Below are 57,671 nucleotides of genomic sequence, written 5' to 3' on the forward strand. Positions count from 1 at the left end.
GGTGGTCTCGCGGGCTTTCCCAAGCGCGCCGAGAGTGAGTACGACACCTTTGGCGTCGGCCACTCCAGCACCTCCATCAGTGCCGCCCTAGGCATGGCGATTGCCGCCCGGATGCAGGACACCGGACGCCGCAGCATCGCGGTGATCGGCGATGGCGCAATGACCGCCGGCATGGCGTTCGAGGCGCTCAACCACGCCGGCCACCTGCGGGCCAATATGCTGGTGATCCTCAACGACAACGACATGTCGATTTCCCACAACGTTGGCGGCCTGTCCAACTACTTCGCCAAGCTGCTGGCCAGTCGCACCTACAATCAGGTTCGCGACAGCAGCAAACGACTGCTGGAAGGCACACCGCTGAAGGCGCTGGCCCGCAAGACCGAAGAGCACTTCAAGGGCATGATTGCCCCCGGCACCCTGTTTGAGGAGCTGGGCTTCAACTACATCGGCCCCATTGATGGCCATGACCTGCCGCTGCTGGTGGACACCCTGGAGAACATCCGCGCCCTAGAAGGCCCCCAGTTCCTGCATGTGGTCACCAAGAAGGGCAAGGGCTTTGCCCCCGCTGAGGCCGATCCGGTGGGCTACCACGCCATCAACAAGATCGAACCGGCACCGGCCAGCAAACCCCAGGTGGTGGAAAAACCCAACAAGCCGGCGCCCCGGCCCAAGTACGCCAACGTCTTTGGCCAGTGGCTGTGCGACGCGGCGGAACAGGATGCCCGGGTGGTTGGCATCACCCCCGCAATGTGTGAAGGGTCCGACCTGCTGGCGTTCTCCAAGCGTTTTCCGGACCGCTATTTCGACGTTGCCATTGCCGAACAGCACTCGGTCACCCTGGCGGCTGGCCTGGCCTGTGACGGCGCCAAGCCGGTGGTGGCCATCTACTCCACCTTCCTGCAACGGGCCTACGATCAGCTGATCCACGATGTCGCCATCCAGGATCTGGACGTGCTGTTCGCCATCGACCGGGCAGGCCTGGTCGGCGAAGACGGCCCCACCCACGCTGGCGCGTTCGACCTCAGCTACCTGCGCTGCATTCCCAACCTGGTGGTGATGGCGCCGGCGGACGAGAACGAAACCCGCCAGCTGTTGCACACCGGCCTGATGCACGACGGCCCTGCAGCCGTGCGCTACCCCCGGGGCACCGGCCCCGGCGTCGACATGCAGCAGACGCTGACCCCCCTACCCCTGGGCAAAGGCCGGATGCGGCGGGAAGGCAAGCGCATTGCCATCCTCAATTTCGGCACCCGCCTGAGTGCCGCCGAGCAGGCCGCCGAGGCGCTGGATGCCACCGTGGCGGACATGCGCTTCGTTAAACCGCTGGACGAGGCTCTGGTGCTGGCACTGGCGGAGAACCATGACCTGCTGGTCACGGTGGAGGAGAACGTCATTGCCGGCGGCGCCGGCAGTGCGGTAGGTGAATTCCTGCTGGCACAGGGCCTGGCTCAGCCCCTGCTGCAACTGGGCCTGCCGGATCGCTTTGTCGATCACGGCAAACACGGCGAGCTGCTCAGCGAATGCGGCCTCGACGCCGACGGCATCCGCCAGGCCATCGAACGGCGCCTCGACAGCCTGCCCCAGGGCCAGACCCTGCAGGCGGTGAGATAGATTCCCGACGGGGCCTACGGCCCCGCCGATACCCCGACTAGCCTTCGGGATCGTCGTCCTGATGGGTTTCCAGCCAGTGTCCCAGCTTACTCTGCTTGGTAGCCAGGTAGCCTTCGTTGTGAGGGTTGCGACCAACGTGGAGGGGAACCCGTTCGGCAATGTCGATGCCGTAGGACGTCAGCGCGGCAACCTTGCGGGGGTTGTTGGTCATCAGCCGCAGGCTGCGGATACCGAGGTGGTCAAGCATGTCCTTGCACATGCTGTAATCCCGCAGGTCGGCGGCAAACCCCAGCTTCTCATTCGCCTCGACCGTGTCGGCGCCCTGGTCCTGCAGATGATAGGCGCGGATCTTGTTCAGCAGCCCGATGCCACGACCTTCTTGGCGCAGATACAGCAGGATGCCCCGACCTTCCCGGGCGATGCTGCGCAGGGCTTCTTCCAGTTGGTAGCCGCAGTCACAACGCATGCTGTAGAGGGCGTCGCCGGTCAGGCATTCGGAATGGGTGCGGGCCAGCATTGGTTCGCTACGGTCGAGCTCCCCCAACGTCAGGGCAATATGCTCCTTGCCAGTGTCCGGTTCCTCGAAGCCATGCATGTCGAAGACACCAAAAGGGGTGGGAAGCCGGCAGGTCTGAACGTAGCGAACGGCCACAGTAAATCCTCGTGGTTAATGCGGTAAGCCGGGCATTTTAGCAGAACGGCGGCCTCACGCGCAGCCACCGCTCATCGTCAAGCGGCTCACCGGCCCGGCCTCAATCGTCGGCGCGCCAGTGACCGCTGCGCCCACCCTTTTTTTCCAGCAGCCGGACCTGCTCCACGACCATGCCCCGGTCTACCGCCTTACACATGTCATAGAGGGTCAATGCCGCCACGCTGGCGGCCGTCAGCGCCTCCATTTCCACCCCGGTCCGGGCCGCGAGCTTGCAGCGGGCCTCAATATGCACCGCCGAGACCTCCGGCTGTGGCGTCAGCACCACTTTGACCGAGGTCAGGTTGAGGGCATGACACAGTGGAATCAGTTCGTGGGTCTTCTTCGCCGCCATGATGCCGGCGATGCGTGCGGTCGCCAGTACATCGCCCTTGGGGTGCTCGCCATCGACAATCATCGCCAGGGTAGCGGGCGCCATGCGGATCAGCGCTTCGGCACAGGCCTCACGCTCGGTGACCTGTTTGTCGGTCACATCGACCATGCGGGCTTGGCCCTGGTCGTCCAGGTGGGTCAGTTTAGTCACAGTAATACCTCAGTTCGAAGAGTCTCAGGGCAGCTCAACGCCACCAATAGCCAATACCGGCGATGCCCTGGCCGCCAGCCTCCCGGGCCTGGCTCACATCGTCCGGCCCCAGGCCACCAAGGGCATACACCGGCACCGTCGCCGCGGCCGTCAGGGCCTGGAACCGGGCCCAGCCCATCGCGGCAACGTCCGGATGGGTCCGGGTCGGCTGTACCGGCGCCAGGGTTACAAAGTCGGCCCCCAACGCGATGGCGTGGGCCAGTTGCGCCTCATCGTGACAGGATACGCCAAGCCAGCAAGACGCAGGTACCGGACGCTCGTCCAGACCGGCCGCTTCCCGCCAGGGCAGGTGCAGGCCATCGACGGCAAGCCCCTGCAGGCAACTCGCCGAACCGTGTGCCAGCAGCGTGACACCGGCCTTGCGGCACACCTCCTGGGCCGCGGCCGCAAACGCCTGGTAGTCCTCGGCGCAAAGCCAGGGCGCCCTCAACACCACCATCCCGGGCTGGTGCTGAAGCTGCTGACGGAGCCGCTCGACGCCCTGCTCGACGTCGTCGAAGCCGCCGGTGATGGCCAACTGGCAGGGTAACCGCAGGGCCCGAATGATTGGGCGGTTGGCGGCGGGAAAATCCTCATCCCGGAGCTGATCCGGTGCCAGCCACTGGATTGGCTGACCTTCGCGGCCATGGGCCTCCCCTTCGGCCGCGTCGGTGCGCCAGACATCCAGGAACACCCGCTTGTCACCATAGTCGTGGCGGATGCCAATCACCGGTTGCAGGGACGCCGGCGGCACCTTGAGTCCGGTTTCTTCATCAATCTCCCGTACCAGTGCCATCTGGACGCTCTCACCAGGCTCCACCTTGCCACCGGGAAACTCCAGCAGCCCACCCTGGTGGGCGGTGTCCGGGCGGCGGGCAATCAGTACCCGCCCCTGTCGGTAGATCACCGCAACCGCAACATGAACCTCTTTCATGCTCAGGTCCGGTACTCAGCGTTGATGGTGACGTAGTCATGGGAGAAATCGCAGGTCCAGACCCGCTCAAACACCTCACCCCGACGCAGGTTGATGTGGATGGTGATCTCCTCCCGATCCATCACCGCCTGGCCACGGGCTTCGCTGTAGTCCGCAGCCCGGCCGCCGTCTCGCACCAGGCAGACATCCCCCAGCCAGATCTCCAGGGCGTCCAGGTCCAGATCGTCGATACCGGCCCGGCCAACCGCGGCGAGAATTCGCCCCCAGTTGGGGTCGGAGGCGAACAGCGCGGTTTTCACCAGTGGCGAGTGGGCCACGGTGTAGGCTACGGCCAGGGCTTCTTCCTGGGTGGCCGCCTCACTCACCTCCAGGGTGACAAACTTGGTTGCCCCCTCGCCATCGCGGACAATGGCATGGGCCAGCTCTAGGTACACCTGTGCCAGGGCCTCGCGGAAGACGCTCAGCTCCGCACTGTCCGCAGTCAGGCTGTCACCGCCGGCGGCACCGGTCGCCACCAGCATGCAGGCGTCGTTGGTGGAGGTGTCGCTGTCGATGGTGATGCGATTGAAGGACTGATCCCCCAACTCACTGGCAAGCGTCTGCAACAGGCCGGGCTCGATGTCGGCATCGGTGGCGATGAAGCCCAGCATGGTGGCCATGTTGGGGCGAATCATGCCGGCGCCCTTGCTGATCCCGGAGATGGTGATCACCCGATCACCCAGGGTGACCTGCGTCGATGCCCCTTTGGGTCGGGTGTCGGTGGTCATGATTCCGGCCGCCGCCTCCGCCCAGGCACCTTGATCCAGGTTGGCCAGCGCGGCCGGTAACGCCGACACCAGTCGCTGTAGTGGCAGAGGCTCACCAATCACCCCGGTGGAGAACGGCAACACCTGGCTGGGCGCCACACCGGCAGCCTGCGCCAGCGCCTCACAGGTCGCCCTAGCATCCGCCATACCCTGGGCGCCGGTGCCGGCGTTGGCGTTGCCGGTATTGATCACCAGATAGCGGGGCTGGCCCAGCTGCAGGTGTTCGCGGGCAACCCGTACCGGCGCGGCGCAGAAGCGGTTCTGGGTGAAGATGCCGGCTACCCGGGCGCCCTCCGCCAGCTCGAAAACCACCAGATCCTGGCGCCCGGGGGTCTTGATCCCGGCACTGGCCACTCCCAGACGAACGCCGCCAACCGGCGCAAACTCAGGCAAGGTACCCGGACCTACCGCCATGCTCTCTCTCCTGTAACTGATGGGTGTCTGTAAACGAAAAACCCGCAGCCTGGCGATGCCAGGGTGCGGGTCCAGTAACGCCAGCTTGTGTCTGTATCAGCTCACTTTGCCATGGCACTGTTTGTACTTCTTGCCAGACCCGCAGGGACAGGGCTCGTTTCGCCCCACCTTTCGCTCCTGGCGCACGAAGGTTTCCGGTGTCGCCTGGCCGGACTGGTCGCCGCCACGCTCACCTTCCGGCTGCTGGGCCGCCGCCGTGGCACTGCCTTCGTCATGGCGCAGGCGGGCAGAGGCCAGTTCCCGCTCCAGCTCGGCCTTGCGACGACGCTCAATCTCTTCCATCTCTTCCTGGCTCTGTACCCGGACGTGGCAGAGGATGCGAACAACATCCCGTTTCATGCTGTCGAGCATGGTCTCAAACAGGTTGAAGGCTTCGCGCTTGTATTCCTGCTTCGGATTCTTCTGGGCGTAGCCCCGCAGGTGGATACCGCGACGCAGGTGATCCATGTTGGACAGGTGCTCTTTCCACAGCGTATCCAGCACCTGCAGGAACACCTGCTTCTCGAACTTGCGCATGGACTCGGCGCCTACCACCTCTTCCTTGCTGGCGTAGACCTTGACGATCTCTTCCAGAATACGCTGGCGCAAGGTCTCCTCGTGGAGTTTCTTGTCTTCGTCCAGCCACTGCTGGATCGGCAGTTCGGCCGCCATCTCCTGCTGCAGCTGAGCCTCCAGGCCCGCCACATCCCACTGCTCCGGCATGCTCTGGGGCGGAATGAACTCGCTCACCAGGCTGTCCACCACATCTTCGCGGATGGTGTGGACCATGTCGGAAACATCCTCGGCCGCCATGACCTCGTTACGCTGGTCGTAGATCACCGTACGCTGGTCGTTGGCTACGTCGTCATACTCCAGCAGGGTCTTACGCATGTCGAAGTTGCGACCTTCCACCTTGCGCTGGGATTTTTCGATGACGTTGGTCACCATCCGGTGCTCGATGGCCTCGCCCTTCTTCATGCCCATCGCCTGCATCAGGTTCTTCACCCGTTCCGGAGCGAAAATCCGCATCAGGTTGTCTTCCAGCGACAGGAAGAAGCGGGAAGAACCGGGATCGCCCTGACGACCGGCCCGGCCCCGCAGCTGGTTGTCGATACGGCGGGATTCGTGACGTTCGGTACCGATGATGTGCAGACCGCCGGCTTCCAGCACCTGGTTATGGCGCTCGCTCCAGGCCGCCTTGACCTTCGCGACCTGCTCTTCCGAGGGATTCTCAAGGGCCGCCACTTCCGACTCCCAGTTGCCCCCCAGCACGATGTCGGTACCCCGACCGGCCATGTTGGTGGCAATGGTCACCGCACCGGGACGACCAGCCTGGGCGATGATCTGGGCTTCACTCTCGTGCTGCTTGGCGTTGAGGATCTTGTGCTCGATGCGAGCCTTGCGCAGCAGCATGGACAGCAGCTCGGAGGCCTCGATGGAGGCGGTACCAACCAGGATCGGCCGGCCCTCGGCTGTTACATCCTTGACCTCATCGATGATGGCCTGGAATTTCTCTTCCTGGGTGAGGTAGATCAGGTCGTTGTAATCGATCCGCTGGATGGTCTTGTTGGGTGGAATCACCACCACATCGAGACCATAGATCTGGCGGAATTCGAAGGCTTCGGTATCGGCGGTACCGGTCATCCCCGCCAGTTTGTCGTAGAGACGGAAATAGTTCTGGAAGGTGGTGGATGCCAGGGTCTGGCTCTCAGCCTGGATGTTGACCCCTTCCTTCGCCTCGATGGCCTGGTGCAGCCCCTCACTCCAGCGACGACCCGGCATGGTCCGGCCGGTGTGCTCATCGACGATGACCACCTGGCCACCCTGGACAATGTAGTCGACGTCTTTCTGGAACAGATGGTGGGCGCGCAGGGCCGAATGGACGTGGTGCAGCAGCGCCAGGTTGGTGGCGGAGTACAGGTTTTCACCTTCCTTCAGCATTTCCCGCTGCAGCAGCAGCTCTTCAACCTTCTCATGACCGGACTCGGTCAGTTCAACCTGACGGCTTTTCTCATCGATGGTGAAATCACCGGTAGGCTCACCGTCCTCCGGCGCCTCACCGCGCTCAAGGTTGGGGACCAGTTCGTTGATCTCGCGGTACAGTTTGGAGCTGTCTTCGGCGGCACCGGAGATGATCAGCGGGGTCCGAGCCTCATCGATCAGGATCGAGTCGACCTCATCGACAATGGCAAAGTGGAGGTCGCGCTGGACCTTGTCCGCGGTGCTGAACGCCATGTTGTCCCGCAGGTAGTCAAAGCCGAACTCGTTGTTGGTGCCGTAGGTGATGTCGGCCTGATAGGCTTCACGCTTCTCGGCAGGAGACTGGCCGGCAACAATCACCCCGACCTGCAGACCTAGGAACCGGTACAGTTTGCCCATCCACTCTGCATCCCGGCGGGCCAAGTAGTCGTTCACCGTCACCACGTGCACGCCTTTGCCTGGCAGAGCGTTGAGGTATACCGCCGCGGTGGCTACCAGAGTCTTACCCTCACCGGTCTTCATCTCGGCGATACGGCCTTCGTGCAGGGTGATACCACCGATCAGCTGAACGTCGTAGTGACGCATGCCCATACTGCGACGGCTGGCCTCGCGCACGGTGGCAAAGGCCTCGGGCAGCAGTGCCTCCAGGGCTTCGCCTTCGTCCAGGCGACGACGGAACTCAGCGGTCTTACCCTGCAACTCGCTGTCAGACAACGCCCCATACTGCTCTTCAAGCTCATTGATACGCGTAACTGTCTTGCGCATTCTCTTGATTTCGCGGGCGTTTTTACTGCCAAACAACTTCGTTGCAAGCTTCGTGAACATAGACCACTGCTTCTTTGATTAAACGTAGGGAGCCGGCATTCTAACCTTATTTCGCACAAGGAAAAAAGGCAGGTCCGACGGCAACGGCGACTGACACGCAAAAACCGGCACATCGGGGGAGTTCCGGCAAGGAGGGAGTGCGGTGGGGAGAGGCGGTCACGCCAGCGTGTGGGCCGCTGGCGTGCCGTCAGCGACTGGCGCGCTGGATGTAATGCTCTGGGTTCTGACTCTTACCGTCCTGCAGCACTTCAAAGTGCACATGGGGGCCGGTGGAACGTCCCGTGCTGCCCATCAATGCCAGCACCTGGCCTTTCTCGACAATATCACCCACCTGGACCTTCAGGGTCTTGCAGTGGGCGTAGCGGGTAACCAGTCCATCACCATGGTCGATTTCAACCAGATTGCCATAGCCACTGCGCTTGTCGGAGTAAGTCACCACCCCGGCGGCAACGGCGATGATGTCACTGCCATCCTTGCCGGCAAGGTCCACGCCACCATGCCAGGTGCGACGACCGGTGAACGGATCGGAACGGTAGCCATAGCGGGAGGACAGCCAGCCCCAAGTGATCGGACGACCTGCCACGAAGCGCTCGTCTTCCAGCTGCTTGTGAGAGATCAACGAGTCGAGCAGGCGCAGCTGCTGCTCCCGGTCAGCGATTCGGGCCTCCAGCTGTGCCACCATCTCCGTCAGCTCCGGCGTGGAGAAAGACTCTCCCGGCAGGGCGTCTTCGGGACCACCAACGGCCGCAGGCTGATCAAAATTGAATTCTTCGCTGGCAATCAGGCCGGATTCCACGAAGCGCTGGCCCATGGCATCCAGACGCAACAACCGCCCCTGCATCTGGCCGAGACGCAGGGTCAGGGCATCCACCTGTTGCGCGGTGCGACGCTGCAGGTCCGCCAACTGCTGATCCTGCTCGCTTAACCGCCCCTGCCACTCACGCACCAGCGGTGAAGTCACCACCACCGGCGCCTGGGCCCCTAACGTTGCACCGCCGCCAGCCTGATAGCCGGCCCACACCGCCAGCGCCAGCAGGGACACCCCGACGACCACCAACAGCAGGACGGCTGGCAGTCCGAGGGAAACCACACGGGACTGTCCGTGACGCTTGCCGACCAGGATAATATTCATGTCATGTTCTGGATTCATACGGGAACCGCTGCACCTTCCGCTGGTTGCGTTTCCCACTGGATAACTGGAACTGCCTGCGTATGTGGCAAAAACCGGGGCAGGACACCCCTTGCCACTCCGTTGCAGGCAGTCTGGCGCTCATTGGCGAGGCATCACGGGGAAACGGCACAACCAAGACTGAAACAATCAGTTGGCCCCCATGGACACGCCCGCCCATCTCAATGTAAAACGAGTGTAATACAGGACCTACTGAATAAACGTGCCGAAGTGTAACCAAATGTAACGGACGCCGTCGAGCAAAACCTGAACAATGAAGAAAAAAGCCAGCCTGGATCTCACCCCCAACGCCACTCGCCAGGGCCCGACCCTGAGGAGTCTGCTGTCAAAAGCGGAACTGCATCACCAGGTCGAACGCCAGGTTTTGGCAGCGCTTCCGGAGCGACTGCAGCACGGCGTTCGTTTTGTCAGCTACCTCGATGGCGAACTGACACTCAGCGCAGAGTCAGCCACCGTGGCCACCCAGTTGCGCTACCGGCAACATGAAATCATGGCGGCACTGCGGGAACAGTCGGTGCTGGAGTTCGTGTGGAAGTTCAAGGTCAAGGTGATTCCGGCACGCTTCGCGGCGGAAACCGTGCGTCACGCCAAGACTCTCAGTAACGAAAACGCCCGGCTCCTCAAAGAGGAAGCCGGGCACACGAAGGATAGGAAACTACGCGAGGTTCTCGAAAAGCTCGCCAGTCATACCAAGGATTGAGCCCTCCCGGCTCAACCCTGGGCGGCCAGGACTGGTTTCAGATAGGAGATTGGCGCGGTGCTCTCGTCTTCGAAGGTCACCACTTCCCAGGCGTCCTGCTCGGCCCGCAGCTTGCGCAGCAGCTTGTTGTTCAGGTCGTGCCCTGACTTCACGCCGCGGAACTCGCCAATCAGGCTGTTGCCCAGGAGGTACAGATCGCCAATGGCGTCCAGCACCTTGTGCTTGACGAACTCGTCGTCATAGCGCAGGCCGTCCTCGTTGAGGATCTTGTAATCGTCCACCACGATGGCGTTGTCGACACTGCCACCCAGAGCCAGGTTCATCGCCCGCAGTTTCTCGATATCACGCATGAACCCGAAGGTCCGGGCGCGACTGACTTCCTTCACAAAGGAGGTGCTGGAGAAATCCACCGACGCGGTCTGGGCACGGCCCTTGAACACCGGATGGTCGAAATCGATGCCGAAGCTGACCTTGAAGCCGTCAAATGGCAGGAAGGTGGCTTTCTTGTCGCCTTCTTCGATAGACACTTCCCGCTTGATGCGGATAAACCGCTTGGGAGCGTCCTGCTCGGCGATACCGGCAGACTGCAGCAGGAACACAAAAGGACCGGCACTGCCGTCCATGATCGGCACTTCCGCCGCGCTCAGTTCCACGTAACAGTTGTCGATGCCGAGACCCGCCATGGCGGACAGCAGGTGCTCTACTGTTGCCACACGGACACCGTCCTTTACCAGCGTCGTAGACAGCATGGTTTCGCCGACATTCTCGGCGCAGGCGCGGATTTCGACGACCGGATCAAGGTCCGCCCGTCGGAATACGATGCCTGAGTCCACCGGAGCGGGCTTCAGCGTGAGGTACACTTTCTCACCCGAATGCAAGCCAACGCCGGTGGCTCGGATGGTGTTTTTAAGGGTCCGTTGTTTGATCATCGGTAAATATACCCGTAACAAAAAGTCGATATCTTCTGGGCAAAAAACTGGCCAGAGGATATCAAAGAATGCAACTGAATACCATTTAACCAGCCGGCGGCCACCGGCAGGCATTCAGTCTGCCCGATTAAACCCGGTATCAGTGGTAACCCGGAGACAGCAATCTCCCCGCGATGGTAACCCAGCGGGGTCTTGCCACCCTTGGCCCTACTGACTTTTCTACGGGCAAACAGGGTGCAATGTGAGCACCCTATCAGTCCGCCTGACGACGCAGGAATGCGGGAATATCGAGATAGTCCACACTCTGCTCTTCGCTGTCCTTGCTCTGTTCCATCGCCACATTGCCATTGGCAACCGCGCGACGGCGCAGAACAGCCGGCCGGTCAAGCTGATTGTAATCGGTTGTCCCATCCAGGGAACGGGTATTGTCCACAACCTTGGTGGGTTTCTCGCGATCGCCCCCCAGGCCGGTTGCCACCACGGTCACCTTGAGTTCGTCGGTCATCTCCGGATCGATTACCGTACCCACCACGACGGTGGCCGAATCGGATGCAAATTCCCGAACGATATCGCCCACTTCGGAGAATTCGCCCAGGTTGAGATCCATACCCGCGGTGATGTTGACCAGGATACCCTTGGCGCCCTGCAGGTTGATGTCTTCCAGCAGCGGGCTGCGAACGGCAGCTTCGGCGGCTTCCTGAGCCCGGTTCTCGCCGGTGGCACGCGCCGTACCCATCATCGCCATGCCCATCTCCGACATCACCGTCTTCACGTCCGCGAAGTCGACGTTGATCATACCGTTGCGGGTGATCAGGTCGGCAATGCCCTGAACCGCGCCCAGCAGAACGTCGTTGGCAGAGGCGAAGGCGTCCAGCAGACTGGTTTTCTTGCCCATCACCGCCAGCAGTTTCTCGTTGGGGATGGTGATCAGGGAGTCCACACACTCTTCCAGTTCCTTCAGGCCTTCTTCGGCCACGCTCATGCGCTTGCCACCCTCGAACACGAACGGCTTGGTCACCACCGCAACGGTCAGGATGCCCAGCTCACGGGCAACGTCGGCAACAATCGGCGCGGCACCGGTACCGGTGCCGCCGCCCATGCCGGCGGTAATGAACACCATATCGGCGCCCTTGAGGGACTCGGCAATGCGGTCCCGGTCTTCCAGTGCCGACTGACGCCCGACTTCCGGGTTGGCACCGGCCCCGAGGCCCTTGGTGATGTTGCCACCGAGCTGGATCACCTGACGGGGGTCCATATCGGTCAGTGCCTGGGCATCGGTATTGGCACAAATGAATTCAACACCTTCGATGTCGCTGTTAAGCATGTGGCGAACGGCATTGCCACCGCCGCCGCCGACACCGACGACCTTAATCACAGCGTTTTGCTGGACATTATCTACGAGTTCAAACATTCCCCTACTCCTTCGTACTGTTGTCAGCCTGTTCCCGACTGATTTTTTTCGTCTCTGTTTTTTCGAGATACCTTCGTATTGCCGGCATGACCTCCGGCACAGCGCTGGCCCGTCAGAAATTCCCGGTAAACCAGTTTTTCATGCGCTCAACCAGGGACGGCTGTTCCTCCTGCTTGACCGTGGGCTCCTCTCCCAGATCCATCTGGCGGAAGCCATAGATCAACAACCCGACGCCAGTGGCGTAGATCGGGTTGTTGACCACCTCCGTCATCCCGGCAACGGCCTGCGGGCAGGCCAGTCGTACCGGCATGTGGAAGATTTCCTCGGCCAGTTCCACCACCCCTTCCATGGTGGAGGAACCGCCGGTGATCACGATGCCTGCCGGCACCAGGTCCTCAAACCCGGAGCGGCGCAACTCGGACTGGACCAGAGTGAACAGCTCCTCATAGCGAGGCTCAACCACTTCGGCCAGGGCCTGACGGGACAGATCCCGGGGTGCCCGATCACCAACGCTGGGCACCTTGATGGTCTCATCTGCGCCGGCCAGCTGGGTCAGCGCGCAGGCATACTTGATCTTGATTTCTTCGGCATTCTGGGTCGGTGTCCGCAGGGCCATGGCGATGTCGTTGGTGACCTGATCGCCGGCAATCGGAATGACCGCGGTGTGGCGGATCGCGCCGCCGGTGAACACCGCAATGTCGGTGGTCCCGCCACCCACATCCACCACGCACACTCCCAGTTCCTTCTCATCCTCGGTCAGCACGGCATAGCTGGACGCCAGCTGCTCCAGGATGATGTCGTCGGCGTCCAGACCACAGCGGCGGACGCACTTCTCGATATTCTGGGCCGCATTGACCGCACAGGTAACCAGATGAACCTTGGCTTCCAGACGTACTCCGGACATGCCCATGGGTTCCTTGATGCCTTCCTGGCTGTCGATAACAAACTCCTGCGGCAGGATGTGCAGGACCTTCTGATCCGCCGGTATCGCCACCGCCTGGGCCGCATCAATCACCCGATCAATGTCCGCCTGGGTCACTTCGCGGTCGCGGATGGCCACAATGCCGTGGGAATTCAGGCTCTTGATATGGCTACCTGCAATCCCGGCATACACCGAGTGGATACGGCAGCCCGCCATCAGCTCCGCTTCTTCGATGGCCCGCTGGATCGCCTGGACGGTGGTTTCGATATTCACCACCACGCCCCGCTTCAGACCCCGGGAAGGATGCGAGCCAATGCCCACGACTTCGATGGTGCCGTCCAGCTTGCGCTTGCCCACAATCGCAACCACCTTGGAGGTTCCGATATCCAGGCCAACAATCATATTTTCCGTATCAACCGATGACATGTAATTCACCAAAACGTGGTTTTGCCAATGCGTCTATGTGTTCTTGCCCGAGTCTGAAACCAGCGGTTTCCATTGCACCGCAACCCCGTTGCTGTAGCGGGCGTCCACTCGTGTGACCTGGTCCGCCCTCGGTGCCAGCTGGTCCCGGTAAACGGTCAGGAAGCGCTCGAAACGCTGCTCGACCTGATCCCGCCCCAGAGCAACCTCAATGCCGTTTGCCAACCGCAGGGTCCAGGCCCCCCGCTCTTCCAGTGCCAGACCGGCAAAGCCGATCTCTTCTGCCGCCAGGCTCTCGGACAGATGGCGCGCCATATCAATCACGTCCCGGACCCGGTCATCCGGCCCCGCCAACAGTGGCAGGCGGCCCGCGACGTCCCGGTTGGCGGGTGCAAACAGTCGGCCGGTGCGGCTGACCAGTTGTTCATGGTTCCAGTACGCCAGCGGCTTGCGTTCGCGAACGTCCACCACCAGCCGGTCCGGCCAGACCCGACGAACCGCCGCCGAGGCAACCCAGGGGCGCTGTTCCAGCGCGGTCTTGACCTCTGCCAGGTCGGTGGCGAAATAGCTCCGACCGATCCAGTCTCCTACGTGACGCTCCAGGGCATTGCGGTTCTCGCCCACCAGCTCGCCGCGCACATCGATGGCCATGATCTTGCGATCCATCGCCGCCAACACTTCACCGGTGGCCCAGGGCACCATCGCCGCCAGCAGCAGGACGGTGGTACCAAGTCCCACCTGCAACCAGGGAATCGCCCCCAGCAGCGCCCTCAGCGGGCCCAGCCGATCCGGCTCCGGGTCCAGCGAGGTTGCCCCCCGCCGCCGTGGTGGCTCGGGGGGTGTGGCGCGTCCGCGCACCAGCACCCGTTCAAGCACCGCGTTCCTCCAGCGTGTCCCGCAGAATTTTCACCACCAGCTCCTCAAAGCTGATACCCGCCGCCCGGGCTGCCATGGGCACCAGGCTGTGATCGGTCATACCCGGCGAGGTGTTCACTTCCAGCAGCCAGAACTCACCCTCGCGGTCCTGCATGATGTCCACCCGTCCCCAGGTGCGGCAGCCAACCACCTGGAAAGCTTCCACCGCCAGGTGCTGGAGTGCCAGCTCACTCTCCGGCGACAGCCCGCAGGGAATCCGATACTGGGTGTCCCCTGCCAGATACTTGGCGTCGTAATCGTAGAACTCGTGATCGGTGCTCAGGCCAATCGCCGGCAGCGCCCGCCCCTGCAGCACGCTGACGGTGAACTCCGGCCCCTCGATCCATTCTTCCACCAGCACCAGAGAATCGTGCTCACAGGCCGCCAGGTAGGCCGCTGCCAGCTCGTCCCGGTCCCGTACTTTGCGGATGCCGATGCTGGAGCCTTCCCGCGACGGCTTGACACTGAGCGGGAACGTCAGCGCCTGGGCCACGGTATCGGCATCGTCGACCGACGCCATGACCCGGAATCCTGGCGTTGGCAGGCCACAACCGGCAAACACGTACTTGGTGCGCAGCTTGTCCATTGCCAGCGCCGACGCCATCACTTCGCTGCCGGTGTAGGGAATGCCCGCCTGAGACAGGATCGCCTGCAAAGTGCCGTCTTCACCGCCACGACCGTGAAGAGCGATAAACACCCGGTCAAAGTCGGGGGCCTTCACGGTTTCCAGCAGACAACCGCGGACGTCGACGGCAAACGCGTCCACACCGGCGGACTGCAACGCCCGCAACACCGCTTCACCACTTTTCAGGGACACCGCCCGCTCGGCCGAATCGCCGCCCATAAAGACCGCGACCCGCCCCAGGGCGGCTCGGGTCTCTGCGTCAACGCGGTATTCCTGTACTGTCATATCACTCACTGTCCGTTACTCACTTGCCAGAATGCCGGCTGCCGCCAACCGCGACGCCACACCGCCAATATCGCCGGCGCCCTGAGTAATCAGCAGGTCGCCGTCCTGGAGGGTGTTTGCCAGCACCCCTTCAATGTCCTGTTTATCTTCAACAAACACCGGTTCTACCTGGCCGCGCTGGCGAATGCTGCGGCACAGCGAGCGACCATCGGCCCCCGGAACCGGGTCTTCGCCGGCGGCGTACACGTCCATCAGCAACAGGCCATCGACGTCCGACAGCACCCGCACGAAATCCTCATAGAGATCCCGGGTACGGCTATAGCGATGGGGCTGATACAGCATCACCAGCCGCCGGTCCGGATAGGCATCTCGGGCCGCACGGACCACCGCCGCCACCTCGGTGGGATGGTGACCGTAATCGTCCACCAGAGTGACGGTGCCATTGCGGGTCTGGTAATCGCCGTACACCTGGAAGCGGCGCCCGACACCGGCAAAACCAGCCAGCCCCCGGCAGATGGCGTCGTCATCAACGCCTTCGTCAGTCGCCACGGCAATCACCGCCAATGCGTTGAGCACGTTGTGGCGCCCGGGCATCTTGAGTTCCACCTCAAGGTCTGACCGGCCTCCGGGCCGCTTGACCAGAAAACGTGATCGCAGACCGTCGCTGCGAATGTTCTCGGCGCGATAGTCGGCGTCGGGGTTGTCGATGCCGTAAGTGATGATGGCCCGGGAAATGCGGGGAATGATTTCCCGTACGTAGGCATCGTCGACACACATGACCGCCACGCCGTAGAACGGCAGATTGTGGAGGAAGTCGATGAAAGTCTGCTTGAGCTTGCCCACATCACCGCCGTAGGTGTCCATGTGGTCCGCTTCAATGTTGGTCACCACCGAGATCACCGGCGTCAGATGCAGGAACGAGGCATCGCTCTCGTCCGCTTCGGCCACCAGGTAGCGGGAGCCACCCAGCTGGGCGTTGGTGCCGGCGCTGTTGAGCTTACCGCCGATCACGAAGGTGGGGTCGAGCCCGGCCTCAGCCAGTACAGACGCAATCAGACTGGTGGTGGTGGTCTTGCCATGGGTACCGGCAACCGCAATACCGTGGCGGTAACGCATGATCTCCGCCAGCATTTCCGCCCGGGGCACGATCGGGACCCGACGGGCACGGGCCGACACCACTTCCGGGTTGTCTGCCGCCACCGCTGAGGACACCACCACCACGTCCGCATCGGCACTGTTGCCCTCGGCATGGCCAATATAGACCTCCACGCCCAACGCACTGAGGCGGTCGGTCACCGCACCACGACGGATGTCCGACCCGGACACATCGTAGCCCTGGTTTTTAAGCACTTCGGCAATGCCGCTCATGCCAGCGCCACCGATACCCACAAAATGGATATGACGGATACGGCGCATTTCAGGCACCTGGTATACCAGCGGTGGGTTGTTTACATCAGGCATTGGCCGCCTCCAGACAGTAATTCACTACTCGCTCCGTCGCGTCGGGGCGGGCCAGCGCGTGCGCCGCTGCCGCCATGGTATTAATTCGTTTCCGGTCGCTGCCGAGCTCGGTCAGGGCCTCCGCCAGCCCTTCGGCGGTTAGCCGGGACTGCGGCATCAGGATCGCCGCCTTGGCCTGGACCATCTGCTGGGCATTGCGGGTCTGGTGGTCGTCCACCGCATGCGGAAATGGCACCAGGATGGCGCCAACACCCGCTATACAAAGCTCCGAAATGGTCAGCGCCCCAGCCCGGCACAGCACCAGGTCAGCCCAGCCATAGGCTTCCGCCATATCCTTGATGAAGGGCTCGATCTGCCCCTCCACACCAGCCTCGCGGTAAGCCGCCTGGGCCAGTTCCAGGTGACGCTCACCACTCTGGTGGCGTACTTCGGGGCGCATAGCGTCCAGCATCAGCGCCAGGGCTTCGGGAACCCGCTGATTGATGGCCTGAGCCCCAAGGCTACCGCCCACCACCAACAGTCGCAGCCGACCCTGACGTGCTCCCAGGCGCTCTGCCGGCTCAGCCAGCTCCGCCAGATCCTGTCGCACCGGGTTACCAGTACAACGAGTGACGACCCCGGAACCAAAGCTGCCGGGAAACGCCTCCATTACGGTCTTGGCAAAGCGGGCCAGAATCCGATTGGTCAGGCCGGCAACGGCATTCTGCTCATGCACCAGCAACGGCGTCCGGGTCAGCCAGGCCGCCAGGCCACCAGGCCCGGTGACAAATCCGCCCATGCCGATGACACAGTCCGGACGCAGGCTGCGGACCACCGCCAGCGCCTGCAACAGAGCCCGCAACAGCCGGAACGGCGCTTTCAGCAACGCCAGCTTGCCCTTGCCACGCAGGCCGGAGACCGCAATCAGTGACATCGGGATGTCGGTGTCGCCGATCAGTCGTTCCTCCATGCCACCACAGGACCCCAGCCAGTGCACTTCGTGCCCCAGGGCCTGCAGCCGACGAGCGGTTGCCAGGGCCGGGAACACATGGCCTCCAGTACCGCCGGCCATCACCAAGAATCGGCGACTAGTCATAGCTGGCGCCTCCCGGCGACGGCGCGCCTTTCTCGGCCTGTTCCAGCCTGTCATTCCGTTCCATCTCCACCCGCGCCAGGATGCCGATGCAGGCGCAGGTCACCAGCAGGCTGGAGCCGCCATAGCTCATCAGTGGCAGGGTAAGCCCTTTGGTAGGCAAGAGCCCGGTGCTCACGCCCATGTTGATCACCGCCTGCAGGCCGATCAGCAGGGTGATGCCATAGGCAAAGCTGGCGGCAAACGGCATGTCCGAGGTTTCTGCCCGGCGGGCAATGGCGAAACCGGAAAGCACCAGCACGGACATCAGCGCCAGCACCAGCAGAGAACCGATCAGGCCAAATTCCTCGGCCGTGATCGCAAAAATAAAGTCTGTGTGGGCCTCGGGCAGGAAGAACAGTTTCTGTACCGAGTTGCCCAGCCCAACACCGGCCCAGTCGCCACGACCAAAGGCGATCAGCGACTGGGTCAACTGGTAGCCGGTATCGAACTGGTCCTTCCAGGGGTCGAGGTAACTCACCACCCGCTTGAGCCGGTAAGGCTGAGTGACCACCAGTGCCACACCAATGGCCACGCAGCCGGTAATCAGCGGTAGGAACCGGGTCAGCTTCACGCCGCTGAGAAAGATCATTCCCAGAGCCGCACTCATCAGTACAACCGTGGCGCCAAAGTCCGGCTCGATCACCAGCAGCACCGACGCCAGCGCAAGCACTCCCATGGGCTTGATAAAGCCGGACCAGGTGTTCACCAGCTCGTCCCGACGACGCACCATGTAGCCGGCCAGGTAGGCGATCAGACACACCTTGGCGATTTCAGACACCTGGACATTGAACAGACCAAACGGAATCCACCGCGTCGACCCGTTCACTGTACGCCCCAGCGGGGTCAGCACCAGCACCAGCACCAGCAGGCCAACCCCCAGCAGCAGCCAGCCACTGCGCTCCCACCACGACAGCGGAACGTTGGCGGCCAGTAGCGCCACCACACAGCCGATGCCGGCAAAGATCAGTTGCCGCACTACGTAGTGGTAGCCGTTACCCACCGTCTCCGCCGCCATGTCCATGGAGGCGGAGGAAATCATGATGATCCCCAGTACCAACAGCGCGCCGGCGCTCAGCAGCAGCCACGGCAATGGCCGCCATTCACGAGCGGGAGCAACAGGCATGGCAAGGGTCGGAATCGCAGTCATGCCAACGCCTCCACCTGCTGCCGGAACGATTCACCACGGGCCTGGTAGCCTTCGAACATGTCGAAACTGGCGCAGGCCGGTGACAGCAGTACCCGATCACCGGCACTGGCATGCGCCGCCGCCTGGGCCACCGCATCCGCCATGGAGTGAGCCCGAAGCACCTCGGTGCCGGCACCGACGGCGTCAGCAATACGGTCGGCATCGGTCCCGATCAGCACCAGGGCGCGAACGTGACGGCTGACCGGTTCGGCCAGGGGCGCGAAGTCTGCGCCTTTGCCATCCCCGCCGGCGATCAGCACCAGCTTGCCGGAAGCCGGCGCCAGACTCTCAATGGCGGCGACAGTGGCTCCCACATTGGTGCCCTTGGAATCATTGATGAAGTCCACCTCGTGCCAGCGGCGAACAAACTCGCAACGGTGGGGCAAGCCGTGAAAGCGTTGGGCCGTCGCGACCATGGAAGCCATGGGCAGGCCGGCCGCTTGTCCCAGCGCCAGCGCCGCCATCACGTTGCTGATGTTATGACGCCCGATCAGGGCCAGCGATTCCGCCAACAACAGATTGTCGAAACCAAACGTGATCCAGGTGCCTTCGTCGTCGTCCCGGGTGCTGAAGGTATCCGGGTTTACCCGATGGAAGCCGTAGCACAGGAAGCGCACGCCATCCCGGGCCATGGGGGTGCTCAGGGCGTCGTCCAGATTGACCACGGCGTGCTGGCAGCCCCGGTAGATTCGCTGCTTGGCCTGGAAGTAGGCCATCTTGGAGTCGTAACGGTCCATGTGATCGTCACTGACATTGAGCACCGTCGCGGCCAGAGCATTGAGGGCGTCCGTGGTCTCCAGCTGGAAACTCGACAGCTCCAGGACGTAAAGCTCAACCGCCGGGTCCAGCAGCTCCAGCGCAGGCGTACCAATATTGCCGCCCACCGCCACATTCATACCGGCATCCCGGGCCATCTCGCCCACCAGGGTGGTCACGGTGGTCTTGCCGTTGGAACCGGTGATCGCCACGATCGGTGCCTCGGCGGCTTCGCTGAACAGGTCGATGTCGCCGCGGATACGGGCGCCCTGCTCCGCTGCCCGGCGAATCGCCGGCTCAGCCACCGCCACGCCCGGGCTGACCACCAGCTCATTGAACCCCGCAAACAACTCTGCATCGAAGGCCCCCAGAAACACCGGCACCTCGGGCCATTCGGCCTGGAGTTCCGCCAGCCCCGGGGGCGCCTGACGACTGTCGGCCACGGCGACGTCCCGCCCCTGCTGACGCAGGTGACGAACGCAGGAAAGCCCGGTCTTACCGAGCCCTACCACCAGTGTTCGACGATCCGATGCGATGACTGTCATAACCTTCCGCAATTACTCAGTGTGAAACCCACAAGGTTGTGGCCTTTGCCCTTAACGAATCTTCAACGTGGCCAGTCCCACCAGAACCAGCACCACCGTAATCACCCAGAACCGCACAATCACCCGCGGCTCCGGCCAGCCCTTCAGTTCAAAGTGGTGATGCAACGGCGCCATCCGGAAAATGCGGCGTCCGGTCAGGCGGAACGACGCCACCTGCAGGATCACCGACACGGTTTCCATCACGAACACCCCGCCCATGATGAACAGCACGATCTCCTGGCGCACAATCACCGCCACAACCCCCAGCGCCGCACCCAGTGCGAGGGCGCCAACGTCCCCCATGAAGACCTGGGCCGGATAGGTGTTGAACCACAGGAATCCCAAACCGGCCCCCACCAGGGCACCACAGAATACGATCAGCTCGCCGGTCCCCGGCAGATGGGGAATCAGCAGATAGTTGGCGAACTGGGCATGGCCGGACAGGTAGGCAAAGATACCCAGCGCCGCCGCCACCATCACCGTGGGCATGATCGCCAGACCATCGAGACCGTCGGTGAGGTTGACCGCGTTACTGCTGCCGACAATGACGAAGTAGGTCAGCAGAATGAAAAACACCGGTCCCAGAGTCAGCGACACGTTCTTGAAGAACGGCACAAACAGCGACGTTTCCTGTGGCAGGTTGGCGCTGTAGAACAGCGCCACCGCAGCCGAGGCGCCAATCACTGACTGCCAGAAGTACTTCCAGCGGGCGGGCAGCCCGCGGGGATTGCGCTCCACCACCTTGCGGTAGTCATCCACCCAGCCAATGGCACCGAAAGCCAGTGTCACCAGCAGGGTGATCCAGACATAGCGGTTGCTCAGGTCGGCCCACAACAGGGTACTGATGGCAATCGCCACCAGAATCAGCGCGCCCCCCATGGTGGGCGTGCCGGCCTTGCTGAGATGGGTCTGTGGACCGTCATCCCGGACCGCCTGGCCAATCTGGTACTGGCTCAGTTTGCGAATCATGTACGGGCCAATGAACAGCGAAATCAGCAACGCCGTCAAAATCCCGAAAATGCCGCGCAGCGTCAGGTACTGAAAGACCGTCAGCGCGGAAAAGTATTGCGATAGAATCTCTGTCAGCCAGAGCAGCATGAATCTGTCACCTTGTTTTTTAACCCCTCCGCCACACGTTCCATGGCGGAACTCCGAGAGCCTTTGAGCAACACGGTAACCGGTTGTCCACCCTGGCCCAGCAGGTATTCGACAGCCTTGTCATGGCTGTCGAATACCTGCGTCGATTGTCCAAATCCGTCGCCATAGCCCTCGCAGCCAGGCCCGACAGCCAGCAGCTGCTCGATACCCAGCTCGCGGGCAAAGGCACCCACATCCTGATGCAGCCGACGACTGTCCGGACCCAGCTCAGCCATGGTGCCAAGCACCGCGATCCGTACTCCGTCGTAACCGGCCAGCACCTTCAGTGCCGCTTTGGTGGACGACGGATTGGCGTTGTAGCTGTCATCAATCAGCGTCAGCGCGGCGTTCAGCCGGGTCGGGCTCAAGCGCCCGCGCACCGGCACCATCGCCGCCAGGCCCTGCTCGACCTGCTCCGGAGCCAGCTCCAGCGCGTAACAGGCCGCAGCCGCCAGCAGAGCGTTCATTACGTTGTGCTCACCGGCCAACGCCAACTCAATCGTCGCCTGCCAGCCATCCGGTCCCTGTATCCGGAAGCGCTGGCCTTCCGGCCCCGATGTCAGATCCCTGGCGACAAACGCCGCCGCGGCATCACCCGCCAGGCTGACCGACAGCACACGACGATCCCCCGCCCGACGCTGCCACCGGGAAAAGGCGGCATCATCACGGTTCAGCACCACAACACCGTCGTCGACCACGCCATCAATCAGCTCACCCTTGGCCACCACGATGTTGTCGTAGCTGCCAAAACCTTCCAGGTGGGACTCGCCGGCGTTGGTGATGATGCCCACCCGGGGTCGGGTCAGTTGAATGGTCTGGGCGATCTCACCGACGCCGCTGGCGCCGTGCTCGATGACCGCGTAACGGTGTTCCGGCGCCAGCCGCAGCAGGGTCAGCGGCACCCCGATGTGGTTGTTGAGATTACCGGCCGTTGCCAGTGTCGACGCCACGCCGCCAAGAATGCTGGCCAGCATCTCCTTGACGGTGGTTTTGCCGCTGCTGCCGGTGACCGCAACGCACGTCGCCTGACAGCCCCGCCGGTTTTCCTGGCCGAGACGAGCAAGCGCGGCCAGCGTGTCCGGCACCATCAGTTGCGGCAGATCCACCGCATCGTCCAGCGTATCCACCACCGCAGCCACCGCGCCCGCGGCCTTTGCGGTCGCCAGGAACCGGTGACCGTCAAAACGCTCGCCCCTCAGGGCAACAAACAGATCGCCCGGGCCCAACTGACGGGTGTCGGTGGAGACTCCGCCAACGTCTGGCCCGGACACCGGATCGGCGCCCAGCCAGGACGCGATCTCAGCCAATGAGAATGAGCGGATCACGCCACACCTCCATTCAGCGACAGGGCATGGCGCACCTGCTCGACATCGCTGAACGGCAGTCGCTGCCCAGCGGTTTCCTGCCAGGCTTCGTGCCCTTTACCCGCCACCAGCACCACGTCGCCCGACTCAGCAAGGGCGACGGCCTGGCGAATGGCAGCCGCGCGATCGTGCACCACCGCTACCCGATCCGGCTGGGCAAAGCCGGCCAGGATATCGGCGACAATCGCCTCTGGCGCTTCACTGCGGGGGTTGTCATCGGTCACGATCACGCCGTCGGCGGCCGCTTCGGCTTCCCGCGCCATTTCCGGTCGCTTGCCGGCATCCCGGTCGCCGCCACAGCCAAACACGCAGATCAGCCGTTTGCGGGCATGGGGACGCAGGGCCGCCAGCGCATTGGCGAGCGCATCCGGAGTATGGGCGTAGTCCACCACCACCTGCACCCCGTTGGCGCCGGTAAACGATTCCAGCCGCCCGGGTGGAGGCGTCAGTCGCTCAACCGCCTGGGCGACCCGCATCACCGGGACGCCGAGACTCAACACCGCGCCCATGGCCGCCAGCAGGTTACTGGCGTTAAAGGCCCCGAGCAGGGGCGCGGAGATCTCAAACGATCCCCACTGCCCATCCACCGACGCCTCAAAACCACCCGTCACCGGCTGGAACCGGGTCAACCACAGCTCGGTCTGGGCCTCGTGCAGGCTGTAACGAACCCGGTCGCACTGACCGTCCAATTGTTCGTAAAGCTGACGACCGAAGGGATCGTCAAAATTGATGACGGCAAAATGCAGCTCTTCGCGCCGGAACAGTTTTGCCTTGGCGGCGCCATAGGCACCCATGGAACCGTGGTAGTCCAGATGATCCCGGGTCAGGTTGGTAAACACCGCACCGGTCATGGACAGGTTGTCGATGCGGCCCTGATCGAGGGCGTGGGACGACACTTCCATGGCCGCCGCCCGGCCCCGCTGTGCCAGGATCTGTCCCAGCAGACGGTTAACCGTTACCACATCCGGGGTGGTGTGGGTCGCTGTCTGCAACCGGCCCGGCATGCCGTAGCCCAGGGTGCCGATCACGCCACAGGGAGTGCCGGTCTCATTCAACAGTTGGGCAATGTACTGGCTGACCGAAGTCTTGCCATTGGTTCCGGTCACCCCAACCAGTCGCAAACGCTGGGACGGATGTTCAAAGAAGCGGTCAGCAATGGCGCCCAGACGAGCCTTCAGTTGAGGCACTGGCACCAGCAACGCGCCGTGAAACTCCCGGCACTGACCCGGCGCATCCACATCCAGCAGGACCACGGTTGCGCCACGTTCGATGGCGGCCGCAACGTAGTGATCGGCAGGCGTTCGGGCTCCGGCGACAGCGATGAATGCATCTCCCGCCCTGACCTCGCGACTGTCGGTCGCCAGGCCGTGAATGGTGACATCAAAAACCGACGGTACCTCAACAATACCGTGCAACAACGAACTCAGGGATGTGATGCACATAGCGTTAACCCCGCTCTCCGGTGCGCTGGACAGGACGCTGTCCCAGCTCCAGTTCTGGCTTCACATTCAGTAGTCGCAATGCATCACTCATCACCCGGGAGAACACCGGTGCGGCCACTTCACCGCCGTAGTATTCACCCGCCTGAGGTGCATCGACTGCCACCACGGTTACAATTCTCGGGTTGTCGATAGGCGCCATGCCCGCAAACACGGCCTTGTACTGGCTGTCTTCATAACCTCGCTTACCCACCAGGTGAACCGTGCCGGTCTTGCCTCCGGCCGAATAGAACCCTGGCTGCGCACGCCGTCCGGTGCCATGTTCAACCACCTCCCGCAGCATGTCGCGGATCTGGGCAGTGACCCGTTCCGACAGCACCCGCTCCCCCTGGGGCGGGTGCTCCAGTTTCAGCAGACTGAGCGGATAGCGGGTACCACCATTGGCCAGCACCATGTAGGCCTGCGCCAGCTGCAGCGCGTTGAGGCTCAGACCATAACCGTAGGACAGCGTGGCTTCCTCCACGGGGCGCCAGCGCGGGGGCGACGGCAGTACGCCCACAGCCTCGCCGGGAAAACCAATGCCGGTGGCCTGTCCCAGCCCAAGCCGGAAGTAAAGGTCCCGCACCACATCGCCCCCAAGATCGTTGGCAATGCGGCTGATACCGACGTTGCTGGACTTGGTGATCACCGTGGTCATATCGACAACGCCATAATTGCGGGCGTCGCGAATGGTAAAACGACCAAATCGCCGATAACCCGGCGATGTGTCGATGGTGCTGGAAACCTTGTAGCGCCCAGATTCCAGGGCGGCGGCCATGGTAATGGCCTTCATCGGTGACCCGGGTTCAAAGAGATCCGTCACCGCCTTGTTGCGTAACCGCTCGGAACTGAGCTGGCTGCGATCATTGGGGTTGTAGGAATGCTGGTTGACCATTGCCAGCACCTCCCCGGTATTCACATCCAGCATCACCAGGGTGCCACCGTGCGCCTTATGGGCGGTGACTACCGCCTTGAGCTCCCGGTACGCCAGATACTGCAGACGCAGATCCAGGCTCAGCACCAGATCCTGACCCGGGCTGGCGTCACGGATCAGCGACAGATCCTTGATCACACGCCCACGATTGTCCTTGAGCACCCGTTTGGACCCGGGCTCTCCCCGCAGCCAGTCGTCGTAGGAGAGCTCCATCCCCTCCTGACCCTGTTCATCAATGTTGGTGAACCCCACCACATGAGCAGTTACTTCGCCAGCAGGGTAGAAACGCTGGTACTCACGGCGCCCATAAACCCCGGGGATACCCAATTCCAGAATCTGTCGCGCCACGCTGGGTTGCATTTTGCGCTCCAGATAAATGAAGCGACGTTCGGCGTACCGCCGCAACCGCTCACGCAACTCACCTTCGGGAATCCCCAGCAGACGGGCCGCGGCAGCCAAACGCGGATCTTCCGGGTCCATTTCCGAAGGGTTGGCCCAAACAGTCTGCACCGGCGTACTAACCGCCAGCGGCTCGCCGTAGCGATCGGTGATCATGCCGCGATGGGCGTCTACCGATTCCACCCGAATCGTGCGGACGTCGCCCTGCTGTCGCAGGAACTCCTGATCAACCACGTGCAGGTCTACCAGCCGCCAGGCCAGCACCGTCACCAGCACCAGAAACACAGACACAACAGAACCAAACCGCCAGGCTCTTAGCCCGGCGGTCAGTCGTTGACGCCATGTCGGTTGCTGTTGTGGTGCTGACACAAGCCGTACCTGCTCAGATCGCTGTCATTGTGTGTACTACCTGCCACCAGCCGCTGGCGACGCCAGCGGAACCAGCACGATGTCCTGTTTGCCGGGCACGACCATGCCCAGACTGTCGCCCGCCAGATGCTCAATCCGTCCGTGGGCGCTCAACGCGCTCTGCTCCAGCAGCAGCTGACTCCACTGCCGCTGGTAGGCATCACGCTGATCCTGTAACGTGGACAACTCGTTAAACAGCCCACGATTGGTGTGCGCACTGACCACCACGCCCAACGCCGAAGCGATTAGCACGGCCACCAGGCCCAGGGTAATCACCAGGTCCCGCTGTGCCAGCGAGACAAAAATCCGCCGCGACAGCCGATACGCGCTGGAAAACCCGGCCTTGACCGCATCCCGGTTCAGCTTGGTCGCCTTAACCGGGCGTTCCAGGGTCACCGCTCCCATTTTACGCTCCTTCCCCGGCGTTCTCCGCCATATCGCTGCGCTTTTCCAACACCCGCATTACCGCGCTGCGAGCCCGCACGTTATCACTGACTTCACCCACTTCCGCCTTCATCGCCTTGCCCACCAACCGGTAGGCGGACTGCTCTTCACTGGCCATAACCGGCAGCCCTTTCGGCAATTGCGGACCACGGGCCAGATCCCGCATGAATCGCTTGACGATGCGATCCTCGAGGGAGTGAAAGCTGATCACCACCAGACGACCACCGGGGGCCAGTTTCGATACCGCCGCGTCCAGTCCCTGCTCCAGATCCTCCAGCTCCCGGTTGATAAAGATCCGGATGGCCTGAAAGGTTCGGGTGGCCGGGTGTTTGTGCTTCTCTTTCTTCGGCACCGCGGCACTCACCAGCTCCGCCAGTGCCCGCGTGGTCTGCAGGGGCTCCTCCTGGCGCTGGTTGATCACTGACCGGGCAATACGGCGAGAGAAACGCTCTTCGCCATAACGCCAGATCACATCGGCAATTTCTTTCTCTTCGGCCGACGCCAGCCAGTCCGCGGCACTGGGACCACGGGTGGTGTCCATGCGCATATCCAGAGGACCGTCCCGTAAGAAGCTGAAGCCGCGAGCGGCATCGTCCAGCTGCGGCGATGACACCCCCAAATCCATCAGCACCCCATCCACCGCTGCCCAGGACTGCTCATCCATGGCTGATACCAGCTCTGCGAAAGAGCCATGAAAATGCCGGAAACGGGCATCCTCAGTCGCCAGCGTTTCAGCAAAGCCGATGGCTTCCGGGTCCTTGTCGATCCCCAGAAGCTGGGCCTGAGCCCCCAGGCGCGCCAGCAATAGCCGGCTGTGACCGCCTCGCCCGAACGTGCAGTCGATGTAGCGCCCTTCCGGGTTGGTGATCAGCAGGTCAACCGCCGTGTCCAGAAGCACGGAACGGTGTAGCTGCTGACCGTCCGCGTGCTCTGTCGGCCGGCTAGTCATAGGTCCAGAGCCTCCATCTCGGGAGGCATCTCGTCATCATCAGCGGCTTCATCAAGCCAATCGAACCAATGCTCTTCACTCCAAAGCTCCAGTTTTTTGCCCTGGCCCACCAGCATCAGTTTCTTGTCGAGCTTGGCGTAATCCCGCAGCGTCGGCGGCACCAGGACGCGGCCGGCCGAATCCAGTTGCAGACGGGTGGCATACCCCAACACGGTGCGCTGGAGTCGCCGAACGGCCTTCTTCATGCTGGGAAGCGCATTGATCTGTTCTTCGACGGCGGCCCACTCCGGCTCCGGGTAGACCATCAGGCAGCGATCGCCGGTCGCGCTGGCAGTCAATACAATGCGGCCATCACAAAGCTGTGCGAGCTCCTCACGCAGCTTTGCGGGGATCGCCATGCGACCCTTCGCATCCATATTGATGGCATGACTGCCGAGAAAATTGCTCATCATTGCTTGCCAGCGCTTGAGGGCACACACGGGGTGGGTGGCGGAAACCGGTCAATCGTTCTGAGCCCTGAGACGTCACAGATAAAGACGCAAGCCCCAGGAGCCCCGGGCGCAGCCAGTACCACCAAAACACCACATCCCGACTCATAAACCCACTAAAAACCACTTCCAACCACTTTTTCCCACTTTTGCACACTATAGAAACACGCCAAACACAATGCAAGCGCCACCAGGAACGACACGGTCACAAAACTTTCTTTAATGACAAGGAGTTACGAGCTTTCGAGGAGAAAACGGGCGAGATTAAAGATAAGAAAGACAACCAAATCAATTACCTGCAATTGAAACCGCAGGAATCGGTGTAAGTTTAAGAATATTTGGCTATTAGGAAGGCGTCGGGAGACCTACGGGAATCACATACTGCGGGTTACGCTGGGTGCCTCTGATGGTTAATTGCGAGTTCGCCGATAAGCCGGGTTCTGTCGTGGACAGTCATTCATCTAGGGCCTGCGTCGCCACAGGCCTCAAGCAACCTACCCGAATCCAGCGCGGGCCACGCCGTTGGATTCCTATTTGGTCTTGCTCCAGGTGGGGTTTACCATCGCCGTGAACTGTTGCCAGTCACGCGGTGCGCTCTTACCGCACCATTTCAACCTTACCGGCGCCCTGAGGCGCTTAGGCGGTATACTTTCTGTTGCACTTTCCGTCGACTCGCGCCGCCCAGGCGTTACCTGGCACCTTGCCCTATGGAGCCCGGACTTTCCTCCCCCAGCGAACTGGCGGCGACTGTCTGGCGAACTCAGGCGAGACCATACCCCCGCGACCGCCCAGGCGCAAGCATTACCGCTCCTGCCGTAACGCCAGAGCCCGCTGGTAGAGCTCATTGCGAGACACCCCGGAGACCTCCGCCACGATCTTCGCGGCTTTTTTTACCGGCAATTCAGGCAACAACAGCGCCAGCAGCCGATCCACATCAAGATCGCCACCCGGCTCGACATCCCGCGCCCCCCGAACCATCACCACAAACTCGCCACGGCGGGCATTGGCGTCCTCCCGCAGTACCTCCAGCAACTGTCCGGCGGTACCGTGGTAAAACGACTCATAGGTTTTAGTCAGCTCGCGGGCGATGGCCATTTCCCGGTCTTCGCCAAACACCAACGCCATGTCGGCAACGGTATCGGCAATCCGGTGCGGCGATTCATAGAACACCATGGTGGCCGTCTCCCGCTGCCATGCTTCCAGCGCCGTGCGACGCGCACCGGACTTGGCAGGCAGAAAGCCGGCAAAGGTAAAGCGATCGGTGGGGAGACCAGCGGCACTCAACGCCACCACCAGAGCGCAAGGGCCCGGCAACGGCACCACCTGCACGCCCAGCTCGCGAGCTTGACGTACCAACACGTATCCCGGATCGGAAATCAGCGGGGTTCCGGCGTCTGACACCAGGGCCGCTGACTCCCCGGCCTGGAGCCGATCAACAAGTCCACCCGCGCGATCCCGCTCGTTGTGGTCATGGAGCGCGACCATCGGCTTGCTCAGCCCCAGGTGCTGCAGCAGCCGGCCACTGTACCGGGTATCCTCAGCCGCCACAAAATCCACTTGCGACAATATCTTGGCCGCCCTTGTTGAGAGATCGTCGAGATTACCGATCGGTGTCGCCACGATGTACAGCACTCCCGCCCGGGATTGCCCTCCCCGCTCTGCCTGTCGCTCACTCACGCCTGAACACTCCTGCTGCAGCCCCGATGACCGCCAACTCATGTGAAATCAACCGGGACCTGATAAACTTGGCCGCCTGGGAGACGGACCTCTCCGGAAAACACCCATGGCAGGCCAAGTGCCCGCCCGGGGAGCCCCGACCCACTCCCCTATAATGGAACACTGCATGATGCCGCCCTTTGGGTGGCGTCACAAGCGATACGCCAGGAGTTGCGCGAGCCGGACATGAAAAGACACCAGTTGACATCGCCCATTCTAGCCACCGTGCTAGCCACCGCCTTGGTAGCAGGTTGCAGCTCCATCAACCTGCGAACCCATAGCCCCAGTTCGGCCGCTGAGGCGGTCAGCCTGGCTGCCGAGGAAAGCGATCAACAACTTGCCCAGCAATACCTGCTGCGCAGCGCCCGCGCCTTCCAGCAGCAGGGCGATCACCGGTCGGCCCGGCGGATACTCCGCAGCGATGCGCTTGCCACCCCACTGCCAGCGCTGCAGCCGGAACTCGACCTGCTGTCCATGGTCAGCGCCGAAGCGCTTGCAGACCAGGGCTGGGCCCGGCAACTGGTGGTCAGTCGCGCCCGGGATGCGTTCAGCCAGTATGCGGAAGACGAGGCTGTTCGCGCCGCGTCACTGCAGGCGTCGCTTTATCGCCAGCTAGGCCGCCCCGCCGATGCCGCGCTAACGTTGATGGCACTGGTCGACAGCGGGCTGGTCGATAACACCATCCCCTGGCATAACCGCATCTGGCGCGCCCTGAAACAGACCTCGGACCAGACCCTGGCCAACCTCAGCCAGCAGGCCAGCAACTACAACGCCCAGGGCTGGCTTGAGCTCGCCGCGCTGCTTCGCAGCGACGACGGCGACATCAACCTGGACCGCCAGGGTCGCCGTATCCGGGACTGGCAATACAACTGGACCGGCCATCCGGCCGCTGCCAACCTGCCAGACGAACTTCGCCTGATCGCCTCGCTGGCACAACAGCGACCAGAGCGAATCGCCCTCGCGCTGCCGCTGTCCGGTACCTACGCCAATGCCGGCCAGGCCATTCGGGACGGCTTTCTCTCAGCCTTCTATCTGGATGAGCACCGGGGTGACGCCGACAGTGATATTCGGGTGATCGACACTTACGATCTGGACGCAAAGGGCCTGCTGGCAGCACTGAAGGAAGCCGAGCCAGACCTGATTGTCGGCCCCCTGCGCAAGGAACTGCTCACCGAACTCAGCCAGCTGGCGCCGTTCCCGGTGCCGGTCCTGGCATTGAACTACCTGCCTGACAGCCTGCAGGCACCCGAGGACCTCTACCAGTTCGGGCTCGCCGCCGAAGACGAGGCGCGTCAGATCGCCGACCGCCTTAAGCAGGATGGCCTTGGCCGTGCCTTGGTACTGGTGCCTCAGGGTGACTGGGGCAGCCGTTTTGAGCAGGCACTGCAACAGGCCCTGAGTGAAGACGAAGGCGCGGTGCTGGACGTGGTGCATTACGCCGACAGCGACAATCTGCGCGAGCTGACCGCCAATCTGCTGGGCATCTCCGTGTCACGTGAGCGAGCCATCGACGTTGAACGCACCATCGGCCGTAATATCGAGTTCGAGCCACGCCGCCGTCAGGACGCCGAAGCCATCGTCCTGGTCGCTCAACCGATGATCGCCCGCCAGTTCAAACCCATGTTTGCGTTCTACTACGCTGGCGACCTGCCGGTCTATGCGCCTTCGATTGTGTATGAAGGCAACCCCGATCCCTCCCGGGACCGCGACCTGAACGCCATTCAGCTCACCGATCTGCCCTGGGTTCTGGCTCCGGACAACCCGTTCCGCAACGCCACGCAGGCGGCATTCAGCAACCTCGGCGGCCAGCTCGGTCGACTGTTCGCCATGGGAGCAGACAGTTACCAGTTGACCAACCGCCTGCCGCTGCTGAAACAGATGGCGGATGCCTCCCTGGCGGGCCAGACCGGACAGCTGTCCATGGATCGCCAGGGGCGGGTACACCGCCAGCAACTGTGGGCGCAGTTCCAGCAGGGACAACCGGTGCTGGCCACAGACGCCGGCGAAGACGAAGAACATGAAGAGAACGAGGCGAAGCAGGACGCAGAGCCGATAAACTGACCGCCGGTGCTCCACCCTGGCGTCGCAGAAAGCTCTGCGACTTCGCCAGGGGGGGACATCAGGCGCATAACCAGCCAGGGACGGCATGAACGAGAAAAAACAGATCGGCGACCGGGCCGAACGGCTGGCGCTTCGCTACCTGAAACGTCAGGGCGTGCGCATCCAGGAGCGGAATGTCTATAACCGCGGCGGCGAGATCGACCTGATTGGCCGCGACCAGGGCACTCTGGTGTTCTTTGAAGTCCGCTACCGCGGCAAAACCAGCCTGGGCAATGCCGCCGAGTCGATCGACCCAGGCAAGCAGCGCCGGCTACTCCGTGCGGTGGAGTTCTATCTTCACCGCAACCAGCTATGGCAGGCCGATGTCCGTATCGATGTGATCGCCATCGAGCCGGATGGCCACAACCGATTTCGAATCGATTGGATCAGAAATGCAATTCAGGGCAGCACATGAGTGATGATTTCAGCCTAATCAACGGCTGGTTCGCCAGCCATATGGAACATACCGCACAGGCCGCCAGCGCTACCGGCGAGGGCATCAGCCAGTCGGCGGATGCCGTGGTGCAGACGTTGCTCGCCGACGGCAAAGTCATTGCCTGCGCCAACGGCAATGCCAACATTCTGGCGCAGTACTTCTGCACCGCCCTGTTGAACCGGTTTGATCAGGACCGGCCAGCGCTACCGGCGATCAACCTGGGAGCAGACGCCACAACCTATTCCGCCATCTGTCGGGATAACCGCTTCAATGACACGTTTTCCCGCCAGGTACGCGCCGTTGGTAAGCCCCACGACCTGCTGCTGGTCATCGTGGATGATGGTCACAAAGCCAATCTGATCCAGGCCATCCAGGCTGCCCATGACCGCGATATGCGGGTGGTTGTGCTCAGCGCCAAGGAGAAAACCGACATCACCTCGCTGCTGCACCCGGAGGATCACGAGATCACCCTTCATAACCTGGCACCAAGCGAAGCCTCACCATTGATGCTGGTCGTGATCAACGCCCTCTGCGCCCTGATTGACCATAAACTGTTTGGCGCCTGAGCATCAGACAGACACAAAAAAGCCAGCGACTCCAAGAGCGCTGGCTTTTTTGTCGGCGCAGTCAGGGCCGCAGCCCTGCCGCTAATATCGCAGGCACCGCTGGACCTACTTCACCACTTTCAGGGTGGGACGACCACTGGGCCGCTCGCCCTGCTGGGAACCAGACGATGACTTGGACGACGATTCCCGGGGACCGTCGGGATCAGGCGTGCCCGGCTCACTGCCGAACACCATGCCTTCACCGTTTTCCTTGGCGTAGATCGCCATCACCGCCTGCAACGGAATAAAGACCTGCATCGGCACTCCGCCAAAGCGGGCACTGAACTCCAGCGCGGCGTTCCCTACCACCAGGCCACGCACTGCGCCAGGACTGATATTCAGAACGATCTGGCCATTGGCCACATGCTCGGTAGGCACCTGAACGCCCTGGACACCCGCATCTACGACGATGTAAGGCGTACACTGGTTGTCCAGAATCCACTCATTGAACGCCCTTACCAGGTAAGGCCGGCTGGACATCATCTTTACCGTGCTCTCGGTCACGCGTTCCCCCCGTTATCCTGCCCGCAGGCGGACAATCAGTTACGAATGTCTTCTTCCAGATCTGACAGGCTGGCCTTGAAGGCCTCACGGCTGAAGATCCGCTCCATGTACTTCTGGATCGGCTTCGCCTGCTTGTCATTCAGCTCAATGCCCAATGCCGGCAGACGCCACAGAATCGGCGCGATGCAGCAATCAACAATGGTGAATTCTTCGGACAGGAAGAACGGCATCTCGTTGAACAGCGGCGCGGTAGACAGCAAGCTTTCACGCAGTTCCTTGCGGGCCGCATCCGCCGCCTTGCCGGTTGGCTGGGCCAGGATCTGATCCACCAGGCCACACCAGTCCTTCTGGATACGGTGGATCATCAGCCGGCTGTTGGCACGAGCAACCGGGTATACCGGGAGCAACGGCGGATGAGGAAAACGCTCATCCAGGTATTCCATCATGATGTTGGGCTCATAGAGCACCAGATCACGGTCTACCAGGGTCGGCAGGGCGTTGTAGGGATTGGTGTCGGACAGCTCCTCGGGAGGATTGTCCGGATCAACGTCCACGATATCGACAGTCACACCCTTTTCCGCCAAAACGATGCGAACCCGGTGACTGTAATGACTGGCCGGATCGGAGAAAAACGTCATTGATGACCGCTTGGTCACAACGCCCATAGAGCTACCTCACGTATATAAAAACGGATTGGATCCAGAAACGCAGAAATCCAGCGAGCCTTCCCGGCCCGCTGGAGATTTCAGGTGGTCGAATTATACCCGATTTCTCAGTGCACGTCTTTCCAGTACTCGCGGTTGAGCAACCAGGCGACCAGGGTAAAGATGACAATGAAGATCAGCGCAAACATACCCAGACGCTCACGCTCAACCATAACCGGGTCTCCCATGTAAGACAGGAAGTTGGTCAGGTCGTACATGGCGCGGTCGAACTCTGCTGACGTCATGCTGCCTTCCAGGGCCCATTCGGTGCACACATCAGCATTGCGAATGTTACCACTGAGCGGATCAACGCTGCTCTTGTGACCGATGGCCGGCTTGACGGCGCACAGCCCCTGCAGATCCACCAGGACATGAGGCATACCAACGTTGTCAAAGACCACGTTGTTGACGCCCAGGGGACGGCTCTCGTCCTTGTAGAAGCCGCGCAGGTAGGAGTAGATCCAGTCTTCTCCACGCAGGCGGGATTCCAGCGTCAGGTCAGGCGGCGGGTTACCAAACCAGCTACCGGCCATGTCCTTGTTCATGGAGATTTTCATCAGCTCACCAACCTTGGCGCCGTTGAAAATCAGATTTTCCTCGTAGAGTTCAACCGGTACACCGATATCATCCGCCACCCGCTTGTAACGGGCGTACTCCAGGGAGTGACACCCCATGCAGTAGTTGGCGAACGTTGCGGCACCACGTTGCAGCGACTCCTTGTTGGTATGATCCGGCTCCATGCTGTCCAGCGGAACCGCCACACCGGCTGCCAACCCCAGGGTCGGCAGGAGAATCATGAAAAGACCAACAATCAGCTTTCTCATTATCCTGACACCCTCTCTGGAACTGGCTTGGTTTTTTCCATGCGCGTATAGAACGGCATGAGAATAAAGTAGAGGAAGTACAGCGTGGTCAGGATCTGCGCCGCCTTGGTACGCCCTTCCGTCGCCGGCACGATGCCCAGGTAACCCAGGATCACGAAGCTGACTACGAAGATCAGCAGCGCAATCTTGCTCAGCATGCCTTTGTAACGGATGGAACGAACCGGGCTGCGATCCAGCCAGGGCAGCACGAACAGGATGGCAATTGCCGCACCCATTACCACAACACCCCAGAACTTGGCAGACAGACCAAACAGGTCAACGGTCACCGCACGCAGCATGGCGTAGAACGGGGTGAAGTACCACACCGGCGCAATATGTTCCGGTGTCTTCAGACTGTTGGCCGGCTCAAAGTTCGGCTTCTCAAGGAACAGACCGCCCATTTCCGGGAAGAAGAACACCACCGCACAGAAGATGAACAGGAAGACACCTACGCCCAACAGGTCGTGAACGGTGTAGTAAGGGTGGAACGGAATGCCGTCTTTCGGAATGCCATTCTCATCCTTCACCTTCTTGATATCCACGCCTTCCGGGTTGTTGGAGCCAACCTCATGCAGCGCCAGCAGGTGGAGCACCACCAGACCCAACAGAACGATAGGCAGAGCCACTACGTGCAGGGCGAAGAAGCGGTTAAGGGTAATGCCGGAAATCAGGTAGTCACCACGAATCCACAGAGACAGATCTTCACCAATCACCGGGATGGCACCGAACAGGTTTACGATAACCTGGGCACCCCAGTAGGACATCTGACCCCAAGGCAGCAGGTAACCCATGAAGGCTTCTGCCATCAGCACCAGGTAGATCAGCATCCCGAAGATCCAGATCAGCTCACGAGGCTTCTGGTAGGAGCCGTACATGATGCCGCGGAACATGTGCAGGTAAACCACGACGAAGAAGGCCGAGGCACCGGTGGAGTGCAGGTAGCGCAGCAGCCAGCCCCACTCAACGTCACGCATGATGTACTCAACGGAGGCAAAGGCGCCTTCGGCGGAGGGGTTGTAGCTCATGGTGAGCCAAATACCCGTCACCAGCTGATTCACAAGCACCAGCATGGCGAGAGAGCCGAAGAAATACCACATGTTGAAGTTCTTCGGCGCGTAATACTTGCTCATGTGCTTCTCGTAGGCTTCTACGATTGGCAGGCGAGCATCGATCCACTGAATGAGTTTTTGCATCACGCGGTCTCCGGATCAAGTCCAACGGTCACCGTCGCATCGTTGTCATAACGATAAGGCGGCACCTCGAGGTTCGATGGAGCCGGCTGGCTCTTGTACACACGACCGGAGAGATCGTAGCGGGAACCATGACAGGGGCAGAACATGCCGCCAAGCCACTCATCCCCCAGATCCGCTGGCGCGACTTCCGGGCGATAGGACGGTACGCAGCCAAGGTGGGTACAGATACCAACCAGCACCACCAGATCCGGGCGCAAGGAGCGGGTATCTCCACTGATGTACGCAGGCTGCTGGGAAGCCTCTGCTGAATCGGGGTCCTTCACTCTCTCGTTCATGACCTCGAGGTTATCGATCATTTCCTGTGTACGACGAATCAGCCATACCGGCTTACCTCGCCATTCCACAGTGATCTGCTGACCGGGTTCCAGCTTGTCGATGTTTACGGTAACCGGAGCACCGGCTGCTTCGGCTTTGGCACTGGGATTCCAGGATGCTACGAACGGAACAGCAGCAAAGCCGGCCCCCACGGCACCCACCGCCGACGTCGCACCGATCAGGAATCGGCGCCGGCCTTGGCTCACGTCGCCATTACTCATTATGGTTTTCTCCCATCAGGCGAGGCGCAACCCGTCCACAGGAGACAGATACGCTTCGAAAAGGACTTCAAGACCCAAAAATATAAGCGCACAAATGGTAATGAAATTAACCAGGCCTTACAAGTCGGAAAGGCAGCTAAGACAAGGCCTGGCGCGGCTCCCAGCGCTTTTCACGTTTCCTTGATCTAAAACAAAAAACCCGGCGAAAGCGCCGGGTTTTTTGTAGTAGAGGCCTGCCAGCGAATTAACGCTTGGAGAATTGCGGACGCTTACGCGCCTTACGCAGACCAACTTTCTTACGCTCGACCGCACGAGCATCACGGGTAACATAACCCGCGCTGCGCAGCGCCGGACGCAGAGTCTCATCGTAATCCATCAGGGCACGAGTCAGACCGTGACGGATCGCGCCAGCCTGACCGCTGATGCCACCACCCTTAACAGTGATGTTGATATCGAAACGATCAGTGGACTCGGCAACAACCAGCGGCTGACGAACGATCATCCGCAGGGTCTCGCGGCCGAAAAACTCTTCGATAGAGCGACCATTGATGGAAATGTTACCGCTTCCCGGCTTGATGAAAACCCGAGCCGTAGATGTCTTGCGGCGACCAGTACCGTAATTTTGTGCTACAGACATATCCGCCTTCCGTTAAATGTCGAGTTCTTTGGGCTGCTGGGCTGCGTGAGGATGCTCAGCGCCGGCATAGATTTTCAGCTTCTGGAACATGGCGCGACCCAGAGGGCCTTTCGGCAGCATGCCCTTAACGGAATGCTGAATTACCTGCTCAGGCGCCTTGTCGACCAGCTTTTCGAAGTTGATGGACTTGATCCCACCCGGGAAGCCGGTATGACTGTAGTACATCTTGGCAGATGATTTTTTGCCGGATACCCGCACCTGGCTGGCATTGATCACGATAATGTAATCGCCAGTGTCGACGTGGGGGGTATACTCAGCCTTATGCTTGCCCCGCAGACGACGGGCGATCTCGGTTGACAGACGACCCAGCGTCTTGCCGGCTGCGTCTACAACGTACCAGTCACGCTTTACTGTTTCTGGTTTCGCACTCAGAGTCTTCATTGATTCCGCCTTGAACGCTATAAAATAAACGTTAAAAGCCAACCTTACATCCCGGGAAACAAGGGATCAGGATGACTTTTGACCTATATGTTTGGTTGGCAGAGACACCATTCGGGGCTGAGATGACGTCATCGCCTTGAAAAGCCAGGGCGCGAAGTATACCCAAACCCGCAACTAAAGCCAACCCTGAGATCCTCCCCTTCGGTTATCCCTGATCACCATCCGTACAGTCTAGCGGTGTTCGTCCAGATCTGCCCGGCGAGCTCGGCTTCGGACTCTGGTCGCAAAGCCGCCAGCGCTGACAAAATCGATGGCAGTTGCTCCGGAGAGTTGTTCCCCGGTCGGATACCGGCCGGCGGCATGTCCGGAGCGTCGGTTTCCAACACCAGGGATTCAACCGGCACCCGGGCCAAGGCGTCCCGGGTCTTTCGCGCCCGATCATAGGTGATCACGCCGCCAACCCCCAGATAACAGCCCAACGCCACCAGGCGACTGGCCTGCTGATAGCTGCCGGCAAAGCCGTGCACCAGTACAGGCACATTCACCCGCTTGCGCGCCAGCACTGCGGCCACTTCGTCATGGCTACGGACCGAGTGGACCACCAGTGGTAAAGCAAGGTTCTGGGCCAAATCCACCTGCTGCTCGAACCAGGGCAACTGTTCGGCAAGCGCCCCTTTCAGCCGATCCAGACCGCACTCACCAAGGGCAACAGGCGCAGGCGACCAGGTTCGCAGCGCCAGCTCAAGTTCCGCCAACGACTCCGGACCATGCTCTGCAATAAACCAGGGATGGATACCAAGGCAGTAATCAATGCCCTCGACCTGAGCCGCCAAGTCTCTCCCCCGTGACCAGTCTGGCTGGCGCACCCCGGGGATGACCAGCCGCTTCACGCCACCGGCTGAAGCCCTGGTCAGAACGCCGTCCCGACCGTCGTCGAAGCACGGAAAGTCGAAGTGGCAATGGGCGTCAACCAGCTGCATTGGCGGCTCCGATCAGTGCTCCCGGGTCTTATGAAAGCGAATGTCGGGATGACGCTCCTGGGCCAACTGGAGGTTCACCATGGTCGGCGCAATGTAGGCCAGCTGGTCAGCGCCATCGAGCGCCAGGAAATCGTTGGCCTTGCGCTGGAACTCGTCCAGGGTACGGGGATCATCGCAGGTTACCCAACGGGCAGTCGCGACGTTGATGGGCTCGTAGACCGCTTCCACCTTGTACTCGCTCTTCAGCCGCGCCACCACCACATCGAACTGCAGAACACCAACCGCGCCTACGATCAGGTCATTGTTCTTCATCGGCCGAAATACCTGGACGGCGCCCTCTTCCGACAGCTGGACCAGCCCCTTCTGCAGCTGTTTGGCCTTGAGCGGGTCTTTCAGACGGATACGACGGAACAGCTCCGGGGCAAAGTTGGGGATGCCAGTGAATTTCATGTCGTCGCCGGCGGTGAAGGTGTCCCCCAGCTGGATCGTGCCGTGATTGTGCAGGCCGATGATGTCGCCCGCGAACGCCTCTTCAGCGTGGGTGCGATCACCGGCCATGAACGTCAACGCATCGGAAAACCGCACGTCCTTGCCGATGCGGACATGCCGCGCCTTCATCCCTTGACTGTATCGCCCGGACACGATTCGCAGGAAGGCCACTCGATCCCGGTGCTGGGGGTCCATGTTGGCCTGAATCTTGAAAACGAAGCCGGAGAAACCGTCTTCGGTGGGTTCCACTTCACGCTTGTCGGTAGCCCGGGGTTGCGGTGTCGGGGCCCACTCCACCAGACCATCCAGCATGTGGTCGACACCGAAGTTGCCGAGGGCGGTACCGAAGAACACCGGCGTCAGCTCCCCCGCCAGGAACGCGTCCAGATCGAACTCGTGAGACGCGCCTTTCACCAGTTCAATTTCATCCCGCAGGTCCGCGGCCTGAGCGCCAAGCTCGTCGTCCAGCTCGGGATTATCCAGCCCACTGATGACCCGTTTTTCCTGAATGGTATGACCCTGGCCACTCTGGTAGAGAATGACTTCATCCCGCAACAGGTGATAGACACCCCGGAACCCCTTCCCCATGCCAATGGGCCAGGTAATGGGCGAGCAGGCAATCTTGAGAACGTCCTCAACCTCATCCATCAGCTCGATGGGATCACGAGTGTCCCGGTCCAGCTTGTTCATGAAGGTGAGGATCGGCGTATCCCGCAGCCGGGTGACTTCCATCAGTTTGATGGTGCGGTCCTCAACCCCTTTGGCGCTGTCGATCACCATCAGGCAGGAGTCAACCGCCGTCAGGGTGCGGTAGGTGTCTTCCGAGAAGTCTTCGTGCCCCGGGGTGTCCAGCAGGTTGACCAGACGGTCGCTGTAGGGAAACTGCATCACCGATGTGGTGACCGAGATGCCCCGCTCCTTCTCCATCTCCATCCAATCAGACTTGGCGTGCTGGCCAGACTTCTTACCCTTGACCGTACCGGCTTTCTGCAACGCCTGCCCGAACAGCAGCACCTTCTCGGTGATGGTGGTTTTACCGGCGTCCGGGTGGGAGATGATGGCGAAAGTCCGTCTGTTAGCGACTTCCTGGGCAACGGTAGACATAAATAGAATAACCTGGATCGGATAAGTGAGAGGGTTTGCCGCACCCCTGAAGGGGCTGAAAAAGTGGTGCCATTATAGGTTCTGGCGACGTTTGACGCGACTTCAGGATGTCGTCAACGGCAACCGCAGGACCCGGGCATCTTCCCGGCCCTCGGCAGCGGGGTAATAGTTCGGACGCACGCCAATGTCCTCGAAGCCTTCGGCCAGATACAGCCCCAACGCCGGCTCGTTGCTTTTACGCACTTCCAGCAACACCGCCGCCATGCCGTCCCTTGCCGCTTCTGCAATCAAATATCGGAGCAGCATCCGTCCGGCCCCTCGTCCATGAAGCTCTCGGCGAACGCACAGGTTGAGTAGATGGGCTTCGTCATACTGGTTGGACACTACGGCGTAGCCGGCCAGTTGATCACCATCCATCAACACCCAGGGCCTGTCATGGGGCTGGAAGCAGTCGCGGAAGACCTTCTCTGACCAAGGGTGGGAATATGCCCCCAGCTCGATGACCATGATCTCCGCCAGATCCGACTCCACCATGGGCCTCACGGAAAGGCCGGTGGCGAGAGTTTGGCGATAGCAGCCAGCAGACGTCAACTCGCCAGCACCTGCGCTTTTAACGCCTGCCAGAGCGACCGCTTGGCGTTGGGATCGGTGGCCAGCGTGGCCAGGCTGTGCTCACAGTCGACGGCGACGCTCTTCCAGACTCGGGACACGTAGTCCTGCCGCACCGACCCGGCAAGCTCGCCGGCGACACCCAACAGGATAACCGGCCTTCCTTTGAGGCGATCCTGCTGACTTGCCAACACGCGCTCCAGGCCGGCACTGTCGCCGCCTGGAACCTGAGGGTTGCGGAACACCGGCCACTGGATACGGAACTGATCCTCCACCGACATCTGCAGCGCTTTGAGGATATTGCTGGCCAGCGCTTCCTGGAGCTGGGAGCTGGCTTCGCTCGACAGTTCGCTAACCAGTACCGCCCCCGAACCAACCCAGATACCCCAATTGGCCTTAACCGCATCGAGGGCCGCAGTTCTGGCGTCGTTTGCCGGCGTCTCCGGTTCTGCCGTGACGACAGGCGCCGCCGGTTGTGGTGCCTCGGCCGGAGGTACGGGATTGCGGGCAACCGACTTCGACGGTTCCGCCTTGGGCTGCTCTGATACTGCCGATTCCTCCGGTTTGCCGGAGACCATCCCCTGCAAGGCGGCAAGTCGTCCTGCTGCCTTGCCCGATGCCGGTAGCGGAGGCACCTCCTCCGATTCGATGGACGTCTCGGGTTCCGGCTCGCTGAAGTCATACGCCGGACTCGCCGCCGCACCGGGCAAAGGACGGCGGGCATACCAGAGCTGAATACCGGACTGTTGCAGGTAGAACTGCCGAACGGCCTCAGACATCGCCGGAGTTGAACTAGCTACCATAGCGCCCCATCTCGTCGTACTGACTCATAGCTGTATAGTCACACATCGGCAACCTGGGGGTGCTGCCGGGTACCTCCCCGGCTGATCAGGTTAAGGGCTTCGATGTAGGCCTTGGCCGATGCGATGATGATATCGGTATCCGAGCCCACGCCATTAACGATTCGACCGCCCCGCTCCAGCCGTACGGTCACCTCACCCTGGGCGTCGGTACCGCTGGTGATGTTGTTCACCGAGTACAGCTGCAGGTTGCAGCCAGAGTCCACCAGTGACTCGATGGCCTGAAAAGTGGCATCGACAGGGCCACTGCCGTCGGCCTCCACCGTATGCTCCTTGCCATCCACCTTCAGTGTCAGTTCAGCACGGGGAACCACCCCGGTTTCGGAGCACACCTTCATGCACACCAGAGAGAAACGGCCTTCCTCATCCGCCTGTCGGGTGTCGCTGGCGATGGCCTGTAAATCTTCGTCGAAGATCTCGTGCTTGAGATCCGCCAGGGCTTTGAAGCGGGTAAAGGCTTCGTTAAGTTCCGATTCAGTCTCGAACTGGATACCCAGCTCCTGCAGGCGGGTACGGAAAGCGTTGCGACCGGAGTGCTTGCCCAGCACCAGGCTGTTGGTGTGCCAACCCACATCCTCGGCCCGCATGATCTCATAGGTCTCGCGATGCTTGAGCACGCCATCCTGGTGGATACCGGACTCATGGGCAAAAGCGTTGGCGCCAACGATCGCCTTGTTGGGCTGGACCGGGAACCCGGTAATGGTGGATACCAGACGGGAGGCCGGCACAATGTGGCTGGCATCTACCTGAGTATCAATATGGAACAGGTCCTGCCGGGTGCGAACCGCCATGACAATTTCTTCCAGGGAGGCGTTACCAGCCCGTTCACCGAGACCATTGATGGTGCATTCCACCTGCCTGGCCCCCTTACTCACCGCTGCCAGGGAGTTGGCAACGGCCAGGCCCAGGTCGTTGTGACAATGCACGGAGAAGATCGCCTTGTCGGCGTTGGGGATGCGGTTCATAAGCTGGCCGATGGTGTGACCAAACTGTTCCGGTATGGCATAGCCAACAGTGTCCGGGATGTTGATGGTTGTCGCACCGGCATCGATGGCCGCCTCGATGATGCGGCACAGGAAATCCAGTTCGGAACGGCCGGCATCCTCACAGGAAAACTCCACGTCACCAACGTGCCCTCTGGCGCGACGGACAGCTCGAACCGCCTGCTCAATGACCTGATCCGGCTCCATCTGCAGCTTGTGCTTCATGTGGATTGGAGAGGTAGCGATGAAGGTATGAATGCGACCACGAGCCGCTGGCTGGATGGCCTCTGCAGCCCGGTCTATGTCTTTATCCAGAGCCCGGGACAGGCTGCAGACTGTCGACTCCTTGATCGACTCGGCGATCGCCTTGACTGCTTCGAAATCTCCCTGACTGGCGATGGCGAAACCGGCCTCGATCACGTCCACGCGAAGCTTTTCTAGGATCTTGGCGATCCGCAGCTTCTCGGCTTTGGTCATGGTGGCGCCGGGGCTCTGTTCCCCATCCCTGAGGGTGGTATCAAAGATGACCAAGTGATCGTTGGCGGACATGGTGCTCTCCATCAGGCTGTCTGACTGTGTTTTTCGGGCCAGTATACCATCGAATGGCCTGTCGACAGGGTCAACGGTAAAGCGGGAGACTGTTCTTCGGAACAGTTTCCGCAGTCGATGGATTTTTCGCAGGCAATAAAAAACCCCAACATCGAAGATGCTGGGGTTTTCGGTATTAAGAGCCTGACGATGACCTACTCTCGCATGGGCAAGTGCCACACTACCATCGGCGCAGGTCTGTTTCACTTCTGAGTTCGGGATGGGATCAGGTGGTTCCAGACCGCTATGGTCGTCAGACAAAAAGGTTGATCACTGGGAAGGATGAGAAAGCGAGATATTGATTTCAGGTTATCCGCAATTGTCTTGGGTGTTATATAGTCAAGCCGCACGAGCAATTAGTACTGGTTAGCTCAACGCCTCGCAGCGCTTACACATCCAGCCTATCAACGTCCTGGTCTTGAACGGCTCTTTAGGAGGCTCGAGGCCTCGGGGAGATCTCATCTTGGAAGGGGCTTCCCGCTTAGATGCTTTCAGCGGTTATCCTGTCCGAACATAGCTACCGGGCAATGCTTCTGGCGAAACAACCCGAACACCAGAGGTTCGTCCACTCCGGTCCTCTCGTACTAGGAGCAGCTTTCCTCAAATCTCCAACGTCCACGGCAGATAGGGACCGAACTGTCTCACGACGTTCTAAACCCAGCTCGCGTACCACTTTAAATGGCGAACAGCCATACCCTTGGGACCGGCTTCAGCCCCAGGATGTGATGAGCCGACATCGAGGTGCCAAACACCGCCGTCGATGTGAACTCTTGGGCGGTATCAGCCTGTTATCCCCGGAGTACCTTTTATCCGTTGAGCGATGGCCCTTCCATACAGAACCACCGGATCACTATGACCTGCTTTCGCACCTGCTCGACGTGTCTGTCTCGCAGTTAAGCGGGCTTGTGCCATTACACTAACCGCATGATGTCCGACCATGCTTAGCCCACCTTTGTGCTCCTCCGTTACGCTTTGGGAGGAGACCGCCCCAGTCAAACTACCCACCACACAGTGTCCTCATCCCCGATAAGGGGACCAAGTTAGAACCTCAAACATGCCAGGCTGGTATTTCAAGGTTGGCTCCACCAGAACTGGCGTCCTGGTTTCAAAGCCTCCCAGCTATCCTACACAAGCATGCTCAAAGTTCACTGTGAAGCTATAGTAAAGGTTCACGGGGTCTTTCCGTCTAGCCGCGGATACACCGCATCTTCACGGCGATTTCAATTTCACTGAGTCTCGGGTAGAGACAGCGCCCCCATCGTTACGCCATTCGTGCAGGTCGGAACTTACCCGACAAGGAATTTCGCTACCTTAGGACCGTTATAGTTACGGCCGCCGTTTACCGGGGCTTCGATCAAGAGCTTCGCACGAGTGCTAACCCCATCAATTAACCTTCCGGCACCGGGCAGGCGTCACACCCTATACGTCCACTTTCGTGTTTGCAGAGTGCTGTGTTTTTAATAAACAGTCGCAGGGGCCTGGTATCTTCGACTGGCTTCTGCTCCACCCGCAGGGGTTTCACATACAACCAGCGTGCCTTCTCCCGAAGTTACGGCACCATTTTGCCTAGTTCCTTTACCCGAGTTCTCTCAAGCGCCTTGGTATTCTCTACCTGACCACCTGTGTCGGTTTGGGGTACGGTCTCGAATCACCTGAAGCTTAGAAGATTTTCCTGGAAGCATGGCATCAATGACTTCATTCCCTAGGGAACTCGTCGTCGCATCTCGGAATTGAGGACCCGGATTTGCCTAAGTCCTCTTCCTACTTGCTTAAACCGGGACAACCGTCGCCCGGCTCACCTAGCCTTCTCCGTCTCTCCATCGCAGTGATCCAAGGTACGGGAATATTAACCCGTTTCCCATCGACTACACCTTTCGGTCTCGCCTTAGGGGCCGACTCACCCTGCGCCGATTAGCGTTGCGCAGGAACCCTTGGTCTTCCGGCGTGGGGGTTTTTCACCCCCATTGTCGTTACTCATGTCAGCATTCGCACTTCTGATACCTCCAGCATGCTTCTCAACACACCTTCGCAGGCTTACAGAACGCTCCCCTACCCCGCATACAAAGTATGCAGCCGCAGCTTCGGTGACCAGTTTGAGCCCCGTTACATCTTCCGCGCAGGCCGACTCGACTAGTGAGCTATTACGCTTTCTTTAAAGGGTGGCTGCTTCTAAGCCAACCTCCTAGCTGTCTGAGCCTTCCCACATCGTTTCCCACTTAACTGGTACTTGGGGACCTTAGCTGGCGGTCTGGGTTGTTTCCCTCTTCACGACGGACGTTAGCACCCGCCGTGTGTCTCCCGGATAGTACTCACTGGTATTCGGAGTTTGCATGGGGTTGGTAAGTCGGGATGACCCCCTAGCCCAAACAGTGCTCTACCCCCAGTGGTATTCGTCCGAGGCGCTACCTAAATAGCTTTCGGGGAGAACCAGCTATCTCCGGGCTTGATTAGCCTTTCACTCCGATCCACAAGTCATCCCCTGGCTTTTCAACGACAGTGGGTTCGGTCCTCCAGTGCCTGTTACGGCACCTTCAACCTGCTCATGGATAGATCGCCCGGTTTCGGGTCTAATCCCAGCAACTATACGCCCTATTAAGACTCGGTTTCCCTACGGCTCCCCTAGACGGTTAACCTTGCTACTGAAATTAAGTCGCTGACCCATTATACAAAAGGTACGCCGTCACAGAACAAGTCTGCTCCGACTGCTTGTACGCATACGGTTTCAGGGTCTATTTCACTCCCCTCACAGGGGTTCTTTTCGCCTTTCCCTCACGGTACTGGTTCACTATCGGTCAGTCAGGAGTATTTAGCCTTGGAGGATGGTCCCCCCATGTTCAGACAGGATATCACGTGTCCCGTCCTACTCGATTTCACTGAACTCAGGTTTCGGATACGGGGCTATCACCCACTATGGCGGCTCTTTCCAGGGCCTTCTCCTACCAGTCGTCCAGCTTAAGGGCTGGTCCCCGTTCGCTCGCCGCTACTTAGGGAATCTCGGTTGATTTCTTTTCCTCGGGGTACTTAGATGTTTCAGTTCCCCCGGTTCGCCTCTTACACCTATGGATTCAGTGTAAGATACCGACCCGAAAGTCGGTGGGTTTCCCCATTCAGAGATGTCCGGATCACAGCTCGTTTGCCAGCTCCCCGAACCTTATCGCAGGCTTCCACGTCTTTCATCGCCTCTGACTGCCAAGGCATCCACCGTATGCGCTTAGTTGCTTGACTATATAACCCCAAGACAACTGTGTTCGTGCTATCGATCTGTTGGCGGACCAGCAGAGGACAGAACGAGACAGTTTCCTTGAAGCGATAGAACAACCACTTCAACGACAACACCGGATAACGCTTGAAATCGCTATCACTTTGAGCGTATTGATCCTGGAGATAAATTGGATCAATACGTCTCGATATTGCTTTCTCATCCGAATTGTTAAAGAGCAATTCTGACCCAGTGATCAGAAAGAAGGATTTCATCAAAGTGAAACACTTGTTTCTGCACACTGACACAAGTCAGTAGGTTATGGTGGAGCTAGGCAGGATCGAACTGCCGACCTCCTGCGTGCAAGGCAGGCGCTCTCCCAGCTGAGCTATAGCCCCATATCGAACCACACACCAAGCGGACTTCGATAATGCTGACGCCGCACTCGGAAAATCGTTCAGATCTAGGCGCTTTAAAGCGTAGCGTGCGAGTAGCACGTGAGCTTTGAAGCAACGACGAGCTGAGCGATTTTGGTGGGTCTGGGTGGACTTGAACCACCGACCTCACCCTTATCAGGGGTGCGCTCTAACCACCTGAGCTACAGACCCAATTATCACTAAATCTTGTGCCACCTGAGCTGCGTTGCAGTCTTCGTTCGCTCGGTCACGTACTTCAGTACGCTCCCTCACTCTCTCAGCCTGCGCCTTGTCAGCTGTCACAACCTTTAGCGCTAATTCTCTGCTTCCCACTTACTTTTCAGCAAGCGATCACAGGGAACGGGTCTGAAAGACCCTATTGCTCTCTTCGCAAGTTAACCAAGTAATTCGTGTGGACTCTGACCGAGGCTTCGGTTTCGTTTAAGGAGGTGATCCAGCCGCAGGTTCCCCTACGGCTACCTTGTTACGACTTCACCCCAGTCATGAACCACACCGTGGTGATCGTCCTCCCGAAGGTTAGACTAACCACTTCTGGTGCAATCCACTCCCATGGTGTGACGGGCGGTGTGTACAAGGCCCGGGAACGTATTCACCGCGACATTCTGATTCGCGATTACTAGCGATTCCGACTTCACGGAGTCGAGTTGCAGACTCCGATCCGGACTACGATGCGTTTTGTGAGATTAGCTCCCCCTCGCGGGTTTGCAGCCCTCTGTACGCACCATTGTAGCACGTGTGTAGCCCTGGCCGTAAGGGCCATGATGACCTGACGTCATCCCCACCTTCCTCCGGTTTGTCACCGGCAGTCTCCCTAGAGTTCTCAGCCGAACTGCTAGCAACTAGGGATAGGGGTTGCGCTCGTTACGGGACTTAACCCAACATCTCACGACACGAGCTGACGACGGCCATGCAGCACCTGTCACTGCGTTCCCGAAGGCACCAATCTATCTCTAGAAAGTTCGCAGGATGTCAAGGCCAGGTAAGGTTCTTCGCGTTGCGTCGAATTAAACCACATGCTCCACCGCTTGTGCGGGCCCCCGTCAATTCATTTGAGTTTTAACCTTGCGGCCGTACTCCCCAGGCGGTCTACTTAGTGCGTTAGCTGCGCCACTAAGACTTCAAGAGTCCCAACGGCTAGTAGACATCGTTTACGGCGTGGACTACCAGGGTATCTAATCCTGTTTGCTCCCCACGCTTTCGCACCTCAGTGTCAGTGTTGGTCCAGGTAGCCGCCTTCGCCACTGGTGTTCCTTCCTATATCTACGCATTTCACCGCTACACAGGAAATTCCACTACCCTCTACCACACTCTAGCTTGCCAGTTCGAAATGCCGTTCCCAGGTTAAGCCCGGGGCTTTCACATCTCGCTTAACAAACCACCTACGCGCGCTTTACGCCCAGTAATTCCGATTAACGCTTGCACCCTCCGTATTACCGCGGCTGCTGGCACGGAGTTAGCCGGTGCTTCTTCTGCGAGTAACGTCAAGGCTGGCCGATATTAGCGACCAACTTTTCCTCCTCACTGAAAGTGCTTTACAACCCGAAAGCCTTCTTCACACACGCGGCATGGCTGGATCAGGGTTGCCCCCATTGTCCAATATTCCCCACTGCTGCCTCCCGTAGGAGTTCGGGCCGTGTCTCAGTCCCGATGTGGCTGATCATCCTCTCAGACCAGCTACGGATCGTCGCCTTGGTAGGCTCTTACCCCACCAACTAGCTAATCCGACTTAGGCTCATCTAATAGCGCAAGGTCCGAAGATCCCCTGCTTTCTCCCGTAGGACGTATGCGGTATTAATCCGGGTTTCCCCGGGCTATCCCCCACTACTAGGCAGATTCCTAAGCATTACTCACCCGTCCGCCGCTCGTCAGCGGGTAGCAAGCTACCCCTGTTACCGCTCGACTTGCATGTGTTAAGCCTGCCGCCAGCGTTCAATCTGAGCCATGATCAAACTCTTCAGTTTAAATCAAGCAGATGCCGAAGCATCTAATTTTTGCTCAAGACAAAACTCAAATTCATCACTCTCAAAGAGAGTTTTGACAGGTCACTGTCTCGATATTTCGTATCCGAAATACCTCAGCCAGCGCCCACACGAATTACTTAGTTAACTTTTTAAAGAGCGTTGGGCCGTTGCCCGATCAAGGCCGCGTATTCTACAGCGAACCGCGAGCTTGTCAACCGTTTATTTTCAGTGGCTTTCGAAGCTTTTCGAAACCGCCGAAACCTCCCGGCTACCTCATCAAGGTGGCGCGCATTTTACAGCGTTGAACCACCTTGTCAACCGCTTATTTGAAGATCTCTCAAAGCCGAAAACTTCAACAAAACCAAACAGTTGCCTTTCGATTCCGAGCCCGCCTGACCGGCTTGCCCCTCGAAAGAGATGCGCATTCTACAGACTTCTCGGTGGCCGTCAACAAGGTTTTTGAAGAAATCTCAAAAACCTTGTTGAGCAGGCCGTCACCGGCCGCCAGCGAGTGTAGTTTGCACTGCCGGCGACCCGCAGCCCGCCTACTTATTCCGGCTTTGGTGCGGAACGGCGCCCTTTTCTTACCAACGCCCGAATCGGGCCAGACAGTGCGTAAATCAGGAAACCTGTAAACAGGACTGTGCCCGGGTCCAGGGCCACCACGACAAACATCAGCACCACCAGCAGGATCGCTGCGAACGGCACCCGACCACGAAGGTCCAGATCCTTGAAGCTACGGTAAAGCACGTTGCTAACCATCAGCACGCCGCTGCCACCAACGACCACAATCGTTAACGCGGTGAGCCAGTTGGCCGGCTCAAACGCGTGGAAACACCACACCAGCCCAGCCACACACGCAGCGGCCGACGGGCTAGGCAACCCAACAAAGAACTTTTTGTCCACCGAGCCGATCTGGGTGTTGAAACGGGCCAGACGCAGAGCTGCGCCGGCAACGTAGATAAAAGTGACGGCCCAACCGAACTGATCCAGGTCTTTCAGAGACCAGAAGAACGCAACCAGTCCCGGCGCCACACCGAAGGCAACCATGTCCGCCAGGCTGTCGTACTCTTCGCCGAACTTGCTCTGGGTGTTGGTCATCCGCGCCACCCGACCATCCAGGCCATCCAGAATCATCGAGACGAAAATGGCAATGGCTGCGTTATCGAACACGCCGTTAGCGGCCGATACGATGGCGTAGAACCCGGAGAACAGTGAAGCGGTGGTCAACGCATTGGGAAGCAGGTAGATGCCTTTGCGGCGGACCGGCGCCCCTTCAACTAGTTCTTCCTCAACCACTTCGCCGTCTTCATGAAGACAATCAGACTCCTTCATGCTGTTCTCGGTGTCCGTCACTGATTCGGTTGATGCGTCTTTCTTGGTTGTCATTCCAATCTACCCTGAAAATGTGTGCAGGCATTATAGCAGCCAGGCCACTGGCTCAGTCCGTCAGCAATACCACAGATTGTTACTCCACAACGAAAAACGCGGCCACCAGGGCCGCGTTTTTCTCAGAACTGCCGGATGGCTTAGTTCTTTTCCTTGTCCACGATCTTGTTCGCGGAAATCCAAGGCATCATCGCACGCAGCTTCTCACCAACCTGCTCGATCGGGTGCGCCGCGTTGTTACGACGGGCCGCGGTCATGGACGGGTAGTTGTGAGCGCCTTCGGAGATGAACATCTTGGCGTACTCACCACTCTGGATACGCTTGAGCGCGTTGCGCATGGCTTCGCGGGATTCGTCGTTGATGACCTCCGGGCCTGTTACGTACTCACCATACTCCGCATTGTTGGAGATGGAGTAGTTCATGTTGGCGATACCGCCTTCGTACATCAGGTCAACGATCAGCTTGAGCTCGTGCAGACACTCAAAGTAAGCCATTTCCGGGGCATAACCGGCTTCGGTCAGGGTTTCGAAGCCTGCCTTGACCAGCTCAACGGCACCACCACACAGAACCGCCTGCTCACCGAACAGGTCCGTTTCGGTCTCATCCTTGAAGGTGGTTTCAATGATACCGGTACGACCACCGCCCACACCGCTGGCGTAGGACAGTGCCAGGTTCTTGGCGTTGCCGGAAGCGTCCTGGAAGATGGCAATCAGGTCCGGAATACCGCCGCCCTTGGCGAACTCGGTGCGAACCGTGTGACCCGGTGCCTTCGGCGCCACCATGATAACGTCCAGATCCTTGCGCGGTACGATCTGGTTGTAGTGGATGGCAAAGCCGTGGGCAAAGGCCAGAGTGGCGCCCTGCTTCAGATTGGGTTCGATGTCGGACTTGTACAGCTGCGCCTGGAACTCGTCCGGCGTCAGAACCATTACCACGTCCGCCGCAGCAACGGCCGCCGGAACGTCGGTGACTTTCAGGCCATGAGCCTCGGCCTTGGCAATGGAGGAAGAGCCCGGACGCAGGCCAACGGTCACGTCGACACCGGAATCTTTCAGGTTACAGGCATGGGCGTGACCCTGGGAGCCATAGCCGATCACGGCTACTTTCTTGCCCTGGATGATGGAGAGATCACAATCTTTATCGTAGTAAACCTGCATGACAAACCTCTATTTTTTATTGGGCCCTGGGCCCTGGATCAATACGGATTAAAAGCGTTTATATGCTGAGGATCTTTTCCCCACGAGCAATGCCCGACACCCCGGTCCGAACCACCTCAAGCACTCCAGCAGTACCGACCGCCTGGATGAAGCCGTCGAGCTTCTCACTATCGCCAGCAAGCTGGACGGTGTAAACCGAACTGGTGACGTCCACGATCTGACCACGGAAGATGTCCACGGTACGCTTGATCTCGGCACGCTGGGAACCGGTGGCTTTGAGTTTGACCAACATCAGCTCCCGCTCGATGTGGGCGCCCTCAGTCAGGTCCACCAGCTTGACGACCTCAATCAACTTATTGAGCTGCTTGGTGATCTGCTCGATCACCTTGTCGGAACCGGTTGTGGTCACCGTCAGACGGGACAGAGTCTCGTCCTCGGTCGGCGCCACCGTCAGAGTCTCGATGTTGTAGTTACGCTGAGAGAAAAGTCCGACAACCCGCGACAGCGCACCCGGCTCGTTTTCCAGCAAAACAGAAATGATACGACGCATGGTGATCAGACCCTCTCCGTTTTGCTGAGCCACATATCTTTCATCGAGCCACGGGCAACCTGCATCGGGTAGACGTGCTCAAAGCGATCCACGTAGATGTCCAGGAACACCAACCGGTCTTTCATGGCCAGCGCTTCCTTGAGCTTGGGCTCCAGGTCTTCCTTCTTCTCAATTCGGATACCGACGTGACCGTACGCTTCCGCCAGTTTGATAAAGTCCGGCAGGGACTCCATGTAGGACTGGGAGTGACGGGACTCATAGTTCATGTCCTGCCACTGTTTCACCATGCCCAGTGCCTGGTTGTTCAGGTTGATGATCTTGACCGGCAGATCGTACTGCTTGCAGGTGGACAGTTCCTGGATGTTCATCTGGATACTGCCTTCCCCGGTAATGCAAAGCACGTCGTCTTCCGGAAAGTTCAGCTTAACCCCCATAGCGGCTGGCAGCCCGAAGCCCATGGTGCCTAGGCCACCGGAGTTGATCCAGCGATTCGGCTTGTCGAACTTGTAGTACTGGGCGGCGAACATCTGGTGCTGACCGACGTCGGAGGTCACGAACGCCTTACCGTCCGTCAACCGGCACAGAGCTTCGATCACTTCCTGGGGCTTGATGACATCCGGGCTGGTCTCATAGCGCATGCCATGGAATGCCCGCCACTCATCAATCTGCTTCCACCAGGCCGCCAGTGCGTCCGCGTCCGGTTGTTCTTTCGCTTCCTTCACCAGCGCGATCATCTCCTTGAGCACCGCGTCCACCGGCCCAACAATGGGCACGTCCGCGTCGATGGTCTTGGAAATGGACGCCGGATCAATGTCGATATGGACAATGCGCGCGCCCGGACAGAATTTCTCCGTGGCGTTGGTGACCCGATCATCAAACCGAGCACCGACCGCCAGAATCAGATCCGAGTGGTGCATGGCCATGTTTGACTCATAGGTGCCGTGCATGCCCAGCCAGCCAAGATGCTGCTTGTCCGTAGCCGGGAAGCAGCCAATGCCCATCAGGGTATTGGTCACCGGGTAGCCCAGCATGTGCGCCAGATCGGTCAACTGTGAGGAGGCCTTGCCCAACACCACACCACCACCGGCGTAGATGATCGGACGCTTGGCCGCCAGCAGCATGTCCACCGCCTTCTTGATCTGGCCGGCATGACCGCGAACCGCCGGGCTGTATGAACGCAGCTTTACCTTCTTGGGGTAACTGTATTCATACCGTTCGTTGGGCGTGGTCATATCCTTGGGAATATCCACCACGACCGGACCCGGGCGACCGGTAGCTGCGATGTAGTAAGCCTTGCGAATCACCTCCGGAATTTCTTCCGGGTGTCGGACACTGAGGTTGTGCTTCACCACCGGGCGGGAGACACCGATCATATCGGTCTCCTGGAAGGCGTCTTCCCCGATCAGCGAGGAAGCAACCTGACCACAGAGCACCACCATGGGAATGGAATCCATAAAGGCAGTGGCAATGCCGGTAATAGTGTTGGTGGCTCCAGGGCCTGAGGTCACCAGGACAGTGCCCGGTTTACCGGTGGCACGGGCATAGCCGTCGGCCATATGGACCGCCGCCTGCTCATGACGCACCAGAATGTGCTTGACCTCGTCCTGCCTGAACAACGCGTCATAGATATGCAGCGCTGCCCCACCCGGATAGCCGTAAATGTATTCGATCCCTTCATCCTGCAGGGACCGGATCAGCATGTCGGCGCCAGACAATAACTCCACGTTCTTCTACCCTCTGCTACGAGTGAATGATCCGGAACCACGTTCCGGTTGCCTGGATTCCGGTTCCCAGGCTTCTTGTGAAAGCCGGAACGGATGTCCGCCACACCAATAGACGAGAGGTTGTCTCCTGGCCAAACCGCGCTCCTGAGGGTTGCGGAGAGCGGCCAATCAACGGGTTGCACGAAAGCAACAACCATGGCGCGCACATGGCGCATAGCGTTCAGTGTGGTAATTGAAGGGGGATACTCGCTCGGGATTGCCTGCCGTATTGACCCCTGTCTTCAGGCAATCGGTAATTCTGACAGGGCGAAACTCGCTGTCAATAGCGACGAAGCCGGTGAGGACGCTACAGAGGCAGGAAAGAAAGCCCGATGAGCCACCTTTCCTGCCCAATCTGTGACCTGGGAAATTGCACTGAGCGAGTGAAACACCGCACAATAGGCCAGTAACGGTACCGGCCGTCCTGACGGCGCTCGGACTCAAACAAAGGACGACGAGAACAGGCATGAACAGCAGATCCCTTATTCTGGCGCTGACCATTGCACTGGCGCCAGGCGTAGCCAGCAGTGCATCGGTCTACAAATGGACCGATGAGAACGGCGTCACCCACTTTGGTGACCGGCAGCCTACCGGGCAACGCACCGAGTCGGTCAACATCCGCACGGGAGCACCAAGCGGCTCACCGTCTGCCAGCCGCAGCCCCCAGGAGCGCGCTGCGGAACTGGAACAGCGGCAGATGGACGAGGCGGAGATCGAGCGCCTGACCGAGGTCGAACGCGCCCGCCAAAAGCAGCGGGCCGCCAATTGCGAGACCGCCCAGGCCAACCTTAAGGTGCTGACCCAGGGGGGGCGTGTTCGGATGGAGGAAAACGGCGAACAACGCTATCTGTCGTCAGAGGAGATTGTTGAACAGAGAAGAGCGTTCCAGGAGCTGGCCGACGAGAACTGCGGCCCGGAAACGCCCTGATACTGAATCAGTGGTATGAAACGGGCGGGCTTTTCAGGGCCCGCCCTGGTCGCTGTCAGGCTTTCCGAAACACTAACTGATCATCCTGAACCGTGCCACGGATGGTATCACCCGGTACGAACTCTCCCTGCAACAGGCGCTGGGCCAGCGGGTTCTCGATCATCCGCTGGATCGCACGTTTGAGCGGTCGCGCACCGTAGACCGGGTCGTAGCCCACTTCCGCCAGCAGCGTCATTGCGGCCTCGTCCAGCTCCAGCTTCATATCCTGCTCACGCAACCGCTTGCTCAGCAGATCGATCTGGACCCGGGCAATGCCGTGTATCTGCTCCCCGCCCAGAGGGTGGAACACCACCACTTCATCGACCCGGTTGATGAACTCTGGCCGGAAGTGCGTACCCACCACCTCCATCACCGAGGCCTTCATTGCCTCGTAGTTTTCTTCACCGGCCTTCTGCTGGATGATGTCTGAGCCAAGGTTTGAGGTCATCACAATCACGGTATTGCGGAAATCCACCGTGCGCCCCTGACCGTCCGTCAGCCGGCCGTCCTCCAATACCTGCAGCAGAACATTGAAGACATCCGGGTGGGCTTTTTCCACCTCATCCAGCAACAGCACCGAATAGGGACGCCGACGTACAGCCTCCGTGAGATACCCGCCCTCCTCGTAGCCAACGTAGCCCGGAGGCGCACCGATCAACCGTGCCACGGAATGCTTTTCCATGAACTCGGACATGTCGATGCGAACCATGGCTTCCTCAGTATCGAACAGGAACGCAGCCAGCGATTTACACAGCTCGGTCTTGCCGACCCCGGTCGGCCCCAGAAACAGGAAGGAACCATTCGGTCGGTTAGGGTCCGACAACCCGGCACGGGACCGCCGTACCGCGTTTGCGACCGCCTCCACGGCCTCGTCCTGGCCAATCACCCGTTCGTGAAGTGCCTGCTCCATGCGCATCAACTTGTCGCGCTCACCTTCAAGCATCTTCGACACTGGAATCCCGGTCCACTTCGACACCACCTCAGCAATTTCCTCATCGGTGACCCGGTTGCGAAGCAGCTTCATCTCCATCATCTCGGCCTGACTGGCCATGTCGAGCTGACGCTCCAGCTCTGGGATCCGGCCATACTGCAGCTCCGACATCTCACCCAGGTTGCCGGCGCGGCGAGCGTTCTCGAGATCGATACGAGCCTGCTCAAGCTGACTCTTGATTTTCTGGGAACCGTGCAGGGCCGCTTTCTCGGTGTTCCAGATTTCCTCAAGGTCAGCGTATTCCCGCTCAATGGTGGCGATCACGTCCTTGAGTTCCGCCAGCCGCTTCTTGGACGCGGCATCGGTCTCCTTCTTGAGCGCTTCCCGCTCAATCTTGAGTTGGATCAGCCGCCGCTCCAGGCGATCCAGCGCCTCGGGCTTGGAGTCCATTTCCATGCGGATCTGGCTCGCGGCCTCATCCACCAGGTCGATGGCCTTGTCCGGCAATTGCCGGTCGGTGATGTAGCGGTGAGACAGCTTAGACGCAGCAATGATGGCGCCATCGGTCACTTCAACCCCGTGGTGCACCTCGTAGCGCTCTTTCAGACCACGGAGGATGGCGATGGTGTCTTCTTCACTGGGCTCTTTCACCAACACTTTCTGGAACCGACGCTCCAGCGCGGCGTCCTTCTCGATGTGCTCGCGGTACTCATCCAGCGTGGTGGCCCCGACACAATGCAGTTCGCCACGAGCCAGAGCGGGCTTGAGCATGTTACCAGCATCCATCGAGCCCTCGGCCTTGCCGGCGCCCACCATGGTGTGCAACTCGTCGATGAACAGGATGATCTGACCTTCCTGCTTGGCCAGCTCGTTCAGCACCGCCTTCAGGCGTTCCTCAAACTCGCCGCGGAACTTGGCACCGGCGATCAGCGCGCCCATGTCCAGGGACAGCACCTTCTTGTCCTTGAGACCGTCCGGCACCTCACCGTCCACGATACGCTGGGCCAAGCCCTCGACGATGGCGGTCTTACCGACCCCGGGCTCGCCGATCAGTACCGGGTTGTTCTTACGACGACGCTGCAACACCTGGATGGTGCGACGGATCTCGTCGTCCCGGCCAATCACCGGATCGAGCTTGCCGGCTTCCGCCCGTTCGGTCAGATCGATGGTGTACTTGCCCAGAGCCTGCCGGTTCTCCTCCGCCGAAGCGTCATTCACCGGTTCGCCGCCACGGACCTGGTCAATAGCGGATTCCAGCGCCGCCTTATCGACCCCCTGCTCCCGCAGAACACGCCCCAGGGTGCCGCGATCCTCCAACGCCGCCAGCAACATCAACTCGCTGGAAATGAACTGATCCTGGCGCTGTTGGGCAAGCTTGTCGGCGATATTAAACAGGCGCCCCATGTCGTTGGACATGGAGACATCACCGGCGGAGCCCTTTACTTCCGGCAGTTTCTCGATTTCCCGGGCCACCGCCTGGCGCACCCGCCCAGGCTCAACACCAACCTGCTTGAGCAGAGGCTTGATGGAGCTGCCCTCCTGATCCAGCAGCGCCTGCATCAGGTGCAACGGCTCGATGAAGTTGTGATCCTGCCCCACCGCCAGTGACTGAGCATCGGCAAGGGCGGTTTGAAGCCGGCTGGTAAGTTTGTCTATTCGCATAGTCTGGTTTCCCTGATCTGTCTGGATACCCACGCTCCATGGGTGCCGCCAGATGGTGGACGGCACGACCTTAACAACAGCATAGAACGGGGCACCCGATGCCTCTAACCGGTTCACCAGTCATGAGGCAATTCGTTGCTTTGAATCTATATGTAGGGCCCAGGATCAGGACTTCAAGCGCATCAACGACCAGATCGTCATTTTTTTGACGGAGGTCACTCCAACCAGATAAAGCTGGCCTGACGACCGGTCTCGCCGTCACGGCG

At 60.2% G+C, this 57,671-nt stretch carries 47 protein-coding genes, 2 tRNA genes, 3 rRNA genes and 1 other RNA gene (2 of these 53 cut by a window edge); 6 read left to right on the forward strand and 47 right to left on the reverse strand.

What is annotated here, in order from left to right; genetic code table 11:
- Window positions 1-1,611, forward strand: partial view of a 1-deoxy-D-xylulose-5-phosphate synthase gene (dxs, locus tag J2887_RS16745; protein WP_227172232.1) — the 3' portion only. The gene continues 330 nt to the left of window position 1, outside the view; 1,611 of the gene's 1,941 nt are visible here — the last part of the coding sequence; its start codon lies off the left edge, out of view; the stop codon is at window positions 1,609-1,611.
- A gap of 37 nt (window positions 1,612-1,648) precedes the next feature.
- Here the strand turns inward: dxs and ribA are convergent, their stop codons facing one another.
- From ribA to J2887_RS16775, 6 genes are all read right to left on the reverse strand, one after another.
- On the reverse strand, window positions 1,649-2,263 hold the full coding sequence (gene ribA / locus J2887_RS16750; protein ID WP_227172233.1) for a GTP cyclohydrolase II: 615 nt from the start codon (window positions 2,261-2,263) through the stop codon (window positions 1,649-1,651).
- A gap of 100 nt (window positions 2,264-2,363) precedes the next feature.
- Window positions 2,364-2,843 carry a cyclic pyranopterin monophosphate synthase MoaC gene (moaC, locus tag J2887_RS16755; protein WP_227172234.1) on the reverse strand — a complete coding sequence of 160 codons (480 nt, stop codon included), beginning with the start codon at window positions 2,841-2,843 and terminating at the stop codon, window positions 2,364-2,366.
- A 34-nt stretch (window positions 2,844-2,877) separates the two neighbouring features.
- Window positions 2,878-3,816, reverse strand: coding sequence for a Nudix family hydrolase (locus J2887_RS16760; RefSeq protein WP_227172235.1), 939 nt, complete (start codon window positions 3,814-3,816; stop codon window positions 2,878-2,880).
- Between the two features lie 2 nt (window positions 3,817-3,818).
- A complete protein-coding gene (argJ, locus tag J2887_RS16765) occupies window positions 3,819-5,036 on the reverse strand; it encodes a bifunctional glutamate N-acetyltransferase/amino-acid acetyltransferase ArgJ (protein WP_227172236.1) in 1,218 nt (405 codons plus the stop codon).
- A gap of 96 nt (window positions 5,037-5,132) precedes the next feature.
- A complete protein-coding gene (gene secA, locus J2887_RS16770) occupies window positions 5,133-7,880 on the reverse strand; it encodes a preprotein translocase subunit SecA (RefSeq protein ID WP_227172237.1) in 2,748 nt (915 codons plus the stop codon).
- Between the two features lie 187 nt (window positions 7,881-8,067).
- The gene (locus J2887_RS16775) at window positions 8,068-9,012 is read right to left on the reverse strand and encodes a M23 family metallopeptidase (RefSeq protein WP_227172238.1); all 945 of its coding nucleotides are present in this window, start codon (window positions 9,010-9,012) and stop codon (window positions 8,068-8,070) included.
- Between the two features lie 310 nt (window positions 9,013-9,322).
- Here J2887_RS16775 and J2887_RS16780 point away from each other — a divergent pair, with 310 nt between their 5' ends.
- On the forward strand, window positions 9,323-9,769 hold the full coding sequence (locus tag J2887_RS16780; RefSeq protein ID WP_227172239.1) for a DciA family protein: 447 nt from the start codon (window positions 9,323-9,325) through the stop codon (window positions 9,767-9,769).
- Between the two features lie 11 nt (window positions 9,770-9,780).
- On the opposite strand, the gene lpxC is transcribed toward J2887_RS16780, so the two are convergent.
- From lpxC to rsmI, 18 genes are all read right to left on the reverse strand, one after another.
- Window positions 9,781-10,698, reverse strand: coding sequence for a UDP-3-O-acyl-N-acetylglucosamine deacetylase (gene lpxC, locus J2887_RS16785; RefSeq protein ID WP_227172240.1), 918 nt, complete (start codon window positions 10,696-10,698; stop codon window positions 9,781-9,783).
- Between the two features lie 253 nt (window positions 10,699-10,951).
- Window positions 10,952-12,109 (reverse strand): cell division protein FtsZ, encoded by a 1,158-nt coding sequence (ftsZ, locus tag J2887_RS16790; protein ID WP_227172241.1) that lies wholly within the window; start codon window positions 12,107-12,109, stop codon window positions 10,952-10,954.
- Window positions 12,110-12,221: 112 nt separating this feature from the next.
- Window positions 12,222-13,457, reverse strand: coding sequence for a cell division protein FtsA (gene ftsA, locus J2887_RS16795; RefSeq protein WP_227172242.1), 1,236 nt, complete (start codon window positions 13,455-13,457; stop codon window positions 12,222-12,224).
- A 33-nt stretch (window positions 13,458-13,490) separates the two neighbouring features.
- A complete protein-coding gene (locus J2887_RS16800; protein ID WP_227172243.1) occupies window positions 13,491-14,330 on the reverse strand; it encodes a cell division protein FtsQ/DivIB in 840 nt (279 codons plus the stop codon).
- Window positions 14,323-15,279, reverse strand: a complete 957-nt coding sequence (locus J2887_RS16805) for a D-alanine--D-alanine ligase (protein ID WP_227172244.1) — start codon at window positions 15,277-15,279, stop codon at window positions 14,323-14,325. Before J2887_RS16805 ends, J2887_RS16800 begins: the two co-directional genes overlap by 8 nt.
- A gap of 15 nt (window positions 15,280-15,294) precedes the next feature.
- The gene (murC, locus tag J2887_RS16810) at window positions 15,295-16,740 is read right to left on the reverse strand and encodes a UDP-N-acetylmuramate--L-alanine ligase (protein ID WP_227172245.1); all 1,446 of its coding nucleotides are present in this window, start codon (window positions 16,738-16,740) and stop codon (window positions 15,295-15,297) included.
- Window positions 16,733-17,815: an undecaprenyldiphospho-muramoylpentapeptide beta-N-acetylglucosaminyltransferase gene (gene murG, locus J2887_RS16815; RefSeq protein WP_227172246.1), complete on the reverse strand. Its 1,083-nt coding sequence runs from the start codon at window positions 17,813-17,815 to the stop codon at window positions 16,733-16,735. The genes murC and murG overlap by 8 nt, the downstream gene beginning before the upstream one ends.
- The gene (gene ftsW / locus J2887_RS16820; RefSeq protein ID WP_227172247.1) at window positions 17,808-19,001 is read right to left on the reverse strand and encodes a putative lipid II flippase FtsW; all 1,194 of its coding nucleotides are present in this window, start codon (window positions 18,999-19,001) and stop codon (window positions 17,808-17,810) included. The genes murG and ftsW overlap by 8 nt, the downstream gene beginning before the upstream one ends.
- On the reverse strand, window positions 18,998-20,341 hold the full coding sequence (gene murD, locus J2887_RS16825; protein ID WP_227172248.1) for a UDP-N-acetylmuramoyl-L-alanine--D-glutamate ligase: 1,344 nt from the start codon (window positions 20,339-20,341) through the stop codon (window positions 18,998-19,000). The genes ftsW and murD overlap by 4 nt, the downstream gene beginning before the upstream one ends.
- 51 nt (window positions 20,342-20,392) lie before the next feature.
- Window positions 20,393-21,478: a phospho-N-acetylmuramoyl-pentapeptide-transferase gene (gene mraY / locus J2887_RS16830; protein WP_227172249.1), complete on the reverse strand. Its 1,086-nt coding sequence runs from the start codon at window positions 21,476-21,478 to the stop codon at window positions 20,393-20,395.
- Window positions 21,463-22,842: a UDP-N-acetylmuramoyl-tripeptide--D-alanyl-D-alanine ligase gene (locus tag J2887_RS16835; RefSeq protein ID WP_227172250.1), complete on the reverse strand. Its 1,380-nt coding sequence runs from the start codon at window positions 22,840-22,842 to the stop codon at window positions 21,463-21,465. Before J2887_RS16835 ends, mraY begins: the two co-directional genes overlap by 16 nt.
- The gene (locus J2887_RS16840) at window positions 22,839-24,323 is read right to left on the reverse strand and encodes a UDP-N-acetylmuramoyl-L-alanyl-D-glutamate--2,6-diaminopimelate ligase (protein ID WP_227172251.1); all 1,485 of its coding nucleotides are present in this window, start codon (window positions 24,321-24,323) and stop codon (window positions 22,839-22,841) included. The genes J2887_RS16835 and J2887_RS16840 overlap by 4 nt, the downstream gene beginning before the upstream one ends.
- Before the next feature lie 4 nt (window positions 24,324-24,327).
- Window positions 24,328-26,061, reverse strand: a complete 1,734-nt coding sequence (locus J2887_RS16845; RefSeq protein ID WP_227172252.1) for a peptidoglycan D,D-transpeptidase FtsI family protein — start codon at window positions 26,059-26,061, stop codon at window positions 24,328-24,330.
- A 36-nt stretch (window positions 26,062-26,097) separates the two neighbouring features.
- Window positions 26,098-26,505: a cell division protein FtsL gene (gene ftsL / locus J2887_RS16850; protein WP_227172253.1), complete on the reverse strand. Its 408-nt coding sequence runs from the start codon at window positions 26,503-26,505 to the stop codon at window positions 26,098-26,100.
- Window position 26,506: 1 nt separating this feature from the next.
- Window positions 26,507-27,493: a 16S rRNA (cytosine(1402)-N(4))-methyltransferase RsmH gene (rsmH, locus tag J2887_RS16855; protein ID WP_227172254.1), complete on the reverse strand. Its 987-nt coding sequence runs from the start codon at window positions 27,491-27,493 to the stop codon at window positions 26,507-26,509.
- Window positions 27,490-27,942 (reverse strand): division/cell wall cluster transcriptional repressor MraZ, encoded by a 453-nt coding sequence (gene mraZ / locus J2887_RS16860; protein WP_248167095.1) that lies wholly within the window; start codon window positions 27,940-27,942, stop codon window positions 27,490-27,492. The genes rsmH and mraZ overlap by 4 nt, the downstream gene beginning before the upstream one ends.
- Window positions 27,943-28,394: 452 nt before the next feature.
- An RNA gene (rnpB, locus tag J2887_RS16865) (RNase P RNA component class A) lies at window positions 28,395-28,744 on the reverse strand.
- A gap of 38 nt (window positions 28,745-28,782) precedes the next feature.
- Window positions 28,783-29,658 carry a 16S rRNA (cytidine(1402)-2'-O)-methyltransferase gene (gene rsmI / locus J2887_RS16870; RefSeq protein WP_227172256.1) on the reverse strand — a complete coding sequence of 292 codons (876 nt, stop codon included), beginning with the start codon at window positions 29,656-29,658 and terminating at the stop codon, window positions 28,783-28,785.
- A gap of 225 nt (window positions 29,659-29,883) precedes the next feature.
- Between rsmI and J2887_RS16875 the strand changes: the two genes are divergently transcribed.
- The 3 genes from J2887_RS16875 to J2887_RS16885 all read left to right on the forward strand — a co-directional run bounded on the left by J2887_RS16875 (window position 29,884) and on the right by J2887_RS16885 (window position 32,799).
- Window positions 29,884-31,758 carry a penicillin-binding protein activator gene (locus J2887_RS16875; protein WP_227172257.1) on the forward strand — a complete coding sequence of 625 codons (1,875 nt, stop codon included), beginning with the start codon at window positions 29,884-29,886 and terminating at the stop codon, window positions 31,756-31,758.
- Between the two features lie 85 nt (window positions 31,759-31,843).
- Window positions 31,844-32,212: a YraN family protein gene (locus J2887_RS16880; protein ID WP_227172258.1), complete on the forward strand. Its 369-nt coding sequence runs from the start codon at window positions 31,844-31,846 to the stop codon at window positions 32,210-32,212.
- On the forward strand, window positions 32,209-32,799 hold the full coding sequence (locus J2887_RS16885) for an SIS domain-containing protein (RefSeq protein WP_227172259.1): 591 nt from the start codon (window positions 32,209-32,211) through the stop codon (window positions 32,797-32,799). Before J2887_RS16880 ends, J2887_RS16885 begins: the two co-directional genes overlap by 4 nt.
- 105 nt (window positions 32,800-32,904) lie before the next feature.
- Here the strand turns inward: J2887_RS16885 and J2887_RS16890 are convergent, their stop codons facing one another.
- The 21 genes from J2887_RS16890 to J2887_RS16990 form a co-directional block, all read right to left on the reverse strand.
- The gene (locus J2887_RS16890; protein WP_227176158.1) at window positions 32,905-33,321 is read right to left on the reverse strand and encodes a ClpXP protease specificity-enhancing factor; all 417 of its coding nucleotides are present in this window, start codon (window positions 33,319-33,321) and stop codon (window positions 32,905-32,907) included.
- Between the two features lie 56 nt (window positions 33,322-33,377).
- Window positions 33,378-34,007 carry a stringent starvation protein SspA gene (gene sspA, locus J2887_RS16895; RefSeq protein WP_227172260.1) on the reverse strand — a complete coding sequence of 210 codons (630 nt, stop codon included), beginning with the start codon at window positions 34,005-34,007 and terminating at the stop codon, window positions 33,378-33,380.
- 107 nt (window positions 34,008-34,114) lie between these two features.
- Entirely contained in the window at window positions 34,115-34,870 is a 756-nt protein-coding gene (locus tag J2887_RS16900; RefSeq protein ID WP_227172261.1) for a cytochrome c1, read from the reverse strand.
- On the reverse strand, window positions 34,870-36,102 hold the full coding sequence (locus J2887_RS16905; protein ID WP_228752820.1) for a cytochrome b: 1,233 nt from the start codon (window positions 36,100-36,102) through the stop codon (window positions 34,870-34,872). The genes J2887_RS16900 and J2887_RS16905 overlap by 1 nt, the downstream gene beginning before the upstream one ends.
- Window positions 36,102-36,698 (reverse strand): ubiquinol-cytochrome c reductase iron-sulfur subunit, encoded by a 597-nt coding sequence (gene petA, locus J2887_RS16910; protein ID WP_227172263.1) that lies wholly within the window; start codon window positions 36,696-36,698, stop codon window positions 36,102-36,104. Before petA ends, J2887_RS16905 begins: the two co-directional genes overlap by 1 nt.
- A gap of 244 nt (window positions 36,699-36,942) precedes the next feature.
- Window positions 36,943-37,335: a 30S ribosomal protein S9 gene (gene rpsI / locus J2887_RS16915; RefSeq protein ID WP_227172264.1), complete on the reverse strand. Its 393-nt coding sequence runs from the start codon at window positions 37,333-37,335 to the stop codon at window positions 36,943-36,945.
- Between the two features lie 12 nt (window positions 37,336-37,347).
- Entirely contained in the window at window positions 37,348-37,776 is a 429-nt protein-coding gene (gene rplM, locus J2887_RS16920) for a 50S ribosomal protein L13 (protein WP_227172265.1), read from the reverse strand.
- 215 nt (window positions 37,777-37,991) lie between these two features.
- Window positions 37,992-38,756: a TatD family hydrolase gene (locus J2887_RS16925; RefSeq protein ID WP_227172266.1), complete on the reverse strand. Its 765-nt coding sequence runs from the start codon at window positions 38,754-38,756 to the stop codon at window positions 37,992-37,994.
- A 12-nt stretch (window positions 38,757-38,768) separates the two neighbouring features.
- On the reverse strand, window positions 38,769-40,349 hold the full coding sequence (prfC, locus tag J2887_RS16930) for a peptide chain release factor 3 (RefSeq protein WP_227172267.1): 1,581 nt from the start codon (window positions 40,347-40,349) through the stop codon (window positions 38,769-38,771).
- Between the two features lie 102 nt (window positions 40,350-40,451).
- Window positions 40,452-40,883, reverse strand: coding sequence for a ribosomal protein S18-alanine N-acetyltransferase (rimI, locus tag J2887_RS16935; protein WP_227172268.1), 432 nt, complete (start codon window positions 40,881-40,883; stop codon window positions 40,452-40,454).
- A 53-nt stretch (window positions 40,884-40,936) separates the two neighbouring features.
- Entirely contained in the window at window positions 40,937-41,761 is an 825-nt protein-coding gene (locus J2887_RS16940) for a hypothetical protein (RefSeq protein ID WP_227172269.1), read from the reverse strand.
- 38 nt (window positions 41,762-41,799) lie between these two features.
- A complete protein-coding gene (locus J2887_RS16945; RefSeq protein ID WP_227172270.1) occupies window positions 41,800-43,350 on the reverse strand; it encodes a 2-isopropylmalate synthase in 1,551 nt (516 codons plus the stop codon).
- Window positions 43,351-43,531: 181 nt separating this feature from the next.
- Window positions 43,532-43,647: ribosomal RNA gene (gene rrf, locus J2887_RS16950) — 5S ribosomal RNA — on the reverse strand.
- 77 nt (window positions 43,648-43,724) lie between these two features.
- A 23S ribosomal RNA gene (locus J2887_RS16955) occupies window positions 43,725-46,614 on the reverse strand.
- A gap of 296 nt (window positions 46,615-46,910) precedes the next feature.
- Window positions 46,911-46,986: transfer RNA gene (locus J2887_RS16960), tRNA-Ala, on the reverse strand.
- Between the two features lie 133 nt (window positions 46,987-47,119).
- Window positions 47,120-47,196 (reverse strand) — tRNA-Ile (locus J2887_RS16965).
- A gap of 250 nt (window positions 47,197-47,446) precedes the next feature.
- Window positions 47,447-48,986: ribosomal RNA gene (locus J2887_RS16970) — 16S ribosomal RNA — on the reverse strand.
- The 16S, 23S and 5S rRNA genes sit together here with 2 tRNA genes alongside, the layout of an rRNA operon.
- Window positions 48,987-49,535: 549 nt before the next feature.
- On the reverse strand, window positions 49,536-50,321 hold the full coding sequence (pssA, locus tag J2887_RS16975; protein WP_227176159.1) for a CDP-diacylglycerol--serine O-phosphatidyltransferase: 786 nt from the start codon (window positions 50,319-50,321) through the stop codon (window positions 49,536-49,538).
- 194 nt (window positions 50,322-50,515) lie between these two features.
- The gene (gene ilvC, locus J2887_RS16980) at window positions 50,516-51,532 is read right to left on the reverse strand and encodes a ketol-acid reductoisomerase (protein WP_227172271.1); all 1,017 of its coding nucleotides are present in this window, start codon (window positions 51,530-51,532) and stop codon (window positions 50,516-50,518) included.
- 58 nt (window positions 51,533-51,590) lie between these two features.
- Window positions 51,591-52,082, reverse strand: a complete 492-nt coding sequence (gene ilvN / locus J2887_RS16985; RefSeq protein ID WP_227176160.1) for an acetolactate synthase small subunit — start codon at window positions 52,080-52,082, stop codon at window positions 51,591-51,593.
- Window positions 52,083-52,087: 5 nt separating this feature from the next.
- Complete coding sequence (locus J2887_RS16990) at window positions 52,088-53,806, reverse strand: acetolactate synthase 3 large subunit (protein ID WP_227172272.1); 1,719 nt, start codon at window positions 53,804-53,806, stop codon at window positions 52,088-52,090.
- A 505-nt stretch (window positions 53,807-54,311) separates the two neighbouring features.
- Here J2887_RS16990 and J2887_RS16995 point away from each other — a divergent pair.
- Window positions 54,312-54,773 (forward strand): DUF4124 domain-containing protein, encoded by a 462-nt coding sequence (locus J2887_RS16995; RefSeq protein WP_227172273.1) that lies wholly within the window; start codon window positions 54,312-54,314, stop codon window positions 54,771-54,773.
- Between the two features lie 55 nt (window positions 54,774-54,828).
- Here J2887_RS16995 and clpB read toward each other — a convergent pair whose 3' ends face one another.
- Window positions 54,829-57,405: an ATP-dependent chaperone ClpB gene (gene clpB / locus J2887_RS17000; RefSeq protein ID WP_227172274.1), complete on the reverse strand. Its 2,577-nt coding sequence runs from the start codon at window positions 57,403-57,405 to the stop codon at window positions 54,829-54,831.
- A 215-nt stretch (window positions 57,406-57,620) separates the two neighbouring features.
- Window positions 57,621-57,671 carry the end of a peptidoglycan editing factor PgeF gene (gene pgeF, locus J2887_RS17005; RefSeq protein ID WP_227172275.1) on the reverse strand. 696 nt of this gene lie beyond the right edge of the window, so the window shows 51 of its 747 coding nt (coding positions 697-747); its start codon lies off the right edge, out of view; the stop codon is at window positions 57,621-57,623.

The sequence above is a fragment of the Marinobacter sp. CA1 genome (assembly GCF_020546665.1).
GTDB lineage: Bacteria > Pseudomonadota > Gammaproteobacteria > Pseudomonadales > Oleiphilaceae > Marinobacter > Marinobacter xestospongiae.

What these genes read in the sequence shown, in the direction of transcription:
- J2887_RS16760 (WP_227172235.1), bottom strand. Translation starts at nt 3,816, where the DNA reads ATGAAAGAGGTTCATGTTGCGGTTGCGGTGATCTACCGACAGGGGCGG.
- argJ (WP_227172236.1), bottom strand. Translation starts at nt 5,036, where the DNA reads ATGGCGGTAGGTCCGGGTACCTTGCCTGAGTTTGCGCCGGTTGGCGGC.
- secA (WP_227172237.1), bottom strand. Translation starts at nt 7,880, where the DNA reads ATGTTCACGAAGCTTGCAACGAAGTTGTTTGGCAGTAAAAACGCCCGC.
- J2887_RS16775 (WP_227172238.1), bottom strand. Translation starts at nt 9,012, where the DNA reads ATGAATATTATCCTGGTCGGCAAGCGTCACGGACAGTCCCGTGTGGTT.
- J2887_RS16780 (WP_227172239.1), top strand. Translation starts at nt 9,323, where the DNA reads ATGAAGAAAAAAGCCAGCCTGGATCTCACCCCCAACGCCACTCGCCAG.
- lpxC (WP_227172240.1), bottom strand. Translation starts at nt 10,698, where the DNA reads ATGATCAAACAACGGACCCTTAAAAACACCATCCGAGCCACCGGCGTT.
- ftsZ (WP_227172241.1), bottom strand. Translation starts at nt 12,109, where the DNA reads ATGTTTGAACTCGTAGATAATGTCCAGCAAAACGCTGTGATTAAGGTC.
- ftsA (WP_227172242.1), bottom strand. Translation starts at nt 13,457, where the DNA reads ATGTCATCGGTTGATACGGAAAATATGATTGTTGGCCTGGATATCGGA.
- J2887_RS16805 (WP_227172244.1), bottom strand. Translation starts at nt 15,279, where the DNA reads ATGACAGTACAGGAATACCGCGTTGACGCAGAGACCCGAGCCGCCCTG.
- murC (WP_227172245.1), bottom strand. Translation starts at nt 16,740, where the DNA reads ATGCCTGATGTAAACAACCCACCGCTGGTATACCAGGTGCCTGAAATG.
- murG (WP_227172246.1), bottom strand. Translation starts at nt 17,815, where the DNA reads ATGACTAGTCGCCGATTCTTGGTGATGGCCGGCGGTACTGGAGGCCAT.
- ftsW (WP_227172247.1), bottom strand. Translation starts at nt 19,001, where the DNA reads ATGACTGCGATTCCGACCCTTGCCATGCCTGTTGCTCCCGCTCGTGAA.
- murD (WP_227172248.1), bottom strand. Translation starts at nt 20,341, where the DNA reads ATGACAGTCATCGCATCGGATCGTCGAACACTGGTGGTAGGGCTCGGT.
- mraY (WP_227172249.1), bottom strand. Translation starts at nt 21,478, where the DNA reads ATGCTGCTCTGGCTGACAGAGATTCTATCGCAATACTTTTCCGCGCTG.
- J2887_RS16840 (WP_227172251.1), bottom strand. Translation starts at nt 24,323, where the DNA reads ATGTGCATCACATCCCTGAGTTCGTTGTTGCACGGTATTGTTGAGGTA.
- ftsL (WP_227172253.1), bottom strand. Translation starts at nt 26,505, where the DNA reads ATGGGAGCGGTGACCCTGGAACGCCCGGTTAAGGCGACCAAGCTGAAC.
- rsmH (WP_227172254.1), bottom strand. Translation starts at nt 27,493, where the DNA reads ATGACTAGCCGGCCGACAGAGCACGCGGACGGTCAGCAGCTACACCGT.
- mraZ (WP_248167095.1), bottom strand. Translation starts at nt 27,942, where the DNA reads ATGAGCAATTTTCTCGGCAGTCATGCCATCAATATGGATGCGAAGGGT.
- J2887_RS16875 (WP_227172257.1), top strand. Translation starts at nt 29,884, where the DNA reads ATGAAAAGACACCAGTTGACATCGCCCATTCTAGCCACCGTGCTAGCC.
- J2887_RS16880 (WP_227172258.1), top strand. Translation starts at nt 31,844, where the DNA reads ATGAACGAGAAAAAACAGATCGGCGACCGGGCCGAACGGCTGGCGCTT.
- J2887_RS16885 (WP_227172259.1), top strand. Translation starts at nt 32,209, where the DNA reads ATGAGTGATGATTTCAGCCTAATCAACGGCTGGTTCGCCAGCCATATG.
- J2887_RS16890 (WP_227176158.1), bottom strand. Translation starts at nt 33,321, where the DNA reads ATGATGTCCAGCCGGCCTTACCTGGTAAGGGCGTTCAATGAGTGGATT.
- sspA (WP_227172260.1), bottom strand. Translation starts at nt 34,007, where the DNA reads ATGGGCGTTGTGACCAAGCGGTCATCAATGACGTTTTTCTCCGATCCG.
- J2887_RS16900 (WP_227172261.1), bottom strand. Translation starts at nt 34,870, where the DNA reads ATGAGAAAGCTGATTGTTGGTCTTTTCATGATTCTCCTGCCGACCCTG.
- J2887_RS16905 (WP_228752820.1), bottom strand. Translation starts at nt 36,102, where the DNA reads ATGCAAAAACTCATTCAGTGGATCGATGCTCGCCTGCCAATCGTAGAA.
- petA (WP_227172263.1), bottom strand. Translation starts at nt 36,698, where the DNA reads ATGAGTAATGGCGACGTGAGCCAAGGCCGGCGCCGATTCCTGATCGGT.
- rpsI (WP_227172264.1), bottom strand. Translation starts at nt 37,335, where the DNA reads ATGTCTGTAGCACAAAATTACGGTACTGGTCGCCGCAAGACATCTACG.
- rplM (WP_227172265.1), bottom strand. Translation starts at nt 37,776, where the DNA reads ATGAAGACTCTGAGTGCGAAACCAGAAACAGTAAAGCGTGACTGGTAC.
- J2887_RS16925 (WP_227172266.1), bottom strand. Translation starts at nt 38,756, where the DNA reads ATGCAGCTGGTTGACGCCCATTGCCACTTCGACTTTCCGTGCTTCGAC.
- prfC (WP_227172267.1), bottom strand. Translation starts at nt 40,349, where the DNA reads ATGTCTACCGTTGCCCAGGAAGTCGCTAACAGACGGACTTTCGCCATC.
- rimI (WP_227172268.1), bottom strand. Translation starts at nt 40,883, where the DNA reads ATGGTGGAGTCGGATCTGGCGGAGATCATGGTCATCGAGCTGGGGGCA.
- J2887_RS16940 (WP_227172269.1), bottom strand. Translation starts at nt 41,761, where the DNA reads ATGGTAGCTAGTTCAACTCCGGCGATGTCTGAGGCCGTTCGGCAGTTC.
- J2887_RS16945 (WP_227172270.1), bottom strand. Translation starts at nt 43,350, where the DNA reads ATGTCCGCCAACGATCACTTGGTCATCTTTGATACCACCCTCAGGGAT.
- pssA (WP_227176159.1), bottom strand. Translation starts at nt 50,321, where the DNA reads ATGAAGGAGTCTGATTGTCTTCATGAAGACGGCGAAGTGGTTGAGGAA.
- ilvC (WP_227172271.1), bottom strand. Translation starts at nt 51,532, where the DNA reads ATGCAGGTTTACTACGATAAAGATTGTGATCTCTCCATCATCCAGGGC.
- ilvN (WP_227176160.1), bottom strand. Translation starts at nt 52,082, where the DNA reads ATGCGTCGTATCATTTCTGTTTTGCTGGAAAACGAGCCGGGTGCGCTG.
- J2887_RS16995 (WP_227172273.1), top strand. Translation starts at nt 54,312, where the DNA reads ATGAACAGCAGATCCCTTATTCTGGCGCTGACCATTGCACTGGCGCCA.
- clpB (WP_227172274.1), bottom strand. Translation starts at nt 57,405, where the DNA reads ATGCGAATAGACAAACTTACCAGCCGGCTTCAAACCGCCCTTGCCGAT.